General features: G+C 68.7%; 57 protein-coding genes (1 of these 57 only partly in view). 28 read left to right on the forward strand and 29 right to left on the reverse strand.

Annotation, left to right across the window (positions count from 1 at the left end):
- Positions 1-192 precede the first annotated feature (192 nt).
- Genes ACZ3HL_RS07665 through ACZ3HL_RS07675 form a run of 3 tightly spaced genes read left to right on the forward strand, consistent with a single transcriptional unit; the run spans position 193 to position 4,040 of the window.
- Positions 193-1,692, forward strand: coding sequence for an MFS transporter (locus tag ACZ3HL_RS07665; RefSeq protein ID WP_465529510.1), 1,500 nt, complete (start codon positions 193-195; stop codon positions 1,690-1,692).
- Between the two features lie 36 nt (positions 1,693-1,728).
- Complete coding sequence (locus ACZ3HL_RS07670) at positions 1,729-3,420, forward strand: SDR family oxidoreductase (protein ID WP_465529999.1); 1,692 nt, start codon at positions 1,729-1,731, stop codon at positions 3,418-3,420.
- Between the two features lie 17 nt (positions 3,421-3,437).
- Entirely contained in the window at positions 3,438-4,040 is a 603-nt protein-coding gene (locus ACZ3HL_RS07675) for a TetR/AcrR family transcriptional regulator (RefSeq protein WP_465530001.1), read from the forward strand.
- A gap of 43 nt (positions 4,041-4,083) precedes the next feature.
- On the opposite strand, the gene ACZ3HL_RS07680 is transcribed toward ACZ3HL_RS07675, so the two are convergent.
- A complete protein-coding gene (locus ACZ3HL_RS07680; protein WP_465529512.1) occupies positions 4,084-5,232 on the reverse strand; it encodes a citrate synthase 2 in 1,149 nt (382 codons plus the stop codon).
- A 292-nt stretch (positions 5,233-5,524) separates the two neighbouring features.
- Here ACZ3HL_RS07680 and ACZ3HL_RS07685 point away from each other — a divergent pair, with 292 nt between their 5' ends.
- Genes ACZ3HL_RS07685 through ACZ3HL_RS07710 form a run of 6 tightly spaced genes read left to right on the forward strand, consistent with a single transcriptional unit; the run spans position 5,525 to position 9,926 of the window.
- Complete coding sequence (locus ACZ3HL_RS07685; protein WP_465529514.1) at positions 5,525-5,827, forward strand: urease subunit gamma; 303 nt, start codon at positions 5,525-5,527, stop codon at positions 5,825-5,827.
- A gap of 12 nt (positions 5,828-5,839) precedes the next feature.
- A complete protein-coding gene (locus ACZ3HL_RS07690; RefSeq protein WP_465529516.1) occupies positions 5,840-6,133 on the forward strand; it encodes an urease subunit beta in 294 nt (97 codons plus the stop codon).
- Positions 6,133-7,854 carry an urease subunit alpha gene (locus ACZ3HL_RS07695; RefSeq protein WP_465529518.1) on the forward strand — a complete coding sequence of 574 codons (1,722 nt, stop codon included), beginning with the start codon at positions 6,133-6,135 and terminating at the stop codon, positions 7,852-7,854. The genes ACZ3HL_RS07690 and ACZ3HL_RS07695 overlap by 1 nt, the downstream gene beginning before the upstream one ends.
- Positions 7,854-8,528 carry an urease accessory protein UreF gene (locus tag ACZ3HL_RS07700; protein ID WP_465529520.1) on the forward strand — a complete coding sequence of 225 codons (675 nt, stop codon included), beginning with the start codon at positions 7,854-7,856 and terminating at the stop codon, positions 8,526-8,528. The genes ACZ3HL_RS07695 and ACZ3HL_RS07700 overlap by 1 nt, the downstream gene beginning before the upstream one ends.
- Positions 8,518-9,225, forward strand: coding sequence for an urease accessory protein UreG (gene ureG / locus ACZ3HL_RS07705; protein ID WP_400943575.1), 708 nt, complete (start codon positions 8,518-8,520; stop codon positions 9,223-9,225). The genes ACZ3HL_RS07700 and ureG overlap by 11 nt, the downstream gene beginning before the upstream one ends.
- Positions 9,222-9,926, forward strand: coding sequence for an urease accessory protein UreD (locus tag ACZ3HL_RS07710; RefSeq protein ID WP_465529522.1), 705 nt, complete (start codon positions 9,222-9,224; stop codon positions 9,924-9,926). Before ureG ends, ACZ3HL_RS07710 begins: the two co-directional genes overlap by 4 nt.
- 340 nt (positions 9,927-10,266) lie before the next feature.
- Here the strand turns inward: ACZ3HL_RS07710 and ACZ3HL_RS07715 are convergent, their stop codons facing one another.
- A complete protein-coding gene (locus ACZ3HL_RS07715; protein WP_465529524.1) occupies positions 10,267-11,361 on the reverse strand; it encodes a lipase family protein in 1,095 nt (364 codons plus the stop codon).
- A 91-nt stretch (positions 11,362-11,452) separates the two neighbouring features.
- On the opposite strand from ACZ3HL_RS07715, the gene ACZ3HL_RS07720 reads away from it, so the two are divergent.
- A complete protein-coding gene (locus tag ACZ3HL_RS07720) occupies positions 11,453-12,073 on the forward strand; it encodes a TetR/AcrR family transcriptional regulator (RefSeq protein WP_465410851.1) in 621 nt (206 codons plus the stop codon).
- 3 nt (positions 12,074-12,076) lie between these two features.
- Here the strand turns inward: ACZ3HL_RS07720 and ACZ3HL_RS07725 are convergent, their stop codons facing one another.
- The 8 genes from ACZ3HL_RS07725 to ACZ3HL_RS07760 all read right to left on the reverse strand — a co-directional run bounded on the left by ACZ3HL_RS07725 (position 12,077) and on the right by ACZ3HL_RS07760 (position 20,473).
- On the reverse strand, positions 12,077-13,621 hold the full coding sequence (locus ACZ3HL_RS07725; protein WP_465529526.1) for a hypothetical protein: 1,545 nt from the start codon (positions 13,619-13,621) through the stop codon (positions 12,077-12,079).
- A 109-nt stretch (positions 13,622-13,730) separates the two neighbouring features.
- Positions 13,731-14,324, reverse strand: coding sequence for a GTP-binding protein (locus ACZ3HL_RS07730; protein ID WP_465529528.1), 594 nt, complete (start codon positions 14,322-14,324; stop codon positions 13,731-13,733).
- Positions 14,302-14,682 carry a DUF742 domain-containing protein gene (locus tag ACZ3HL_RS07735; RefSeq protein ID WP_034308529.1) on the reverse strand — a complete coding sequence of 127 codons (381 nt, stop codon included), beginning with the start codon at positions 14,680-14,682 and terminating at the stop codon, positions 14,302-14,304. The genes ACZ3HL_RS07730 and ACZ3HL_RS07735 overlap by 23 nt, the downstream gene beginning before the upstream one ends.
- A 20-nt stretch (positions 14,683-14,702) precedes the next feature.
- A complete protein-coding gene (locus ACZ3HL_RS07740) occupies positions 14,703-15,128 on the reverse strand; it encodes a roadblock/LC7 domain-containing protein (protein WP_005156032.1) in 426 nt (141 codons plus the stop codon).
- Entirely contained in the window at positions 15,125-17,731 is a 2,607-nt protein-coding gene (locus ACZ3HL_RS07745; protein WP_465529530.1) for a sensor histidine kinase, read from the reverse strand. Before ACZ3HL_RS07745 ends, ACZ3HL_RS07740 begins: the two co-directional genes overlap by 4 nt.
- 2 nt (positions 17,732-17,733) lie before the next feature.
- Positions 17,734-18,522, reverse strand: a complete 789-nt coding sequence (locus tag ACZ3HL_RS07750; RefSeq protein ID WP_465410854.1) for an ABC transporter ATP-binding protein — start codon at positions 18,520-18,522, stop codon at positions 17,734-17,736.
- Positions 18,519-19,472 (reverse strand): ABC transporter permease, encoded by a 954-nt coding sequence (locus tag ACZ3HL_RS07755; protein ID WP_465410855.1) that lies wholly within the window; start codon positions 19,470-19,472, stop codon positions 18,519-18,521. The genes ACZ3HL_RS07750 and ACZ3HL_RS07755 overlap by 4 nt, the downstream gene beginning before the upstream one ends.
- Complete coding sequence (locus ACZ3HL_RS07760) at positions 19,469-20,473, reverse strand: ABC transporter substrate-binding protein (RefSeq protein WP_465529532.1); 1,005 nt, start codon at positions 20,471-20,473, stop codon at positions 19,469-19,471. The genes ACZ3HL_RS07755 and ACZ3HL_RS07760 overlap by 4 nt, the downstream gene beginning before the upstream one ends.
- Before the next feature lie 377 nt (positions 20,474-20,850).
- Between ACZ3HL_RS07760 and ACZ3HL_RS07765 the strand changes: the two genes are divergently transcribed.
- From ACZ3HL_RS07765 to ACZ3HL_RS07795, 7 genes are all read left to right on the forward strand, one after another.
- Positions 20,851-21,222: a hypothetical protein gene (locus tag ACZ3HL_RS07765; protein ID WP_465529534.1), complete on the forward strand. Its 372-nt coding sequence runs from the start codon at positions 20,851-20,853 to the stop codon at positions 21,220-21,222.
- 132 nt (positions 21,223-21,354) lie between these two features.
- Positions 21,355-21,543: a hypothetical protein gene (locus ACZ3HL_RS07770; protein ID WP_465529536.1), complete on the forward strand. Its 189-nt coding sequence runs from the start codon at positions 21,355-21,357 to the stop codon at positions 21,541-21,543.
- 180 nt (positions 21,544-21,723) lie between these two features.
- A complete protein-coding gene (gene pdxH / locus ACZ3HL_RS07775; RefSeq protein ID WP_465529538.1) occupies positions 21,724-22,410 on the forward strand; it encodes a pyridoxamine 5'-phosphate oxidase in 687 nt (228 codons plus the stop codon).
- Between the two features lie 118 nt (positions 22,411-22,528).
- The gene (locus tag ACZ3HL_RS07780) at positions 22,529-23,812 is read left to right on the forward strand and encodes an MFS transporter (protein WP_465410858.1); all 1,284 of its coding nucleotides are present in this window, start codon (positions 22,529-22,531) and stop codon (positions 23,810-23,812) included.
- Positions 23,813-23,836: 24 nt separating this feature from the next.
- Entirely contained in the window at positions 23,837-24,424 is a 588-nt protein-coding gene (locus tag ACZ3HL_RS07785) for a DUF3558 domain-containing protein (RefSeq protein WP_465410859.1), read from the forward strand.
- Between the two features lie 223 nt (positions 24,425-24,647).
- Complete coding sequence (locus ACZ3HL_RS07790) at positions 24,648-25,166, forward strand: hypothetical protein (RefSeq protein WP_465529540.1); 519 nt, start codon at positions 24,648-24,650, stop codon at positions 25,164-25,166.
- A 192-nt stretch (positions 25,167-25,358) separates the two neighbouring features.
- Complete coding sequence (locus ACZ3HL_RS07795; RefSeq protein ID WP_465410861.1) at positions 25,359-26,744, forward strand: APC family permease; 1,386 nt, start codon at positions 25,359-25,361, stop codon at positions 26,742-26,744.
- Between the two features lie 49 nt (positions 26,745-26,793).
- Here the strand turns inward: ACZ3HL_RS07795 and ACZ3HL_RS07800 are convergent, their stop codons facing one another.
- Genes ACZ3HL_RS07800 through ACZ3HL_RS07810 form a run of 3 tightly spaced genes read right to left on the reverse strand, consistent with a single transcriptional unit; the run spans position 26,794 to position 29,014 of the window.
- Complete coding sequence (locus ACZ3HL_RS07800; RefSeq protein ID WP_465529542.1) at positions 26,794-27,624, reverse strand: MBL fold metallo-hydrolase; 831 nt, start codon at positions 27,622-27,624, stop codon at positions 26,794-26,796.
- A complete protein-coding gene (locus tag ACZ3HL_RS07805) occupies positions 27,621-28,451 on the reverse strand; it encodes an MBL fold metallo-hydrolase (RefSeq protein WP_465529544.1) in 831 nt (276 codons plus the stop codon). The genes ACZ3HL_RS07800 and ACZ3HL_RS07805 overlap by 4 nt, the downstream gene beginning before the upstream one ends.
- Positions 28,451-29,014: a TetR/AcrR family transcriptional regulator gene (locus tag ACZ3HL_RS07810; protein WP_465529546.1), complete on the reverse strand. Its 564-nt coding sequence runs from the start codon at positions 29,012-29,014 to the stop codon at positions 28,451-28,453. The genes ACZ3HL_RS07805 and ACZ3HL_RS07810 overlap by 1 nt, the downstream gene beginning before the upstream one ends.
- 191 nt (positions 29,015-29,205) lie before the next feature.
- Here ACZ3HL_RS07810 and ACZ3HL_RS07815 point away from each other — a divergent pair, with 191 nt between their 5' ends.
- Positions 29,206-29,991: an aminoglycoside adenylyltransferase domain-containing protein gene (locus ACZ3HL_RS07815; RefSeq protein ID WP_465529548.1), complete on the forward strand. Its 786-nt coding sequence runs from the start codon at positions 29,206-29,208 to the stop codon at positions 29,989-29,991.
- Here ACZ3HL_RS07815 and ACZ3HL_RS07820 read toward each other — a convergent pair.
- Complete coding sequence (locus ACZ3HL_RS07820) at positions 29,968-31,476, reverse strand: fatty acyl-CoA synthetase (protein WP_465529550.1); 1,509 nt, start codon at positions 31,474-31,476, stop codon at positions 29,968-29,970. The genes ACZ3HL_RS07815 and ACZ3HL_RS07820 overlap by 24 nt on opposite strands.
- A 52-nt stretch (positions 31,477-31,528) precedes the next feature.
- Between ACZ3HL_RS07820 and ACZ3HL_RS07825 the strand changes: the two genes are divergently transcribed.
- The 4 genes from ACZ3HL_RS07825 (at position 31,529) to ACZ3HL_RS07840 (ending at position 34,827) form a co-directional block, all read left to right on the forward strand.
- Complete coding sequence (locus ACZ3HL_RS07825; RefSeq protein ID WP_465410867.1) at positions 31,529-32,434, forward strand: aldose 1-epimerase family protein; 906 nt, start codon at positions 31,529-31,531, stop codon at positions 32,432-32,434.
- A complete protein-coding gene (locus ACZ3HL_RS07830; protein WP_465529552.1) occupies positions 32,434-32,919 on the forward strand; it encodes a GNAT family N-acetyltransferase in 486 nt (161 codons plus the stop codon). Before ACZ3HL_RS07825 ends, ACZ3HL_RS07830 begins: the two co-directional genes overlap by 1 nt.
- Positions 32,920-32,930: 11 nt before the next feature.
- A complete protein-coding gene (locus ACZ3HL_RS07835) occupies positions 32,931-34,160 on the forward strand; it encodes an amidohydrolase (RefSeq protein WP_465410869.1) in 1,230 nt (409 codons plus the stop codon).
- A 67-nt stretch (positions 34,161-34,227) separates the two neighbouring features.
- A complete protein-coding gene (locus ACZ3HL_RS07840; RefSeq protein WP_465529553.1) occupies positions 34,228-34,827 on the forward strand; it encodes a hypothetical protein in 600 nt (199 codons plus the stop codon).
- 32 nt (positions 34,828-34,859) lie between these two features.
- Here ACZ3HL_RS07840 and ACZ3HL_RS07845 read toward each other — a convergent pair whose 3' ends face one another.
- A complete protein-coding gene (locus tag ACZ3HL_RS07845) occupies positions 34,860-35,477 on the reverse strand; it encodes a Uma2 family endonuclease (RefSeq protein ID WP_192743725.1) in 618 nt (205 codons plus the stop codon).
- A 73-nt stretch (positions 35,478-35,550) separates the two neighbouring features.
- The gene (locus ACZ3HL_RS07850; protein WP_465529556.1) at positions 35,551-36,696 is read right to left on the reverse strand and encodes an acyl-CoA dehydrogenase family protein; all 1,146 of its coding nucleotides are present in this window, start codon (positions 36,694-36,696) and stop codon (positions 35,551-35,553) included.
- 103 nt (positions 36,697-36,799) lie between these two features.
- Between ACZ3HL_RS07850 and ACZ3HL_RS07855 the strand changes: the two genes are divergently transcribed.
- From ACZ3HL_RS07855 to ACZ3HL_RS07870, 4 genes are all read left to right on the forward strand, one after another.
- Entirely contained in the window at positions 36,800-37,390 is a 591-nt protein-coding gene (locus tag ACZ3HL_RS07855; protein WP_072029818.1) for a TetR/AcrR family transcriptional regulator, read from the forward strand.
- A 43-nt stretch (positions 37,391-37,433) separates the two neighbouring features.
- Positions 37,434-38,375, forward strand: coding sequence for a carbohydrate kinase family protein (locus ACZ3HL_RS07860; protein WP_465529558.1), 942 nt, complete (start codon positions 37,434-37,436; stop codon positions 38,373-38,375).
- Between the two features lie 192 nt (positions 38,376-38,567).
- Positions 38,568-39,884, forward strand: coding sequence for a citrate synthase (locus ACZ3HL_RS07865; RefSeq protein WP_007033295.1), 1,317 nt, complete (start codon positions 38,568-38,570; stop codon positions 39,882-39,884).
- A 102-nt stretch (positions 39,885-39,986) separates the two neighbouring features.
- Entirely contained in the window at positions 39,987-41,336 is a 1,350-nt protein-coding gene (locus tag ACZ3HL_RS07870; RefSeq protein ID WP_465529560.1) for a cryptochrome/photolyase family protein, read from the forward strand.
- A gap of 54 nt (positions 41,337-41,390) precedes the next feature.
- Here ACZ3HL_RS07870 and ACZ3HL_RS07875 read toward each other — a convergent pair whose 3' ends face one another.
- The 8 genes from ACZ3HL_RS07875 to ACZ3HL_RS07910 form a co-directional block, all read right to left on the reverse strand.
- Positions 41,391-42,581, reverse strand: coding sequence for an ABC transporter permease (locus ACZ3HL_RS07875; protein ID WP_465410874.1), 1,191 nt, complete (start codon positions 42,579-42,581; stop codon positions 41,391-41,393).
- Positions 42,578-43,504: an ABC transporter ATP-binding protein gene (locus ACZ3HL_RS07880; RefSeq protein WP_465529562.1), complete on the reverse strand. Its 927-nt coding sequence runs from the start codon at positions 43,502-43,504 to the stop codon at positions 42,578-42,580. The genes ACZ3HL_RS07875 and ACZ3HL_RS07880 overlap by 4 nt, the downstream gene beginning before the upstream one ends.
- Positions 43,501-43,731: a hypothetical protein gene (locus ACZ3HL_RS07885; RefSeq protein ID WP_465410876.1), complete on the reverse strand. Its 231-nt coding sequence runs from the start codon at positions 43,729-43,731 to the stop codon at positions 43,501-43,503. Before ACZ3HL_RS07885 ends, ACZ3HL_RS07880 begins: the two co-directional genes overlap by 4 nt.
- Positions 43,728-44,183, reverse strand: coding sequence for a hypothetical protein (locus tag ACZ3HL_RS07890; protein ID WP_465529564.1), 456 nt, complete (start codon positions 44,181-44,183; stop codon positions 43,728-43,730). The genes ACZ3HL_RS07885 and ACZ3HL_RS07890 overlap by 4 nt, the downstream gene beginning before the upstream one ends.
- Positions 44,180-44,725 carry a hypothetical protein gene (locus tag ACZ3HL_RS07895; protein ID WP_465410878.1) on the reverse strand — a complete coding sequence of 182 codons (546 nt, stop codon included), beginning with the start codon at positions 44,723-44,725 and terminating at the stop codon, positions 44,180-44,182. Before ACZ3HL_RS07895 ends, ACZ3HL_RS07890 begins: the two co-directional genes overlap by 4 nt.
- Complete coding sequence (locus ACZ3HL_RS07900; protein ID WP_034308595.1) at positions 44,722-44,991, reverse strand: helix-turn-helix transcriptional regulator; 270 nt, start codon at positions 44,989-44,991, stop codon at positions 44,722-44,724. The genes ACZ3HL_RS07895 and ACZ3HL_RS07900 overlap by 4 nt, the downstream gene beginning before the upstream one ends.
- Before the next feature lie 82 nt (positions 44,992-45,073).
- Positions 45,074-46,612, reverse strand: a complete 1,539-nt coding sequence (locus ACZ3HL_RS07905; RefSeq protein ID WP_465529566.1) for a glycerol-3-phosphate dehydrogenase/oxidase — start codon at positions 46,610-46,612, stop codon at positions 45,074-45,076.
- The gene (locus ACZ3HL_RS07910; protein WP_465530003.1) at positions 46,609-47,172 is read right to left on the reverse strand and encodes a TetR/AcrR family transcriptional regulator; all 564 of its coding nucleotides are present in this window, start codon (positions 47,170-47,172) and stop codon (positions 46,609-46,611) included. The genes ACZ3HL_RS07905 and ACZ3HL_RS07910 overlap by 4 nt, the downstream gene beginning before the upstream one ends.
- A 97-nt stretch (positions 47,173-47,269) precedes the next feature.
- Here ACZ3HL_RS07910 and ACZ3HL_RS07915 point away from each other — a divergent pair, with 97 nt between their 5' ends.
- Positions 47,270-48,889, forward strand: a complete 1,620-nt coding sequence (locus ACZ3HL_RS07915; RefSeq protein ID WP_465529568.1) for an FAD-binding oxidoreductase — start codon at positions 47,270-47,272, stop codon at positions 48,887-48,889.
- A gap of 471 nt (positions 48,890-49,360) precedes the next feature.
- Here ACZ3HL_RS07915 and ACZ3HL_RS07920 read toward each other — a convergent pair whose 3' ends face one another.
- The 5 genes from ACZ3HL_RS07920 to ACZ3HL_RS07940 all read right to left on the reverse strand — a co-directional run bounded on the left by ACZ3HL_RS07920 (position 49,361) and on the right by ACZ3HL_RS07940 (position 54,759).
- Positions 49,361-49,999 (reverse strand): gamma-glutamylcyclotransferase family protein, encoded by a 639-nt coding sequence (locus ACZ3HL_RS07920; RefSeq protein WP_465530005.1) that lies wholly within the window; start codon positions 49,997-49,999, stop codon positions 49,361-49,363.
- The gene (locus ACZ3HL_RS07925; protein WP_465410882.1) at positions 49,993-51,087 is read right to left on the reverse strand and encodes an S-(hydroxymethyl)mycothiol dehydrogenase; all 1,095 of its coding nucleotides are present in this window, start codon (positions 51,085-51,087) and stop codon (positions 49,993-49,995) included. Before ACZ3HL_RS07925 ends, ACZ3HL_RS07920 begins: the two co-directional genes overlap by 7 nt.
- Positions 51,088-51,167: 80 nt before the next feature.
- Positions 51,168-52,433, reverse strand: coding sequence for a C39 family peptidase (locus tag ACZ3HL_RS07930; protein WP_465529570.1), 1,266 nt, complete (start codon positions 52,431-52,433; stop codon positions 51,168-51,170).
- A 75-nt stretch (positions 52,434-52,508) separates the two neighbouring features.
- Positions 52,509-52,910, reverse strand: a complete 402-nt coding sequence (locus tag ACZ3HL_RS07935) for a PaaI family thioesterase (RefSeq protein WP_465529572.1) — start codon at positions 52,908-52,910, stop codon at positions 52,509-52,511.
- 127 nt (positions 52,911-53,037) lie between these two features.
- Positions 53,038-54,759, reverse strand: coding sequence for a TIGR03767 family metallophosphoesterase (locus tag ACZ3HL_RS07940; RefSeq protein WP_465529574.1), 1,722 nt, complete (start codon positions 54,757-54,759; stop codon positions 53,038-53,040).
- A gap of 161 nt (positions 54,760-54,920) precedes the next feature.
- Between ACZ3HL_RS07940 and ACZ3HL_RS07945 the strand changes: the two genes are divergently transcribed.
- On the forward strand, positions 54,921-55,340 hold the 5' portion of the coding sequence (locus ACZ3HL_RS07945) for a hypothetical protein (RefSeq protein WP_465411209.1). 30 nt of this gene lie beyond the right edge of the window; only the first 420 of its 450 coding nucleotides appear in the window; its start codon is at positions 54,921-54,923; its stop codon lies beyond the right edge, outside the window.

Below are 55,340 nucleotides of genomic sequence, written 5' to 3' on the forward strand. Positions count from 1 at the left end.
CCCCGGGGGGGGCGGTGCCAAACCAAATTTCCCAAACCAACAACTTTGCCAAGGGGCATTCCCCAACACGCCGCCGGGGGTCGGCGGCAACTAGTCGACTGAATGCGGGGGCCGGCTCATCGATCCCTCCGTCCCGGCTTGCCCGGCAATCCCGTTTTAGAATACAGTCGTATCCGAACAGGGGGTACTGGGGTGGACGAGGTAGTACAGAAGCGACGGGCGGAGGAGAACCAGCTCGCCGCCGCGCTGACCAAGGGGCCGGCGGAGGTTCTCGATTTCCTCCTGCCGTTGTGGGTGGGGAGTCAGCTCGGCGCGTCGGCCGCCGAGGTCGGGGCGCTGACGGCGCTGGAGACGCTGGTGTCGTTCGTGGTCCGGCCGATCGCGGGTTCCCTCGCGGACCGGTTCGACCGTGGCCGGATCGCCGCGGTCGGGGCGGTCCTCTATGGACTGTCCTTTGTGGTCTACGCGGTGGCGCCGGGGATCGGGGTCGCCTATCTGGCCGCGGTTCTCGGCGGCACGGGCGGCGCGCTGTTCTGGGTCGCGTTGCGGGCCCGCGTGGGGGAGGGCCTCGCGAGCGACGACGGTGCGTTCAGCAAGTTGTTCGCGGCCGAAGGCGGCGGAACGTGGATCGCGTTCGTGGTCGCGCTGACGGCCATCGCCTGGATCGACTACCGGGGCGTGTTCTGGCTCGGCGCGGCGGCCTGCGCGGTGGCCGCGGTGGTCCTGCTGAACGCGAAGTCCGCGCCCGTGCGCGAAGAAGGCGCGCCGCGGATGCTGCAACTGGGCAGGAGAATGCGCCCGATGCTCGCGCTCGTCGCGTTGACCGCGATGGCCGAGGCCGGGGTCGCCCTGTTGCTCCTGATGCATCTGCAACGCGGGCATCAGCTGAAACTCGGCGAGATCGCCGCGGTGTTCATCCCCGGCTTCATCGTGTACAGCCTGCTGCCGGACTACCTGCACGGCTTCGTCCGCAAAGTCGGCCGGACGCGGGTGCTCGCGCTGGCGATGGTGGCGAGCGCGATCTTCGCCGCCGGGTTGTCCTTCGCGCCGAGCCCGCCGGTGCTCGCGGTCATGTGGGTGCTGTCCGCGGCGGCGTTCGCGGCCGCCATCCCGGTGGAGCAGGCGGTGGTCGCGGAGGCGGCCGGGCTCAGCCTCGGCCGCGCGATGGGAATCTACGAGAGCGCGACGCTACTCGGAGCGACGATCGGGGCCTTCGCGGCGGGGCAGCTCTACGGCTCGGACGCCGGGTGGCGTGTCGCCTGCTTCGGCGCGGCGGCGCTCCTGCTCTTCGGATCATTCGTGGTTCGTGGCGCCGTACGGCGTGTCGGAGTTGCGGAGTTTCCCGTGGAACCACGAAAAACGGTGTCACAAAAGGAAAGTCCGGCCACCCGCACGGTCGAGGAGAGTCCACAAGCGGCCGAATCGGTGACGAAGGAGCCGAACAAGCGCGCGAACCCGCTCCGCAATTGGACGGCCCATGTCGCGGTGTACGCCCTCGCGCAGGCGGCGCTGGCGTTCGCCGGCTACAGCTGGCCCTTCGAAGCCTTGTTCGGCGGCCCTCACCCTGCCGGCTGGTACTGGAACTCTAGTGGTCACTGGCTGTTGAACATCGGCCGGATCTGGACCTTCATCCTGGTGATCGACACGGTGTGGACCATCGGTCGCGCCGTGCTGAAAAAGCCGCCTTATTGACAAGTTGTCTAACATGACAGCATGTCTCACAAGTGGGTGACGGCCGGCGACGGTGTCCGTCTTTCGGTCCGGGTGACGGGTGTCGACGACGCGCCCACCGTGGTGCTCGTCCACGGCTATCCGGACAACGGCTCCATGTGGGACGGCATCGCCGCCCTGCTGGAACGCCGCTACCGGGTCGTCGTCTACGACGTCCGCGGCGCGGGCCGCTCGGACAAGCCATCAGGACGCGCGTCCTACAAACTGGACCAGCTGTCCGATGACCTGGCCGCGGTCGTCGACGAAGTTCAGCCCGAAGGCAAGGTGCACCTGCTCGCGCACGACTGGGGTTCCATCCAGACCTGGCATTCGGTCACCGGGGACAGGCTGCGCGGACGGCTCGCGTCGTTCACGTCGATCTCCGGGCCGAGCCTCGATCACGCGGGAGCGTGGTTCCGCGCGCAGGTGCGCCCGAGCCCGAAAAGGCTCAAGAACGCGCTCGTCCAGTGGGCGCATTCGACCTACATCCTCGGCTTCCAGATCCCCCTGATCCCGCAGCTGCTCTGGCGCACCGGCGCGATGGGCGCGCTCATCGGCCGGATGGATCCGGCGGCCGGAGCGCCGTCCACTTCGGACGGCTTGTACGGGCTCAATCTCTACCGCGCCAACATGTTCACGCGTCTCTCCCGGCCAAGGCCGCGGCCGGCCGAAATCCCGGTACAGGTGCTCGCGCCCACCGGCGACAAATTCGTCACCACGCCGTTGCAGACCGAGATCGAGCGCTGGGCGCCGGACCTCCGGATCCGCCGGATCGCCGGCACGCACTGGGTCGTCCGCGAGAAGCCCCAGGTGATCGCCGACGCCACCGCCGAGCTGATCGACCACGTCGAAGGTGGCGAGGAGAGCCGCGCACTCAAACAGGCGAGGAGCGAAGGTTTCGCGCACAAGCTCGTCGTGGTCACCGGCGCCGGCAGCGGCATCGGCCGCGCGACGGCGCTCGCGTTCGCGGACAAAGGCGCCGACCTGATCATCACCGACATCAACGGCTCGGCCGCCGCGGAAACCGCGAAACTCCTGCGGGACAAGGGCGTCACCGTCGGCGAGTACACGGTGGACTCTTCCGACGCCGAGGCGGTCGAGAAATTCGCCCAGCAGGTCAAGGAGGAGTTCGGGGTCCCGGACATCGTCGTCAACAACGCGGGGATCGGCCTGTCCGGCCCGTTCCTCGACACGACGGTCAAGGACTGGGAACGCCTCATCGACGTGAACCTGTGGGGCGTCATCCACGGCTGCCGCGTCTTCGCCAGGCAGATGCGTGAGCGCGCGGAAGGCGGCCAGATCGTCAACGTCGCTTCGGCCGCCGCCTATCTGCCTTCGAAAATCCTTTCCGCCTATGCCACCACGAAATCCGCCGTGTTGACGTTGAGCGTCTGCCTGCGGGCCGAGCTCGCCGCCGAGAACATCGGTGTCACCGCGATCTGCCCCGGCATCGTGAACACGAACATCACCAGCACCACCCGTTTCGTCGGCGTCGACGACATCGAGCAGAAGCGGCGCCAGAAGTCGAGCAGCAAGCTGTACGCGAAACGCGGTTTCGGCCCGGAGAAGGTCGCGCGCGACATCCTGCGCGCGGTCGAGAAGGACAAGGCGATCCAGCCGTCGACCCCGGAGGCCAAGGCCGCGCTCGTCCTCTCCCGGCTCACCCCCGGGCTGCTGCGGGCCGCGGCGAAACTGGACGTCACCCCGTGACCCGACGTCCACGCAGGATGTCGCCGGAGGCGCGCCGCGAGGACCTGATCCGCGCCGCGCTGGACCTGTTCGGCTCGCGCGCGCCCGAACTCGTCACGGTCGACGACATCATCGCCCGCGCCGACGTTTCGCGGCCGCTGTTCTACCGGTACTTCTCGAGCCTGCGTGAACTGCAGGTCGAGGCGCTGAGAACAGTCACCGAAGGCCTTATCGACGGCCTGGCCGGGCTGGAGGAAGGCCCACCCGAAACCCGGCTGCGGGCCGCCGTCCGCGGGCTGATCGACGTCGCCGATCACTACCGGGCGGGCTATGTCGCGCTGCTGCGCAGCGGTTCGGTGATCGCGACGTCGGAAACGGACGCCGCGATCGACGAGGTCCGCAATCGCGCCGTCGAGCTCATCCTCGACGCGCTGGCGGTGCCGGAACCCTCGCCGATGCTCCTGCTGACGTTGCGCTGCTGGACCGCGGTGGTGGAGGGCACGCTGCTGAGCTGGCTGCAGGAGCGCGCCGTGCCGCGCGAAGCCCTGGACGGCTGGCTGGTCGATCAGCTCACGGCCATGCTCACGACGACCGAACGACATGAGCAGGCAGTGGGCCTCGTGAGTGGCAAGGACGGTTAGAACCGTCCTTGCCACTCACGAGACCAAACGCATCGCGCGCGCGTCAGGACTGCTTGACGACCAGGTCCCAGCCTTCGACGTCCTCCGGCTTGCGCGGCTCCGGCCCGACGTACTTGGCCGACGGCCGCACCAGGCGCCCGGTTTTCTTCTGCTCCAGGATGTGCGCGGCCCAGCCCGCGGTGCGCGCCGAGCTGAACATCGCCGGCATCATGTGCGGCGGTACCTGGGCGAAGTCCAGGATCACGGCCGCCCAGAACTCGACGTTGGTCTCGATCGGGTGGTCCGGACGCCGCTCGCGCAGCTCCTTCAGCGCCACCTGCTCCAGCTCCGCGGCGGCCTCGTAGCGCGACGCGCCGAGCTCCTGGCACGTGCGGCGCAGCACGCGCGCCCGCGGGTCCTCCGCGCGGTACACGCGGTGCCCGAAGCCCATCATCCGTTCCTTGCGGTCCAGGATGCCCTTGACCAGGCCGACCGCGTCACCGGTCTTCTCGACCTCTTCGATCATCGGCAGCACCCGCGCCGGCGCGCCGCCGTGCAGCGGACCCGACATCGCGCCGATCGCGCCGGACAGCGCCGCGGCGACGTCGGCGCCGGTCGAGGCGATGACCCGGGCGGTGAAGGTGGAGGCGTTGAGGCCGTGTTCGGCGGCCGAGACCCAGTAGGCGTCGATGGCCTTGACGTGGGCCGGGTCGGGCTCGCCGCGCCAGCGGACCATGAACCGTTCGGTGATCGACTTCGCCTCGTCGACCCTGGTCTGCGGGACGGCGGGCTGTCCGATTCCGCGCGCGGACTGGGCGACGTACGAAAGCGCCATCACCGAGGCGCGGGCCAGCTGGTCGCGCGCTTCGTCGTCGGTGATGTCGAGCAGCGGCCGGTAGCCCCAGATGGGGGCGAGCATGGCCAGCGCGGCCTGGACGTCGACGCGGACGTCGCCGGTGTGCACCGGCAGCGGGAACGGCTCGGCGGGCGGTAGCCCGTGGCCGAAGCGGCTGTCGACGAGCAGACCCCAGACGTCACCGAAGGTCACCTTGCCGGCGAGATCCTCGATGTCGACACCTCGATAGCGCAGCGCGCCACCGTCACGGTCGGGCTCGGCGATTTCGGTCTTGAAGGCGACCACGCCCTCGAGACCCGGTCGGAAACCGTCGTCGACCTGGTCGGACGGCTTGGTGCTGATCGTGGAGGTACTCACTGTGGTGAAACCTTTCGATGCGCATTCCCCGGCTTTGTGTTTCATGCGTGGACGGGATGCACGCAGCGAAGGCGCGCCTCATCGCACGGATGGACAAACTTTGCTCCACGTCGCGGCCCGGGGCAATCGAAAGATGTGGTGCTTTCGGTCACGATTACGAGAACGATTCAGTGAAAGCGGGCTTCGTACGCGAAGAGTTACGGTGCCGTTCACTTTGCGTGTACCGGACGCCGACGTAAATCCTGTGTTTCGAGATCGGGCGGCCGGCGGTTTCCGGTGATAGACCTTTCCCATGCACCTGAGCCCCCAGGAGCGGGACAAACTGCTCATTCACGTCGCGGCGGACGTGGCTCGCAAACGCCTGGAACGCGGGGTCCGGCTGAATTACCCCGAGGCGGTCGCGCTGATCACCGACCACGTCCTCGAAGGTGCCCGTGACGGCCGGACGGTGAGTGAACTCGTCGCCGGCGGCCGCTCGGTGCTCTCCCGGGCGCAGGTGCTGGACGGGGTGCCGGAGATGGTCGATTCCGTGCAGGTCGAAGCCACTTTCCCGGACGGCACGAAGCTCGTCACCGTGCACGACCCGATCGTCTAGGGAGGGCCGCGAGTGCGACCAGGGGAGATCATCACCGGCGACACGCCGGTCGAGCTGAACCCGGGCAGGCCTCGGGTCCGGCTGCTCGTGCGGAACCTCGGCGACCGGCCGGTCCAGGTCGGATCGCACTACCATTTCGCGGCGGTGAATCCTGGGCTCGAATTCGATCGCGAAGCCGCGCGAGGACATCGGCTCGACGTGCCCGCGGGGACTTCGGTCCGGTTCGAACCGGGGGTCGAACGCGAAGTCGATCTCGTCCCGCTGGCCGGGAACCGCGTGGTGCCCGGATTGCGGATGGAGTCCTGATGCCGTCGATCGACCGCGAGCGATACGCCGAACTGTTCGGCCCGACCACCGGCGACCGGATCCGCCTCGCGGACACCGATCTGCTCGTCGAGGTCACCGAAGACCGCAGTATGGGGCCGTCCGGCAGCGGCGACGAAGTGTTGTTCGGCGGCGGCAAGGTCATCCGCGAATCCATGGGCCAGGGAATGGCGACCAGGGCCGAAGGCGCGCCGGATCTGATCATCACCGGCGCCGTGATCCTGGACCACTGGGGGATCGTCAAGGCCGACGTCGGCGTCCGCGACGGCCGGATCGCCGGCATCGGCAAAGCGGGCAACCCGGACACCATGGACGGAGTGGACCCGGCGCTGGTCGTCGGCCCGTCGACGGAGGTGCTGTCCGGCAACGGGAAGATCCTCACCGCGGGCGGGATCGACTGCCACGTCCACTTCATCTGCCCGCAGCTGACCGAGACCGCGCTGGCGTCCGGGCTCACCACCCTCGTCGGCGGCGGGACCGGGCCGGCCGAAGGCAGCAAGGCCACCACCGTCACGCCCGGCGCGTGGAACCTCGGCCGGATGCTGCAGGCGATGGACGGCCAGCCGGTCAACGTCCTGTTGCTGGGCAAGGGGAACACCGTCCGGCACGAGGCGCTGCGCGAACAGCTCGCCGCCGGCGCGGGCGGGTTCAAACTGCACGAAGACTGGGGCAGCACCCCGGCCGCGATCGACGCGTGTCTCACGGTGGCCGGCGAATCCGGCGTCCAGGTGGCGATCCACACCGACACGCTGAACGAAGCGGGGTTTCTGGAGTCCACTGTGGACGCCATCCGGGGACGCTCGATCAACGCGTACCACACCGAAGGCGCGGGCGGCGGGCACGCGCCGGACATCATCCAGGTCGCCGGGCTGCCCAACATCCTGCCGTCGTCGACGAACCCGACCCGCCCGCACACCGCGAACACCCTCGACGAGCACCTCGACATGCTCGTCGTCTGCCATCATCTGAACCCGTCGGTGCCCGAGGATCTGGCGTTCGCCGAAAGCCGGATCCGGCCGACGACCATCGCGGCCGAGGACGTCCTGCACGATCTCGGCGCGATCTCCATGATGAGCTCGGATTCGCAGGCTATGGGCCGGATCGGCGAGGTGATCATCCGGACCTGGCAGACCGCGCACGTGATGAAACGACGGCGCGGCGCCCTGCCCGGCGACGGCGCGGCCGACAATCTGCGGGTGCGTCGCTATGTCGCCAAATACACGATCAACCCGGCGATCGCACACGGCATGGAGCGCGAGATCGGCTCGGTGGAGGTCGGGAAACTCGCGGATCTCGTGCTGTGGGAGCCGAAGTTCTTCGGGGTCCGGCCGCATGTGGTGCTCAAGGGCGGTTTCCCGGCGTGGGCGGCGATGGGCGACGCGAACGCGTCCATCCCGACGCCGCAGCCGGTGCTCGCGCGGCCGATGTTCGGCGCGGCCCCGGTGGTCGCCGCCGCCAGCAGCTTTCATTTCGTGGCACCGGAAGCACTGGAAAGCGGGGTGGCGGAACGGTTCGGCATCGCGCGGAAGCTCGTGCCGATCTCGAACACGCGCTCGCGGGGCAAGGCCGACATGGTGCTCAACGACGCGACGCCGGATATCCGGGTGGAGCCGGACAGCTTCGCCGTACACGTCGACGGCGAGCTGATCGAGCCGCGGCCGGTGACGGAGTTGCCGATGGCGCAAAGGTATTTCCTCTTCTGATGGATCTCTCCGCGCTCATCCTCGCCGACTCCCGGTTCCCCGGGGGCGGGCACGTCCATTCCGGCGGGCTCGAAGAGGCCGTCACCCGGAAGCTGATCACGCATGAGCGCGACCTGCCGGGATTCCTCTCCGGGCGCCTGCGCACGGCCGGTTCGCTGGCCGCGGTGTTCGCGGCCGCGTCGGCGCACGCCGCCGCGCGGAACGTCCAGAGTGGACACTGGCGGCGGCTCGACCTCGAACTCGACGCCAGGACGCCGTCGCTCGCGCAGCGGGAGGCGTCTCGTGCGCAAGGTCGCGGGACGGCGAGGGCGGGCAAGGCGGCGTGGCCGTCGCCGGTGCTTTCGCGGCTGCTGAAGGAAACCCCGCGACCGCATCATCCGGTGATCGTCGGCGCGCTGGTCGGGGTGCCCTTCGACGCCGCGATGGCGGTGGCCTACCTCGCGATCAGCGGACCCGCGAGCGCGGCCGTACGGCTGCTCGGTCTCGACCCGTTCGCCGTCAACGCGGTCGTGGCCAGGCTCGCGAACGACGTCCGGGAAGTTTCCCTGCGTGCGGCCGAGGTCGCGGGCGACGATCCGGCCGATCTCCCGGCGCCGGGTTCACCGGCGCTCGATCTGTTCGCCGAGGCACACGCCCGGCATCACAAGGAAGAGGTGCGTCTCTTTGCCAGCTGAGCATGGTCACGGTCATGGACATGTGCACCCGGTCAACTTCGACCCGACCGCCGCGGAACCCGACCACTACGAGCAGGCGCCGACCGCGGGGCGCGCGTACCGGATCGGGATCGGCGGGCCGGTGGGCAGTGGGAAGACCGCGCTCACCGCGGCGCTGTGCCGGGCACTCGGAGACGAGGTGAACCTCGCCGTCGTCACGAACGACATCTACACCACCGAAGACGCCGACTTCCTGCGCAAGGCCGGGGTGCTCGACCCGGAGCGGATCGAGGCCGTGCAGACCGGCGCGTGCCCGCATACGGCGATCCGCGACGACATCACCGCGAACCTCGACGCCGTCGAACGGCTGGAGGAGCGTTTTCCCGGGCTGGATCTGGTGATCATCGAAAGCGGCGGGGACAACCTCACCGCCGTGTTCAGCAGGGGACTCGCCGACAGTCAGGTGTTCGTGGTCGACGTCGCGGGCGGCGACAAGGTGCCGCGCAAGGGCGGGCCAGGCGTCACGACGGCGGATCTGCTGGTGATCAACAAGATCGACATCGCGCATCTGGTCGGGGCGGACATGGACGTGATGACGTCCGACGCGCACCGCATGCGGGGCGAGCTGCCGGTGATCACCCAGTCCCTTGTGGACACTCCGGACGCTCCGGCGGTCGCGGACTGGGTCCGCTCGCTGCTCCCGGTCCGCGCGGGGTGAAGGCGCACGCGCGGCTGACCGCCTGCTTCGAGGGTGGCCGGACCGTACTGCGTGAGCTGCGCTCGATGGCGCCGCTCACGCTCCTTCCCAAGCGGGGCACCGGTGCGACGGCGGTGGTGCATCTGGTCAATTCGGCGACGTCGCCGTTGGGCGGTGACGAGCTGAAGCTGACCATCCGTGTCGGCGCCGGGGCTTCGCTGCGGCTTTCCGGGGTCGCGGCGACGCTCGCGCTCCCGGGGTCGCACGGCGAGGGAAGTTCGTCCCTGGTGGACATCGTCGTGGAGGGCGGTGGGGCTCTGGAGTACCTGCCGGAGCCGACCGTGGTGACCGCTCGTGCCCGGCATGCCGCCGAGTTCCGGGCCTCGTTGGCTTCTGACGCCTTCCTGCATACGCGGGAGGTGCTGGTCCTGGGGCGGGCCGGTGAGCGGCCGGGCTCTCTGGTGACCACGCAACATGTGACGCGAGGTGAGGTTCCGGTGCTGCGGCAGACGCTGGCGATCGGAGACTCCACTTTGGACTCCAGCCTCGCGCATCTGGCGGGGCGGCGGGTGCTGGCGACCGATCTGGTCGTCGGGGGTCCTTCGGTTCCCGCGGCGTCCGGTGAGTGGTGGTCGCGTACGCCTTTGGCCGCCGGTGGGACGCTCACGACTTCGCTGGCACCGGACGCGGTGACCGCGCTGCGGGTGTTCGAGACCGCCTAGCGCTGGGTCGGAACTGGACGACACGCGTGATCAGATGGACGACACGCGTGACTGGATGGACGACACGCGGCGAAACCCGGCCTCGGTCGTGTCGTCCGTCTGATCACGCGAGTCGTCCGTTCAATCACGCGTGTCGTCCGTCTGATCACGTGAGCCGGCCATCCGATCACGCGTGTCGGCCGTCGGTCGCCTAGCGTCGCTAGAAAACCTAGCGGTACTAAAGGTCCCTTGCTCCCTCTGCGTGGCTGGAGTGGCTCGTACGGCGGCGGGAAGACGTTGCGAAAGCCACTTTCGCAACCTTCAAGGTTGCGAAAGTGGCTTTCGCGTCATCCTCGGGGCGTCAGAACTTCGTGCCCAGCCAGGTCATCGCGACCGGACCGCCCGCCGACACGCCGCCGATGTGTTCGAGCAGCGGGAACTCCTGCCAGGTGACGTCGGCGCCGAGGGCGCGGTATCGGTCGAGCAGGCCCTTGCCGACCGAAAGCGGGATCAGTTCGTCCAGCGACGCGTGGTACAGGAAGACCGGCGCGCCCGGTTTGGTCCTACCCGCCAGGTTCTCGCCGAGCCGGGCCTGCCAGCGCGGGTCCGACGAAACATCGGGAACGGTCGTGAAGTCGTTGAGCCGCGCGAAAGGCGCCGCCGCGCCGAGTTCGACGGTGCACGCTTCCTTGACCTTCGCGACGGCCCTCTCGCCCTTCGCGTTGAGCACCTCGTCGAACGGCAGTTCCGGATAAGCGGTCGCGTAACCGACAGCCGCGCCGAGCACCAGACCGAACGCCGGCCCGCCGTCGTTGAACTTCAGGACCGCGTTCAGATCCGCGGGGACACCGCCTTCCGCGACGCCGACCAGATTGACGTCCGGTGCGTAGGACGGCTGGAGTTCCCCGGCGAAGGCCGCGGCCTGACCTCCTTGTGAGTAACCGAAAACGCCGACCGGCCCGGTCTTGGACAGGCCCGCTTCGGGGACCTTGGAGGCGGCACGGGCGGCGTCGAGGACGGCCCGGCCTTCGGACTGGCCGACGGCGTAGGTGTGCGTGCCCGGGGTGCCGAGGCCCTCGTAGTCGGTCACGACGACCGCCCAGCCGCGCGAAAGCGCTTGGCTCATCAGGAGGACTTCGTTCTCGGACCCGTTCGTCAGCCGGGTCGACGGCGCGCAGCGGTCGCCGAGGCCGTGGGTGCCGACGGCGTAGCTGACCAGCGGGCGGGCGCCCTTCGTCCACGGCGAGCGCGGGACCAGCAGGATGCCCGACACCGTGTTCGGCTGTCCGGTCGCCGAGGTGGAGCGGTAGTGGAGTTTCCAGGCCTTCGCCGGGGCGGTGGCGACGACCGATCTGTAGTCGACCAGGTCCCCGGGTGCGCTCGGCGCGGCTTGCGCGGCGGGGGCGCCGATCAGAGTGGCTGCGAGGACTGAAACCAGAACTGTCCGAAGCGTCATTGCCGTCTCCAGTTTGGTAATTGCGATTTTCGCAATGTAGGCGATGTTGCTAGCATCTGGCAATCCCAGTTACCGAATCGGGGGAGGTCGAGTGGCCCGCACCTACGGCGGGGTCGCGCCCGAGCAGCGGCGCGCCGAACGGCGTGAACGCCTGCTCGTGGCGGCCCTGGACCTGTTCACGTCCACGGGCTACCGGCAGGCGAAGATCACCGAGTTGTGCACCCGCGCGGGCGTTTCGACGCGGAACTTCTACGAAGAGTTCGAGAGCAAGGAGAAGGTGCTGCTCACCCTGCACGAGCGCATCAACGCGCTCGCGCTGGAACACGTCACCGGCACTCTGGAACGCCTGGAGGACGCCGACGCGGTCACCCGGATCGGAACGCTGCTGGACGTCTTCGTCGGCACGGTGACTTCGGATCCCCGGATGCCGCGGCTGAACTACGTCGAGGCCGTCGGCGTCAGCGCCGCTTTGGAGGCGCAGCACCAGGAGTGGGTCGACCGATGGGCCGCGTTCATCGAAACCGAGGCCCGGCACGCCGCCGCGCACGGGGTCGCGCCGGATCGCGACTACCGCCTGACGGCGATCGCGCTCGTCGGCGCGGCGACCGGCCTGCTGCGCGAGTGGCAGGCGCACACCCCGCCGCTGCCGGTCGCCGACGTCGCCGCCGAACTTCGTGCCCTGATGCTGGCCGCGATCACCCGGCCCGCCTGAACGTCAGTTCTGGGCGCCTTCCTTGTCCGGGTCGAGGTCGATCCGGTCCCGCCGTTCACCTTCGGGCTTCTTGCCAGGCTCTTCCTTGGCCCAGTCGCCGAGCGTGCCGATCGCCGTCTGGAGTCGTTCCTTCTGTTCGGCGTCGGTCTGCGCGTACTTCTCGGCGGCTTCCTTGATGCGGTCGCCCGCGGCCAGGTAACGCGCGGTCGTCTTCTGGAAGAAGGACTCGACGTCGTTCCGCAACTGCTTCAAGGCGGTGTCGGCCTCGGTGGGGACGACCCCGCGACCGACGAGCTGGCCGTCGGCGTAAGACGTTTTCGCGAGTTCCCCGAGCAGGCCCGAGTAGATCTCGGCCGCTCCGTAGCAGGCCTCGGCGAGCTGCAGCACGACCGTGACGTCCACGGCGTATTTCTGGGAGCCGTCGGATCCTGGTTTCGCTCCGCTTTTGGCCGGAGGTTGCGTCATGTCGTAGAGCTCGAGATCGATGCGGTCGACCCCGGCGATCTCGTTCTCGATGGCCTTGATGGCGTCGTGGTAGTCCTTCTCGGCCTTGTCCAGGTCGCTGTGCAGTTCGCGGACGCCGGTTTCCACATGCGCGAAGAACGCGTCCAGCTGAGGGAACCGCAGGTCCGAGTTGAACGGCCGTGCGGTGATGTTCATCGCGAACTCGAGCAGGATCAGCGCGTTGCCGACGCCGGTCGGAGCCGTGCGGCCCAAGGCGCCGATGACGGTTTTGGCGTACTCCCACTTGTCGCTGACGGCGCTCAGTACCAGCTTCTCCTTGGGGGGTTCCGCCGGAGCGGGGGCGGCTTCGTTGAGCGCGGTGGTGGCCTCGGCGATGAGGTTCAGGATGTTGTTCCTGGCGGCGTGGATGATCGTGGCCCGGCACGAGTAGCTGTTGCCGAGCCACTGGACGAGGAGGTCCTGATGCGTGAGGGTGGGGAGGACCGTCGCGAGGAAACCGTCCCGGAGGCTGTTCGCCGCGAGCCCCATCCAGCCGGTCATCCAAGCCCGGGTGCCCGAGTCGTCGTTGCTGCCCGCGAGCAGCGCGATCATGTTGTCCAAGTCGTGGTCGCCCATCGCGTTGCCGACCCGCATCTTCTTCTCGACGGACGAGAAGGCGCTGTAAGCCTCTTCGAGCGACGACAGTTCCGGCCCGCCCGCGAGATCCGGGATGCCGGTCGCCAGCTGTTCCCGTTTCCGCCACGCCCAATCCGCGACCTGGGAAAAGACGTCGAACGCCCGGCATTCGACGTACTTCGCGTCCCGTACGCTCCAGCCGTCGCAGGCCTCCGCCGCCGGCCGGGTCGCCGGGGTGCCGTCATTGACCGCCCACTCGACGATCGGGCAGGTCGTCAGATGGCCCCACGAGTCGGTCGGGGCCTGCCAGCGCGTGGGTTCCGGTGCCCCCGGGAACTGGCTCACCCCGCCCCTCAACAGCTGCCCGGCGTCGTGCAGCCAGCGCTTCTCCAGCGTCTGCCAGTAGCTGTTGAGCGCGGCCGTAAGCGTCGCCGAATACTCGCTCCCGCTCATGTACTTGCCGCCCATGGCACCCACCCCGTTTCGTATCCCGCGACCGGACGGGCGGGAATGCGGACGAGGTTAGCAGGATTGTGTGACGGATCGGGTCAGATTGTCACTTCTTTCCCCGGGAGGGCTATGAGGCGGCGGAGGCCCGCCGGAAGGTGTTGTGCAGCACGGCGAGCAGCGCGTCTCGTACCGAGAGGCGCTGCCGCGCGTCGAACGTGATCAGCGGGACGTCCTCGCTCACCGCGAGCGCCCAGCGCACGTCTTCGAGGTCGTGCTTGAGGGAGCCGTCGAAGACGTTCACCCCCACCACGAACGGCAGCCCGGCCTTCTCGAAGTAATCGACGGCCGGATAGCAGTCGTCGAGCCGCCGGGTGTCCACGATGACGAGCGCGCCGAGCGCGCCCAGCACCAGGTCGTGCCACATGAACCCGAACCGGTCCTGTCCCGGTGTGCCGAAGAGGTACAGCTTCACCTCTTCGTCGATGGTGATGCAGCCGAAGTCCAGCGCCACCGTGGTGGTGGTCTTCGACGGCACCTCCCCGCCGGCGCCGTCGACGGCCGCGCCCGCCGAGGTCATGGCGGCCTCGGTGGTCAGCGGTTTGATCTCGGAGATCGCGCCGACGGTGGTCGTCTTGCCGACCCCGAACCCGCCCGCGATGACGATCTTGACCGGTGTCGGCGGCTTGGCGGGCGCCGGTTCAGCGAATTGCTTCGAGTCCACGAATGACCCTTTCGATCATGCCGAGGTCCTGGGTGAAGGCACCGGCCGGGCGACGGAGCACGACGTAGCCGAGTGCGGCGAGGTCCGCCACGAGCACCCTGGCCACGCCGATGTGCAGGCCGAGCATCGCCGCTACCTCGGCGACGGATTTCGTTTCCCGGCAAAGGGAGACGATCTCCCGGCGTTCGAACGTCAGCCGCGCGTGCGACGCCGCGCCGAGCCTGCTCGTGAGCACTTGAGCCTCGATTTCGAGCGTGCCGTCCACCGGCTGCGCGCGGCCGGCGGTGAGCAGATACGGGCGTAGCGGCGAGATGCCCTGTTCGGCGCCCCGCGGCTGAGGTACCTGGTCGTCGCTCATTCCCTTGTCCCCTCGTCAGTTCAGCTGCCGACGCTCTTCTTGAGTTCCTCGATCAGCGCGGGGGTGAGCACCTCGGTCGCGCGGTTGGCGAACATCGCCATCTCGTAGGCGATCGTGCCGAGGCTGGCCTGTTTGGTGGCGAGCACGCCGAGCGAGCACCCGATGCTGATCGTGCAGACCAGCAGGTAACCCTGCTCCAGCTCGATGATGATCTTGTCGGGGGAACCGAGCGGGTGGCTCTCGGAGACGCCGTGCGCGAGGCCGAGCATCGCCGAGCAGATCGCGGCCAGCCGGTCGGCGTTGGCCCTCTCCAGTTCCGACGACATCGCGATCAGCAGGCCGTCGGCCGAGACGGCGATCGCGCCCATCGCGCTCGCCGTGTTCTGCGCGAAGCGCGTCACCAACCAGTTGAAGTTCCGGGCTTCGACGCTGACTCCGGTCGTCATCTCTTGCTCTTCTCTCTCTGTTGCATCTCCGGGTTGACGGCTTTCTCCAACCCGTCACTGAAGGCGTCGAACGCGGCACGCTCGGCCTCGGGGTCACGCATGCCCTTGGGCTTGGTGGTGTTCAGCGCCGCCCGCGCGGTCTGGTGCCGCGCGGCCGGACCTTGCGCGAGCCCCGGCGCCAGCTGCGCGCCGGGGACCCTTCTGGTGAGACCGCCGCGCGAAGCGGCGGGCACCGGTGTCGGGGTCGGCATCGGCAACGGCGCTGCGGCCGCCGGCGGCGCGGTGGCCTTCGCGAGCCCGGCCTCGAAGCCGTCGAAGGCCGCCTTGGCCGCTTCTGGATCATGCCTGGACTTCTGTCGCGAAGGCGCCTCGGGGGCGCCGGGAAGCTGCGCGCCCTTGACCCGGCGTCGCAGCCCGCCGCGGGTCTCGCCGGGATCGGCGGCGGTGAGCGTCGGCGCGGGTGCCTGGTACACGGGCGCCGGTTCGGGCGCCGGAGCCGGTTCCGCGATCTCCCCGTCGGTCTTGCGGAACCACCGGAAGTCTTTGGTACGCATGCCGTCGCGCGGGATCATCCCGGCGATCGCCAGCGTCGGCGGCTCGTGCGCGGCTTCCCGCGGCTCCGGCCTGGACGGCGGCTCGGGCTCGTCGCTCGGTTCCGCCGTCGGCCACACCGGCGGCGCGGGGACGGACTTCGGCGTGGGCGGCCGGTACGTCAGCAGGTTCGGCGGGACGGTGAGCCGCGCGGTGATCCCGGCTCCCGGCTCGGTCTCGGTCAGTTCGACCTTGAGTCCGTGCCGCCGCGCGAGCCGCCCGACCACGAACAGCCCGAGCACACTGGTCGGCGCCAGTTCGAGCCGCTCGCGTTCGACCAGCCGCCGGTTCTCCTCGGCGAGCCGCTCGGCCGTCATACCGATTCCCTGGTCCACGATGACGATCAGGCAGGAGCCGTCCGGCAGGATCTTCGTCCCGACGTCCACAAAGGACTCCGGCGGGGAGAACGACGTCGCGTTCTCCAGCAGCTCCGCGAAGATCAGCACCAGATCGGAGCCGAACGGCGACGACAGCAGGACGTCGCCCATCGAACCGAGCCGGACCCGCTGGTAGTCCTCGATCTCCGCGAGCGCCGAACGCAACGCGGTCGACAGCTCGATCGGGCCGGAAATCCTCGCCTCGTCGCGGTTCCCCGACACGACGAGGAGGTTGTCCGCGTTCCGGCGCAGACGGGTGGAGAGATGGTCGAGCCGGTAGAGGCTGGCCAGCAGGGCGACGTCCTGCTCGTTGCGCTCCAGTTCGTCGACCAGCGCGAGCTGCCTGCCCACCAGGTTCTGCGTGCGCTTCGCGACGTTGGCGAACATGAGGCCGACGTTGCGCCGCGTGACGGCCTGTCGTTCCACCAGTTCGGCCGCGGTGGCCTGCACCCGGTTGAACGCCTCGGCCAGCTTGCCGAGTTCGTCCTGTGAGGACACGTCGATGGTGGCGAGCCGCGGCGCGAGTTCTTCGGCCTGCTCGGTGTCGGTGACGCGGACCAGTTCGGTGCTCGCGAGGTCCGCGACCGAGGTCGCCGCCGTGGTCAGCTTCCGCAGCGGATCCGCGATCGACCGGCTGACCGCGATCGCGAGACCACCGACCAGCAGGAACAGCACGCCGGCGCCGATACCGATCGTCCACGCCAGGTTCTGCGCGGCGTCGGCTCGTGCGGTCGCGGCGTCGGTGATCCCGGTGGTGACCGCGTCCTGGGCGAGCCGTCGCTGGTTCGACTGGGCGTCGACGGCACCGAGGATGTCCGGCAGCAGGCTCTGCACGGCCTGCGGGCCACGAGCTTCCGCGAGCCTGGCTTCCAGCGCGTCGACCCGGCGGCCCGTGTCGCCCTGTTCGACCGCGACGACCTGCGTGGCCTGGGTGACGTCGGCCTGCTGCACGAACCGTTCGAGGAACAGCGACGACTGCTGTTTCGCGTCGGCCAGCACCGGCGCGCCCGATTCGGGGGTGACCAGCACGATGATCAACGCCATACCGCGCAACGAGTTCTCCTCGTTCGCGCGCAGCAGCGCGTCGAGCGCGGTCAGCTGCTGGGTGCCCTCCGCGTCACTGGTCTGCTGCGGGACGAGGCGGAGCGAGTTGATGACCGCGTCGATCACCGCGTGGTACGTCCGCGCCACGCTGTCGAGTGAGGCGCCGCGCCGGAGCGCGTTCTCCCGGATCTCGTTCAGCGATCCGATGCGCACCAGCGCCGCCGCGAGTTCTTCCGGCGCGTCGGCGCTCAGCTGCGAACGCACCTGGTTCACCGTGTCCGCGACGACGGTCTGCTGCTTCAGCATCGCCGAGCTGCTCGCCGACGAAGACGCGATGTAGTGCGCCGTCAGCAGCCGTTCCCGCTGCAGCTCCCAGGCCAGCGTTCCGAGCGCGCGGGCCTGCGACGCGACGTCGGCGGTGGTGCGCGCGGACCGGGCGTCGTCGATCTCCCCGGCGACGTAGGGCACCGACACCAGGACCACGGCGGTCAGCGGCAACATCAGGAGCAGGTTGAGTTTCCCCCGGATGCCGAGTCTGCCGAGCAGTCCGGACCGCGACCCGCGTTCCGGCCGGGACTTCCCGTGCCTCATGGTCACCTTTCTCCCCGGCTCCGCCCGAGGTGTCCGCGGTGCTGCTCCCGGACGAGGTCTTCGATGGACGCGCGCAGCGCGACGAACTCCGGCGCGCGTTTGACCGCGAGGTCGCGTTCCGCCGGAAGGCCGACCTCGATGTCGGCGGCCACCCGGCCCGGATCCGAGGCAAGCACCACGACGCGACGGCCGAGGAACACGGCCTCCTCGACGTCGTGGGTCACCATCAGCACGGTGGTGTGCGTGTCGGTCCAGATCCGGCGGATCAGGACCTGCATGTCCTCTTTGGTCTGGACGTCCAGCGCGCCGAAGGGCTCGTCCAGCAACAGCACGTCGGGCTCGCACACCAGCGCCCGCGCGATCGCGACCCGCTGCTTCTGCCCGCCGGAAAGCTGTTTGGGCAACGACTTCCGGAGGTGACCGAGGCCCGTCTCCTCGAGATACCAGTCGACCCGGCGGGCTCGTTCGGCCTTGTCGATGCTCAGCAGTTCGAGTCCGAACGCGACATTGCTCTCCACCGTGCGCCACGGGTACAGCGCGCCGTGCTGGAACACCAGCCCGCGATCCGGGCCAGGCCCGGTCACGGCGTCGCCGTCGAGGGTGATCAGGCCGTCGGTCGGCTCGGTCAGCCCCGCGATCAGCGACAGCAGGGTCGACTTGCCGGATCCGCTCGCGCCGACCACGCAGACGAAGTCACCGCGGGCGATGTCCAGATCGATCCCGTCGAGCGCCCGGGTGGTCTTGCCTCGGACCGTGTAGTCCTTGGCGACCGCCTTCAGCTGAAGCGTCATGCCGCCCACTTCCCGACCCTGGCCCGCAGGAGCCGCAGCGCGATGTCGATGACCAGTCCGAGCAGGCCGATCACGATCAGCAGCGCGAAGATCCGGTCGGTCTGGGTGAACCGCTGCGCCCGCATGATCCGCAGGCCGAGCCCGGCGGTGGCGTTGATCAGTTCGGCGACCACCACGAAGTTCCACGCGGCCGCCGCGTTGACACGGGTCGCGTCGATCATGCCGGGCAGCGCGTGCGGGACGATCACCTTGCGCAGCACCTCGCCGCGCCGTGCGCCGAGCGTGTACGACACGTCGAGCAGTGAACGCGGCACCCCGCGGACGGCGTCGGCGATCATCAGCGTGTTGAAGAAGACCGTGCCGAGGAACAGGACCGCGACCTTCGACGGTTCGCCGAGGCCGAGCCAGATCATCAGCAGCGGGATGAACGCGCTCGCCGGCAGATAGCGCAGCATCGCGATGACCGGCTCGAACAGCGCCAGCCCCGCGTCGAACGTCCCCATCACGATGCCGAGCGGCACCGAGACGAGGATCGCGAGCCCGAAGCCGAGCAGCACGCGCTGCGTGGTGGCCCAGAGGTCACTGAACAGTTCACCCGACTCGATCATCTTCAGCAGCGCGTCGAACACCGCGACCGGCGTCGGGAGGAACAACGGCTTGATCGTGCCCAGCGCGTTCAGCGTCACCCAGATCAGCAGCGGGATGACGAACGAGGCCACCGCCAGCGTCCACCGCCAGCGGGCGGGGATCGGCGTCCGGAGCGAGAGCAGCGGCGAGGCGTTCGGCTTGAGGCCTGCCCGGCGGGGCAGCGGCGACCAGTCCGGCCGCGTGCCGCGCCGCTCCTCCTGCGCCTCGGCGAGCCGCTGCTCGTCTTCGAGGCGGCGCGCTTCGGCCTCGTCGGCGGCGTCCGTCCGCTGAGCGGCCCGCCCCGACGCGTCCGTGGCGCTCACTTCACCGCCTTGACGTACTGGTCGTCGAACAGCCCGTCGAAGTTCGGCGGGGCCTGGGCGAGCCCGTTGGCGACGATGAATTCGGCGATCTTGCCCGCCTGGAAGTTCAGGTGGGCGGGGGTGACGCCGGGGGTGAACGCGTCGAGGTTCTGCTGCTTGGTGAAGATCGTGGTGCCCGCGTCGTAGGTCTTGTACTCCTCGACCGACACCGCGCCGCGTTTGGCCATGATCCGCACGGCCTCGTCCCGGTTCTGCTTGATCCACTCGATCGTCTCGAACCAGGTGTTCACCAGCGCCTGGACCTCCTTCTTGCGCTCCTTCGACATCTGCTCGGAGACGACCAGGTGGTCGGGGATGGCGCCGGGGAACTCGGCGGACGTCGCGATCGCGCGGCTGCCGGGGCGCTGGAGTGCTGTCGTAGTGAAGGGGGCGAACGCGGCGACGGCGTCGACCTGCCCGCCGACGAACGCGGCCGCGGCGGCGTCGGTCAGCAGCGGGACGAGTTCGATGTCCTTCTCGGTCAGCTTCGCCTCCTGCAGCGCGAGCAGCAGCAGGTAGTGGTCGACGGTGCCCTGTTCGACGGCGACCTTCTTGCCCTTGAGGTCGGCGACGCTGGTGATCCCCTGGCGGGCGATGACCTTGTCGTTGCCGGTCGAGTTGTCGTTGACCAGCACGACCGACAGCTTCGCGCCACCGCTGACCGACGCGAGCGTGTCGTTCAGGGTCTGGCTGTTCGCGTCGATCGCGCCGGAGGAGAGGGCGTTGATGCTCTCGGTGTAGCTGTCGAACCACTTCAGATCGACGTTCACGCCGTTCTTCTCGAAGAGGCCCTTCTCCTGGGCCACCGCCCACGGGAACCAGCCCGGCCAGGCGCTGTAACCGATCGTGACCTTGGTACCGGAGGCGGCCGTGCTGTCGGAACAAGCCGAAAGGGCGGTCACGCCCGCCAGCGAAAGGGCACACAACAACGCCGTCACGAGACGGCGGGAACGGGAAATCACAACGCACTCCTGGGGAAGGGGAGTAACTCGGGCGTGGAAAGTTCCGGCTGTTCGAGCGCAGGACTGATCGACCGGTGCCGAACTCCCTCGCGGAAGCCCGGCCGGTAATGGCGATGGCGCGGCCGCACACCCGGCCGTCCCATCAAAACCTCTGAACACTCTGGATAGAGGTGATCACCCCGTTGCTCTCGGCGGCGATCCTATCGAGTGGCGCAAGGTCTACCTAGTGTGATCGTCGGCTCTTGCACGATTCGCTGTCATATTCTGCTGAATCCGGCCGTTCGCCTCAAAGGGCGGACTCCCGCCGGGTGGGCAACCCGGCGCCGGGCGCCGTCCGTCCATCGGGTGGCGGGTGAAAATTCCGGAGGGAGCAGAGGATGAAATTTCGAGCGGCCGCGTCGTGCGCCGCGGGGGCGGCGATCTTGTCCACCTTGGCCGGCGCGGGACAGGCGAACGCGACCAGACCGTCGAGCCTCGTCCTGAGCCCGAACGTCATCGTCGCAGGTGGGACGGTCACCGCGGATATCTATTGCCTGCGCCCGTCGGGGGCGGGCGAGCTCGCGACGACCCTCGTCGCGGACGGTCTCGCCGCACCGATTCCCTTGCGGGTGGTCGGCGACGGCGGCACCGGCGGCATCGGTGTCGCGTTGCGCGGCGACGGTCCGGCCGGGACGGTCCCGGGGCGGTACACGGCGTCGTACGACTGCTGGGGCTGGATCGTCCGGGCGGAGTTCACCGTCACGAACTGACAGCGCGACGGCCGGTTTCGGAGGCGAATTGCCGCCCCGGAGCCTGCCTTCGCCGGCACATCTCACGGAGATGTTCCGGGCGGTAATTTCTGTCAATCGACAGAATTGGCGGGGACGGGTGCGGGTGCCGCCGTGAAACCGGAAGAATTGTTCGCGGAGTGCCGAAATATCGACGAAACAAAAGCGGAAATGACGGCCGTCAATTCCTCGCCGACCCGGTCTGTCCAGGCGCTTTCCATGTTTTGCGAAGCCGGGCGCGATTTCGAGGGCGGCCGGCAGGATTCGAAGCGAGGCGCCGGGCGGGCCGACGTTCGGCCTTGATCGATCAGGGCCAGCCGGGTGACGAGCAGGTGACGGCTTGCGGTCCAGTGGCTACACACAGATGATCGGGCAGGGGTGGCGGGTGTCACCGTTCAGTGGGTTTCGCCGCCGCCGTCTAGGCAATACCGTCGGCGGCAAAGCCGAAGTCATGGGCCCCGATCGGGTACGGAGGTTTGGCGGATGATGCCGGAGATCAAAGAGGGCGCTGCCGAGAACGGCGACGCCGTCGTTCGCCTGCCCGGGATGAGGGTGGCCTACGAAGGGGCTGCCTTCGACGAGTCCGCGCTGGCGGAGACGTGGACCGCCCAGCTGCAGGACTGGCTGAACCAGGCCGTCTCCGCCGGGATCCCCGAGCCGAACGCGATGGTGCTCGCCACCGCCGACCCGGAGGGCAGGCCGTCCTCCCGGACCGTGCTGTGCAAGGGCCTCGACGAGCGCGGTGTCGTCTTCTACACGAACTACACCTCGACCAAGAGCCACGACCTCACCGCGACGCGCTACGCGTCGATCACCTTCCCGTGGTACGCCCTGCAGCGTCAGGTCCACGTGCGCGGCGAAGTGGAGAAGGTCAACGTCGCCGAGACCGCCGAGTACTGGGCGTCCCGCCCGCGGGGTTCGCAGCTCGGGGCCTGGGCGTCGCCGCAGTCCCGCGTCGTCGACGGCCGCCGTGCCCTCGAGAACGCGCTCCACGGCATCGAGCGCCGGTTCGCCGACGTCGAGAACATCCCGTTCCCGCCGCACTGGGGCGGGTGGCGCATCCGGCCAGACCTCGTCGAGTTCTGGCAGGGCCGCGAGGACCGCATGCACGACCGGCTCCGCTACGTCCGCACGGACGACGGCTGGCAGATCGAGCGCGTCGCGCCCTGATCCCACGCGCGTGAAGGCCCCCTTCCCTCGGCTCAGCCGAGGGAAGGGGGCCTTCACGCGCGGCCGGTGACCTAAATCGCGCGCGATTGATTAGTTAGCGCGGCTAAGCTGTCTGGTTGTGAGTGACGACGTGGGGGTTGACCAGCGCAAAGGCGTCCGCAAGCTGTTCGGCTCGATCGTCGTCGACACCCGGCCCCTCAAGATCCCCGCGTTCCGCCGTCTCTGGCTGTCCACCGCGGTCACCGCGGTCGGCAGCCAGCTCACCGCCGTCGCGGTCCCCAAACAGGTCTTCGACCTCACCGGCTCTTCGGCGTACGTCGGCCTGACCGGCCTGGTCGCCCTGGTCCCACTGCTCGTCTTCGGTCTCTGGGGCGGCGCCATCGCGGACGCCGTCGACCGCCGCAAGCTCCTGCTCGTCACCAACGTCGGGGTCACCCTCACCTCGGCCGTCCTGTGGCTCCAGGCGTTCCTGAACATCGGCTCGGTCTGGCTCGTCCTGGGCCTGCTCGCGGTCAACCAGGCGTTCTTCGCGATCAACATGCCGACCCGCGGCGCGGTCGTCGCCCGGCTGGTCCCGGACAAGCTGATCGCCCCCGCGACCGCGCTGAGCAGCACGATGGCCACCTTCGGCGCGGTATTCGGCCCGCTGCTCGCGGGTTCGCTGATCCCGATCCTCGGCCTCTCGACGCTCTACCTGATCGACGTCATCGCGCTGACCTTGACGCTCGTCGCCGTCTACAAGCTCCCTCCGATCCCGCCGCTCGGCGAGATCGCGCGGCGCGCCGGCCTCCGCGACATCATCGACGGCTTCAAATACCTGGCGACACAGAAGATCCTGCTGGCGTCGTTCCTCGTCGACATCATCGCGATGGTCGCGGGTATGCCGCGCGCGCTGATCCCGGAAATGGCCGAGCGCACCTTCGGCGACCCGCCCGGCGGCGGTCCGGCGCTGGGCTGGCTGTACGCCGCGCTCCCCGCGGGCGCGATGCTGATCGGCCTCTTCTCCGGCTGGCTGACCAGGATCCGCAAACAGGGTGTCGGCGTGATCGTCTCGGTCTGTGTCTGGGGCGCCGCCGTCGCCGGTTTCGGGCTCGCGAACTCGCTGTGGCTCGCGGTGTTCTTCATGGCGCTCGCCGGGGCCGCCGACATGGTCAGCGCGATCTACCGCATGTCGATCCTGCAGCTCGCCACCACCGACGAGATGCGCGGACGGCTGCAGGGCGTGTTCACCGTCGTCGTCGCGGGCGGCCCGAGGATCGCCGACCTCACCCACGGCTGGGCCGCCGCCGGGGTCGGCACGGCCGCCGCGGCCTCCGGTGGTGGAGTGCTGGTCATCGTGCTGGTGATCGGCGCGGCCCTGCTCATCCCGTCGTTCTGGCGGTACCGGGCCCCGGCCGGCTGAGCCATTCGGTCTATCGTCGGGCCCATGCGTATTTCACGGGCGATCATCCTGTTCGCCGCTGTCATCGCGACCCTTTCCGCCTGTTCGTCCGGGGACGAAAAGACGGACAACGCGGCCAAGCCGTCGAGCCAGGCTCCCGCTCCTTCCGCCGCGCCGAGTTCCTCCGCCGCTCCCACCGGTGGCACCGGTTCGAAGGAACCGTGCGCGCTGCTGCCCGCCGAGGCCGTGGGCAAGGCGGTCTCGATCCAGGGCGTGACGTCGGCGCCGGGACCGGTGCAGGACAACGCCGCCAACGGAGGCAAAGCCAAGAGCTGTGTCTACTCGGCCGCCGGCAAGCAGATCGGCGCGCTCGCGGTGACCCGCTTCGAGGGCAAGAAGCTCAAGCCCGCCGACATGGTCGCCGCGCTGAAGAAGGCCAAGGCGAACGCGAAGGACGTCACCGGTGTCGGCGGAGGCGCCGTCTACTACATCACCGACGAGAACAAGACCGCGACGCTGGCGGCCGCCGAACTCGTGGCCGACGTGCCGGTACTGGTCAACTACACCGGGCCGGTCAAGATGACGCAGGAGATGATGCTCCCGCTGGTGAAGACCGCGGTCGACGCCAACTGAGGCAATCGGGGGCTCCGGACCGGCTCACGGGCGGACTCCGGCGCGAAGTGTCCACAAGGGACACTTCGCGCCGATCGCGGGCCCGATTCTCACGGCCGACCGCAGCGACGTTCCTCAGGCCCGGATGATCGGCGGTGTGACCGGTTCTCTTGACCGGGACATCCTCAGGTCAGGGTGATGTCCGTACCATGAGCCGACTCCGCGTAGACCGAAGGGCGTGACGATGAGACGGCAGCTGAGACGGCGGATGGTGAGCCTGGCGGCCGGCGAGATGGTCAGTGTCGTGGTGTTCTTCGTCGTCTTTTTCGTGCTGGCCGGGGTATCTCCGACGGCCGCGAATGTGTCCGGGTTCCTGCTCACCGCGGTGATGCTGTTACAGGGCAGCGGCTACTGGATGGGCCAACACCGCCGGCTCGGAGGTCACCGCGGTGCCCTCGCCATCGTCGTTCGAGTGCTGCGGGTGCTGGCGCCCGTGAACGTGGCGCTGATCGCGATCGGTGTCGTTCCGATCGTGGTGGAGGCGCAGTCGGGAGCTCTTGGCCGGTTCTGGCTGGGCGCGGCGTTGTGGGTTCTGGCCGTCGCCGAGTACATCAACTACTTCCATGTGCAGCTGGCTTACGGGCGTCGGGCGGATCGCGTCTGGATTCTTCGCAATCGGCGGCTCAGGAGGTCTCATCTGTCCCGTGACCTCTCGCGGCTCCGGTCGGCCGAACCGGTGGTCGACCGCGCGCCGCCACGCTGAGCTCGGCCGGGCCCACGCGCCACGACACTTTGGACACCGAGCCGAATGGGCTCCGGCAGCCGCGGTGGCTGGACGACGCGGAAACCATCTTCCGATCGTGAGACAAGCCGCGAGACCGCCTGTCAACCTGTGACGAGGAGCTGACCAAGTCGGATTGTCGGCCACCGACGTGATGCGGCACACTCTTGCCGCATGGCGGACACGACGACAACAGAACAGACCGGTCCGGCCGGTCAACCGAGCCTCAAGCGGGTGATGGGTTCCAAACTCCTGCTGTTCTTCGTGGTGGGGGACATCATCGGGACGGGCGTCTACGCGCTCACCGGACAGGTCGCCGGCCGGGTGGGCGGCGCGCTTTGGCTGCCGTTCCTGATCGCGTTCGTGGTCGCGTTCATGACCGCGTTCAGCTACCTGGAACTGGTCGGGAAGTACCCGCAGGCGGCGGGGGCCGCGCTCTACACGCACAAGGCGTTCAAGATCCGGTTCCTCACCTTCATGGTGGCGTTCGCGGTCATGTGCTCCGGGATCACGTCGGCCTCGTCGGCGGCGAAGGCCTTCGGGGCCACCTATCTCGCCGAGTTCATCACCGCGCCGATGCCACTGGTGGCGATCCTGTTCGTGATCGGCCTCGCGCTGATCAACTTCCGCGGGGTCGCCGAATCGGTGAAGACCAACGTGGTGCTGACCTGTATCGAGATCGCCGGCCTGCTGATCATCATCGGGGTCGGCGTGTGGGCGGTGCTCAACGGCAACGGGGACGCCTCGCGGCTGGTCGAGTTCGACACCGAGAACCAGACGATGCTGGTGGCGATCACGTCGGCGACTTCGCTGGCGTTCTTCGCGATGGTCGGTTTCGAGGACTCGGTGAACATGGCCGAGGAGTGCAAGGACCCGATCCGGATCTTCCCGAAGGCGATGCTGTGGGGCATGGTCATCGCCGCGACCATCTACATCCTGGTCTCCGTGACCTCTTCGCTGCTGGTGCCCGCGGACGACCTGGAAGCGGCCAAGAGCAGTGCGCTGCTGAAGGTCCTCGACGTCGGCGCACCCGGCTTCCCGCGCGAGGTCTTCTCCGCGATCGGTCTCTTCGCGGTCATCAACTCGGCGCTGATCAACATGCTGATGGCCAGCCGCCTGCTCTACGGCATGGCGAACCAGCGGATCATCCCGAAGCAGCTGGGCACCGTGCACCCGTTCCGCCGCAGCCCGTGGGTGGCGATCGTGTTCACCAGCCTGATCGCGATCGGTCTCGTGTCCTTTGTGGACATCGGGGTGCTCGGCGGTACGACGGCGTTGCTGCTGCTGGCGGTGTTCGCCATCGTCAACGTCGCGGTTTTGGTGCTGCGCAAGGAGAAGGCGGCGCACAAGCATTTCCGCGCGCCGACGATCATCCCGGTGCTGGCCGCGATCTTCTGCGTCTACCTGGTGACGCCGCTGTCCGGACGGCCCGCGCGCGACTACAAGGTCGCCGCGATCCTGCTCGGCGTCGGCATCGTGCTGTGGGGGATCAACTGGCTGGTCATGCGGGCCACGCACCGGGAAGAGGACCGGCAGCCCATCGAGCCGCCGGTCGGCTGACGTGGGCTGAAGGGCGCTTTCCCCGCATGCGATGCGGGGAAAGCGCCCTTCAGCGCCCGCGGCTGAGCGCCTGGTACTCCACCGGGCTGTGGGCCGAGAACACGGTGACCTCGTCGGCGTGTCCCCGGCTCAGTTCCCGCAGCCGCTCGACGTTCTCCAGCCGCGGCTTGCGCAGCGTCTGCACCATGTTCTGGAACGCGGTCATCCCCGGCGGGCAATGCGGTTTCACCGGGTCCATCTGACCGTGGAAGAAGTACGCGTCACCCGCGTGCAGCAGCCAGCCGTCGCCGGTGTCGACCGCGACCCCGGTGTGGCCCTTGGTGTGCCCCGCGAGCGGCACCAGCAGGATCTCCGGCGGCAGGCCCTTGAGGTCGCGGACGGCCTGGAAACCGAACCAGTCGTCCCCGGCCTCGTCGTACATGCTCCACAGTGGGCGGTGGGCGAACTGGCCGGCGCGGAACCGCAGCTTCTCGCTCTGGTTGGCCGGTGACGTCGCCGCGTCGTGCTCCGCGGTGCGCACGTGCACGACGGCGTTCGGGAAGTCCGCGAGCCCGCCCGCGTGATCGACGTCGAGGTGGGTGCAGATGATGTGCCGGACGTCTTCGAGCTTGTGGCCGAGCGCCTCGACGTGGTGGGCCGCGGTCTCCGTCTCGACCGGCTTGGCGCCGACCATCAGCGTGAACGGCGTGCCGAGCCAGGCACCGGGATTCTCGACGCCCTTGCGGCCGAAACCGGTGTCCACCAGCACGAGCCCGTCGCCGGTCTCGATGAGCAGGCAGTGCGCCACCAGCTCCGAGCGGCGCAGCAGGCCGGGCTGGCCGTCGAGCAGCTTGCCGCCCGGTGCGCGCATCGTGCCGCAGTTCAGGTGGTGCACCTTCATAGCCTGCTCCTCTGGCTGAGCCGTTCGAATGCGGTGGCGTCGTGCGCGGCGAAGACCGTCACCTCGTCACCGTTGTTACTGACAAGTTCGCGCAGCCGGCGCTGGTTGTCCAGTCGTGCGGTCTTCTCCGTCTGCATGTACGACTCGAAGAAGCCCAAAGCGGCGGGGATGTGCGGCTTTCGCTCCAGCTCGCCGCCGTGGAAGACGGCGTCGCCCGCGTTGAGGAGCCAGCCGTCGCCGGTGTCGACCGCGACGCCGGCGTGCCCGCGGGTGTGCCCGGCGAGGGGGATGATCAGGACGTCCGGGACCCCTTCGAGCTCGCGGACGGCGTCGAACCCGAACCACGGCTCACCGTCGGCGCGGTACGACCGCCAGAGCGGCCCGTGGTCGAACTGGACCTTGCGGTAGCGGCTCGCCTCCTTGCGATCGATCGGCTTCTCCAACGCCTGGAGTTCGCGATCGTGGACGTGGACCCGCGCCTGGGGGAAGTCGACGAGCCCGCCCGCGTGGTCGAGGTCGAGGTGGGTGAGCACGATGTCGCGCACGTCGGCCGGGTCGAAGCCGAGCTTGCGGATCTGGGTGGTGGCGCTGAGGTCGTCGTCGCTGTCGGGGTGCACCAGCCGGACGAAACCGGCGCCGAGCCATTCGACCGGCCGGGTGACGGTGGGTGTTCCGACGCCGGTCTCGACGAGCACGAGCCCGTCGTCGGTCTCCAGCAGGAGGCAGTGGCAGATCAGTTCGGCACGGCGGAACAGGCCGGGCTTGCCGTCGATGAGTTTGCCGCCGACCGGCCGCATGGTTCCGCAGTTCAGGTGATGGACGCGCATCAGGACAGCTCCCGTTCGAGGGTGGTACGGAGGTGAGGGGCGATCGCGCGCAGCGGCGCGGTGTCGTGCAACGTCTTGGCCAGCAGCAAACCGCCCTCGATGGCGGCGAGGACGACCGTCGCCAGGTGGTCCGCCTTTTCGGTGTCCAGCGCGTCGGAGATGACGGTGTGCCAGGAGGTGTAGCCGTCGGCACAGGCTTGGCGGATCGTCTCGCTGTCACCCGACGCGTCGAGCGCGACCGTCGCGAGCGGGCAGCCGCGCTGGAAATCCGACTCCTCCAGCGAGGTCGCCAGCGCGTCGACCACGTTCTCGATACCGGTGACGATGTCGGGCGCGTTCGCGGCGATCGTGCGCAGCTGGTCGCAGAGCCGGTCGGCGGACTGGCGGATGGCCTCGGCGGCCAGCTGCTCCTTGCCGCCGGGGAAGTGGAAGTAGAGCGATCCCTTGGGGGCGCCCACGGCGGTGACGAGCTGATTGAGCCCGGTGGCGTGGTAACCCTGCTGGTGGAAGAGCTCGGCGGCGGAATCGAGCATGCGCTGCCGGGTGTCGGTGCGACGGACCATGCGGCCGACTGTAGCCCAAACTATGACGACCGGTCTAGTAAGCACCGCGATGCCGCCCTCGCGTGATCAGACACGTAACTCGCGTGATCGGAGGCGTAACTCACGTGATCAAGCGCCGCACACGTGAGTTACGAGTCTGATCACGCGAGTTACGTCTTCAAGCACGCGAGTTCCGGGTAACGTCACGGCCCGTGTACACGCCCTACGCCGAACTCGACCAAGTCCTCACCGACCTGGTCGCTTCAGCCCGCGAGATCCTCGGCGACACCTACGTCGGCGCGTACGTCCAAGGTTCCTTCGCGCTCGGCGCCGGCGACCTCCACAGCGACTGCGACTTCATCATCGCGACGACCGAACCGCCGAGAGGCACGATCGAAGCGGACCTCCGCGTGCTCCACGACGAACTTCCCACCAGAGAAGGCTTCTGGTGCAAGGAGATCGAGGGCTCGTACGCGGACATCGCATCGCTGAAGACCAGCCAGGGCCTCGGCACGCCGTGGCTGTACTGCGACCACGGCCACCGCGTCCTGACCTGGGACACCCACTGCAACAGCCTGCACACGCGCTGGATCCTGCGCCACAAAGGCATCGTGCTCGACGGCCCGCCGATCACGAGCCTGGTCGACGATCCGCCACCGGACGCGATGCGCGCGGCGATGCGCGAGGAACTGCACGGCCTGGTCGACGGCGTCCGCGCGTGGGCGCCCTTCGACATCGCGTGGACCCAGCGCTACATCGTGTCGACCTGTTGCCGCGTGCTCTACACCTTGCGCACGGCCGAGATCGAGTCGAAGCGCGGCGCGCTCCTCTGGGCGCGCGAGAACCTCGATCCGCGCTGGCGGCCGTTGCTCACGCAGGTGCTTCAGGACCGCGAACTCGGCTGGGATCCGGAGGATCCACCGCGGCCGGGCAGCCTCGAAGCGGCCTGCGAGTTCGCCGCGTACGCCGAAACCCTAGACACCGATCGCGGACGCTGACCCGCCGAACTGTTGCCGCAGCTCGCGTTTGAGCAGTTTCCCGGACGCGTTCTTCGGCAGTTCGCCGACGAAATGCACCGACTTCGGCACCTTGTGCGCCGCCAGCGACTTCTTGGCGAACTCGATGAGTTCCGTTTCCTCGACGGGATCCTTCGCCACGACCACCGCGGCGATCGCTTCGATCCAGCGTTCGTGCGGCAGGCCGACGACGGCGACCTCGGCGACGGCGGGATGCGCGTACAGCGCGTCCTCCACCTCGCGCGACGCGACCAGGACGCCGCCGGTGTTGACGACGTCCTTGATCCGGTCGACGACGAACAGGTAACCCTCCTCGTCCTGCCGCACCAGGTCACCGGAGTGGAACCAGCCGCCCGCGAACGCCTCCACCGACTCCTCGGGCTTGCCCCAGTAACCGGTGCACAGCTGGGGAGAGCGGTACACGACCTCGCCGAGTTCACCCGGCGGGAGGTCGTTCATCTCGGCGTCCACCACCCGCGTCTCGACGAAGAGGACCGGCCTGCCGACGGAATCCGGCCGCGCGTCGTGCTCTTCGGGCCGCAGGACCGTCGCGAGTGGACCGATCTCCGACTGGCCGAAGCAGTTGTAGAAACCGACATCCGGCAGCCGTGAGCGCAGCGCGTTCAGGACCGGGACCGGCATGATCGACGCGCCGTAGTAGGCCTTGGTGAGGCAGCGCAGATCCGCGTCCGCGAGACCGGGATGGTTCGCGAGCCCGACCCAGACGGTCGGCGGGAAGAACAGGGAAGTGATGCCCTGACGGGGAATCCTCGCGAGGATGTCGTCGAGGTCCGGAGATTCGACCAGGTGGTTCGTCGCGCCGACGGCCAACCCAGGCATGAGGAAGACGTGCATCTGCGCCGAGTGGTACAGCGGCAGCGCGTGCAGGGGAACATCACGGTCGCTCAGATCGAGCGCGGTGATGCAGGACGTGTACTCGTGCACCAGCGCGCGGTGGGTGAGCATCGCGCCCTTCGGCCGCGAGGTCGTGCCGGACGTGTAGAGCAACTGGACGAGGTCGTCGTCGGCGACCCCGCGCTCCTCGTGCGGCTGGACGGTTTCGTCCAGTGCCCACTCCAGAACGTCCAGTGTGGACACATGCTCGACGCTGACATGCTCGGCCAGCGTGGGGTCGACGAAGGCGATGGCGGGCTCGGACTGCGTGAGCAGGTACTCGAGTTCCTCGCCGCGGGCGTTGAAGTTCACTGGCACGTGCACCAGCCCGGCCCGCGCGCAACCCAGGTACAGCAACAGGTACGCGTCGGAGTTCTTGCCGAAGGCCGCGACGCGGTCACCGTGGACGAGCCCGCGGCCGAGCAGTTTCGCCGCGACCCGGCCCGCCGCGCGGTCGAGCTCCGCGTACGTCCACACGCGATCGGCGAACGTGAGGGCGACCCGGCCCGGGACGCGGCGCGCGCTCCGTTCCAGGACGCGGCCGACTGTGCTGGGGTAGCCGGGAACGGTCATCGCGGCGGTCTCCTTCGTCCGAGCGTGGCGTTCTCACAGTAACCTCGTCCACATGGCCAATCCCACCGGAGAGCAGTTCGAGATCACCCGCGGCAACGCGCGCGCCGTCGTCACCGAGATCGGTGCCGGGCTGCGCGCGTTCGAGGTCGGCGGGGTGCCGTACGTCGAGGCGTTCGCCGAGGACGAGAAGCCGCCGAAGGGCGCCGGGCAGGTGTTGCTGCCCTGGCCGAACCGCACCAAGGGTGGCCAGTGGGACTACCAGGGCGAGAAGCAGCAGCTCCCGATCACCGAGGAGGCCCGCGGCAACGCGATCCACGGCCTGACCCGCCACGAGGAGTGGGAGCTTCTCGAGCACGCGGAATCGTCGATCACGCTGGCCATCGACGTCCCGGCGCAGGAAGGGTGGCCGGTACCGCTGCGCGCGACGATCACCTACGAGATCTCGCCGCGCGAACTGGTCGTCACGCACGAGATCCGCAACGAGGGCGAGAGCCCGATCGGCGTCGGGCTCGGCACGCACCCCTACTTCCGCATCGGCGACGTGCCCACCGACGAGCTGACCCTGACGCTGCCCGCGAGCCGGGTCCGCCCGTATCTCGGCGACGAGCAGATGCCGTACGCCGACGAGCAGGACGTGGAGGGGACCGAGTACGACTTCCGGTCCGGCAAGGTGCTCGAAGGCGTCGACCTCGACACGGCGTTCGGCGGACTGACCGTGGCCGAGGACGGGAACCACCACCACGTCCTCTCGCACGGGGAGCAGGAGCTGCTGGTCTGGGCCGGGCCGGACTTCCGCTGGGCACAGGTGTTCACGCCGGACGACCTGGTTGGCCGGGGCCGGGCGGTGGCGATCGAGCCGATGACCTGCCCGGCGGACGCGCTCAACACCGGCACCGACCTGATCGACCTGGAGCCCGCGTCGTCGTGGACCGGGAGCTGGGGAATCCGGGTGCGCTGATGGAGGCCCCTCTCCGGCTGGGCCCCGTCGACGCGGGGGAGGTGCTCACGCTGCAGCGCGCGGCGTACGTCCCGGAGGCAAGGGAGCACGAGAACCTCGACCTCCCGCCGCTGCTGGAGACCTTCGAGCAGGCCAAGGAGGCCTTGGGCGATCCCGCGTGTTTCGCCTGGGGCATCAGGGAATCCGGGCGGCTGGTGGCGAGCGTCCGGATCGTCGTGGACGGCGAGGCCGGTCTCGTCGGCAGGCTCATCGTGGCGCCGGACAGGCAGGGACACGGTCTCGGCAGCTCGTTGCTGCTCGCCGCCGAGGCGGCCGCGCCACCCACGGTGACCGTGTTCCGCCTGTTCACCGGGGAGCGGAGCACGGGCCCGCTGCGGATGTACCGGAAGCTCGGCTACGTCGAGACGCACCGCACGCCCGAGAAGCACTACGAACTGGTCCACTTCGAAAAGCCCCGCGTGCGGACCGGCGGCCCAGTTCGTTAGCGTGTCAAAGTATGTCTGACAAAGCACAGGTCAAGGCCATCGTCGGTGGTTACGTCGTCCCGGTCGACGGTGATCCCATCGACGGCGGCACGGTCCTCATCGAGAACGGGAAGATCGCCGCGGTCGGCACCGACGCCGACGTCGACGTCCCCGACGACGCCGAACTGATCGACGCCGCGGGCAGCTGGGTGCTGCCCGGGTTCATCGACGCGCACGCCCACCTCGGCGTCCACGAGGACGGCGAAGGCTGGTCCGGGAACGACACGAACGAGATGACCGACCCCAACGGCGCGCGGTTCCGGGCGATCGACGGGATCGACCCGTACGAGCCCGGCTTCGACGACGCGCTCGCGGGCGGCGTCACCAGCGTCGTCATCAAACCCGGCTCCGGGAACCCCATCGGCGGGCAGACGATCGGCGTCAAGACCTGGGGCCGGACCGTGCTCGACATGATCTTCGCCGAGGGCGTCAGCGTGAAGAGCGCGCTCGGCGAGAACCCGAAACGGGTCTATGGCGAGAAGAAGCAGACGCCGTCGACCAGGCTCGGCGTCGCGTCGACCATCCGCGACGCCTTCACCGCCGCGCGTAACTACGCCGCCCAGCGCGAGCACGCCGCCGGCGAGGGCAAGCCGTTCGACGTCGACCTGACCAAGGAGACGCTGGCCAAGGTCCTCGACGGCGAGCTGTACTGGGACCAGCACGTCCACCGCGCCGACGACATGGTGACCGCGATCCGGCTGGCCGACGAGTTCGGCTACAAACTGGTGATCAACCACGGCACCGAAGGGCACCTGATCGCGGACCTGCTCGCCGAGCGGGACGTGCCGGTGATCCTCGGCCCGCTGTTCACCACCAAGTCCAAAGTGGAGCTGCGCAACCGCACCCTGCGCGCGCCCGGCATCCTCGCCAGGGCGGGCGTGCGGATCGCGATCACCACGGACCATCCGGTCGTGCCGATCAACTTCCTGGTGTACCAGGCCGCGCTGTCGGTGAAGGACGGCCTCGACCCGGAGACCGCGCTGAAGGCGCTGACCGTCAACCCGGCCGCCATGCTGGACCTCGACGACCAGGTCGGCTCGCTGAAGCCCGGCCTCGACGCCGACGTGGTCATCTGGTCGGGTGATCCGCTGGACGTGATGAACCGGGCCATGCGCGTGTTCGTGCGCGGGCGCGAGGTCTACCACTTCGACGAGGAGACCGGCGTCGGCGTCACCGAGGAGCGGCGCTACCGCGAAGGGTGATCCCGGCCTTGTCAGGGTGACCGGCCTGTGCTCTCATGTGTTACACGCTGGGGAGGATGTGTAACACATGAAGCGCTGGGTCTTCGTTCTGGTCGTCGGTATCGGTTTCCTGGTCGTCACCTTGCTGTTCTCCCGCGAGGATCCGGATGTCGTCAAATGCGGTGGCCGGATCATGGGCCCCGGCGACGTCTGTGAAAGCACCAAGGGTGGCCGCACCGTCGACGAGGACACCTACGACCAGATGAAGGCCGCCGCCGAGTCCAGGGCCGAGACGTTCCGCGACCACGGGCTCTGGATGGCCGGGGTCGGCGTGGCGCTGACCGGTCTGGGGGCGACGATGCTGATCCGCGGGAAACGGCGCAAGGTCCGCGCCTTCGCCGAGGCCCGGCAGGGCGCGCAGTGGTCGGCACAGCCGGGATTTCCGCAGCAGCAGGGATTTCAGCAACCGCCGGGATCCCCTCAGCAGGGTTTTCCGCAACCTCCGGGGTCTCCCCAGCAGGGTTTTCCGCAGGCGCATGGCGCCCGATTCCAGGCCCCGCCTCAGCCCCAGTGGCAGCCCGCGCCGGGACAGCGGCCTCATCCGCCGCAGGCCGGATGGCCGCAGCAGCCGCCGCCGGCCGGTCCGCCGCCACAGCAGTTCGGTCCGCCGGGGCACGGCGGCTCGTGAGTGGTGAGGACGGTTCTAACCGTCCTTACCACTCACGAGAGCAGGCGGCCGAGATCCAGTTTCACCGGAAACGGCTCGTCGGCACGGAATTCGCCGGTCATGGCCGGAGCGTCCTGATAGCCGAGTTCGCCCGCCTGGTGGCAGGCGACAAGGGAGACCGGTTCACTGAGGTCGACGATCCAGTAATGCGGGATCCCCGCGTCGGCGTACTCGCCGTGTTTGGTCACGTAGTCGGTGCGCTTCGAACCAGGCGACACGATCTCGACCACCACGACGACGTCGTCCGCGCGGTACATCGTGTCCTCTTCGTCGATCCGTTCGCCCGCCTCGCGAAGGGCGATGATCAGATCCGGTCGCCTGGCGAAACCCGGCTCACCGGGCGGCACCAGCCCCAGATCGACGTCGATGTCCTGGACGAATTCGAGGTGATCGGGCAGCTGTGACTCCAGCTGCCTGGCCAAGGCGTACAGCGCCTTGTTGTGTCTCCTCTTGGGGCTCGGTGACATGACAAGGCGGCCTTCCACGAGCTCGGTGAATCCGGAATCGGGCTCACCGAGCGCCGCGTACTCCGCGACCGACAGCAGGTGATCCGGGACGGCCCACCCTGATTCACCGTGCGACCCGGTCGTGGAATGGGGAAGGGCTGTCACAGCGTCTCCTCACGTCATCCACAGTGTCTCACGGTCACAGCGTGACCACCTGTGATCGTATCAGCGCGGAGCGTCAGCCTTTCCGCAGTTCCCGCGCGATCACCATGCGCTGGATCTGGTTCGTGCCCTCGAAGATCTGCGGCACCTTCGCCTCCCGCATGTACCGCTCCACGGGGAAGTCCTTCGTGTACCCGGCGCCGCCGAGCACCTGCACGGCGTCGGTGGTCACCTTCATCGCGCCGTCGGTCGCGACGAGCTTCGCGATGGACGCCTGCCGCTGGAACGGCAGCCCGCGGTCGCGGCGGCGGGCGGCGTCGAGGTACATCGCGCGCGACGTCTCGACGGTCGCGGCCATGTCGGCCAGCAGGAACTCCAGTCCCTGGAACTCGATGATCGGCCGCCCGAACTGCGTGCGGCCCTTCGCGTACTCGAGTGCCTCGTCCAGCGCGGCCTGCGCGAGCCCGACGGCGCAAGCGGCGATGCCCAGCCGTCCGGAGCTGAGCGACGACAGCGCGATCTTCAGCCCTTGGCCCTCTTCGCCGATCCGACGGCCGGCGTCGACGGCGGCGTCCTCGAACATCAGCTGTGCCGTGGTCGACCCGGTGAGGCCCATCTTCCGCTCGGGCGGCGCGGCCGAGAGGCCCGGCGTCGCCGCGTCCACGAGCAGGCAGGAGATGCCCTGCCCGCCGTCGTCGCTCGTGCGCACCATGGTCGTGTAGAAGTCGGCCTCACCCGCGTGGGTGATCCACGCCTTCGTGCCGTTCACGACGTACTGGTCGCCGTCGAGCCGCGCGCGGGTCGAAAGGGCGGCCGCGTCGGAGCCGGCGTGGGTCTCCGAGAGCGCGTACGCGCCCAGCAGGCCGCCTTCCAGCATCGACGGCAGCCAACGATCGCGCTGCTCGTCGGTGCCGTGGTGCGCCAACGCGAAGCAGGACATCGTGTGCACGGAGAGCCCGACACCGACCGACATCCACGCGGCCGCGATCTCCTCCAGAACCTGCAGGTAGACCTCGTACGGCAGCTCGCCGCCGCCCCAGCGTTCCGAGTACGGCAGGCCGAGCAGCCCGGCCTGCCCGAGCAGCCGGAACTGCTCACGCGGGAAATGCGCGGTCTCCTCGTACTTGCTGGCGATCGGGGCGAGCTCCTCGCGCGCGATCTCCTTGGCCAGGTCGATCAGATCCTGGGCCTCGGTGCTGGGCAGCAGACGGTCCGCCGGCATGGCTCCTCCGAGCTGAGCTGTACTAAAAACAGTACTGTGGGCTGATTCAGCGTACAGTAGACGGCGCTGGGGGTACACCGTTCGCGTAGGGGATAGTGATCCGATGACCTCGCGCCGCCAGCCCACCGCGCGTCAGAGAGCGCTGCTCTCGGAGCTTGAAGCGCTCTTCCTCGCCGAAGGGTTCTCCCAGTTCACGCTGGACGATCTGGCCGCCAGGCTCCGCTGCTCGAAGTCGACCCTCTACGCGCTCGCGCCCAGTAAGGAGCAGCTCGCGGTCAAGGTCGTCACCCACTTTTTCAAGGGTGCCGCCGAGCTGCTGGAGGAGCGGATCGCCGGGATCGACGACGCCCGCAAGATCCTCGGGGAGTACCTCGCCGGGATCTCCGAGTACCTGAACCGGGCTTCGGCCGCTTTCATGACCGACATCGCCGAATTCGCGCCGGCGCGGGACGCGTATCAGCTCAACAGCCGCGCCGCGGCCGCGCGGATCCGGTCGTTCATCGATCGCGGCGTCACCGACGGTGTTTTCCGTGAGGTGCACGCGCGGCTGATCGCGGAAATGGCGGGACTGATCATCGAGGGAATCCAGACCGGAGTCATCGGTCAGCGCGCCGGGGTGACCGACGCCGAAGCGTTCACCGCTTTGTCCGAGCTTTTGCTCGGCGGGATAGCGACAAAAAATGTCCTGAACTGACAATTCTGGTGATCCGGCCGCCGCCTCGGCTAGCATCGCGCCCGTGATCGTCGTAGGTGGAGAGGCGCTGGTCGACCTCGTTCCCGGTGAACCATTGGATTCCAGTGTGGACGGTGGGTTGCGCGCGCTGCTGCCCCGGATGGGTGGTGGTCCCTACAACGTCGCGCTCGCCGCCGGGCGGCTCGGCGTCCCCACGGGCTTCCTCTCGCGTGTCTCCGACGACCGCTTCGGTGTCGCCCTGGTGGACCGGCTGCACGCCTCCGGCGTCGACACGGCCTTGCTGCAGCGGGGAAACGAGCCGACGACGCTCGCCGTGGTCGCGCTCGACGAGAAGGGTTCCGCGCGGTACACCTTCTACACCGAGGGCACCGCGGACCGGCTGGTCGCCGACCCCGGCCCGCTCCCCGAAGATGTGACGGCGCTCTCCCTCGGCACCCTCGGCATGGTCCTGGAGCCGGGTGCGAGCACGTACGAAACCGTGTTGCGCCGCGAATCCGCCCGTGGCGTCCTGACCGTGCTCGATCCGAACATCCGGGCGGCGCTGATCACCGATCCGGCGGCGTACCGCGCGCGGTTCGAGTCCTGGCTGCCGCATGTCCGCCTGCTCAAGATCTCCGACGACGACACGGAATGGCTCGCCGAAGGCGCCGACCCGGTCGACGCGGCAAAGGTCTGGACCTCTTGCGGAGTCGATGCCGTCGTGCTCACCCGGGGCGCGCGGGGGTTGTCCGTCATCACACGAGCGGGCGAAATCGCGCAGGTCCCGTCACGCCGGGTCGACGTCGTCGACACGATCGGCGCCGGTGACACCGTGCAGGGCGCCCTGCTGGCATGGCTGTACTCGAACGGCGTGCGTGACTTGTCCACTCTCGACGCCGGCGGCTGGCGGACGGCGCTCGAATTCGCGGCGAAAGCGGCGTCGATCACCGTCTCGCGGAGCGGGGCGGAACCGCCGACGGCGGGCGATATGGCATCCGCCGTGTGAACCTGGTCCCAAAGGGGCTGTTGTGAGCAACTCACCCGCTGCGCGTTGACCCCATTCTCGACTAGCGTAGAGGGGAATTCATACCCCAGCGGGGCGGTGTGCAGCGAGGCCGTGGGTCACGCGCGTGAAAGAGGGCGTACCTGTGGAACCTACAGGCGCCGCCGGCCCGTGCTGAACGTGAGAGGGACTTACATGTCCGACGCGACGACGGCTGCGGGGCAGTCCGGCGAGACCGCGACGCTGCGCCTGCCCAACGGCGAGCACGAGTTCAAGGTGATCCACCCGGTCGAGGGCGCGCCTGGGATCGAGCTGGGGAAGCTGCTGGCGACGACCGGGTACATCACCCACGACCCGGGGTTCGTGAACACCGGTGCCGCGTCGTCGGCCATCACCTACATCGACGGTGACGCCGGCATCCTGCGCTACCGCGGGTACCCGATCGAGCAGCTGGCCGAGAAGTCGACCTTCATCGAGGTCTCGTACCTGCTCATCTACGGCGAGCTGCCCACGCAGACGCAGCTGTCCGAGTTCACCGAGAAGATCCAGCGGCACACCCTGCTGCACGAGGACCTCAAAGCCTTCTTCAGCGGCTTCCCGCGTGACGCGCACCCGATGCCGGTGCTCTCCAGCGCCGTATCCGCGCTGTCGACCTTCTACCAGGACTCGCTCAACCCGTTCGACGAACCGAACGTGGAGCTGTCCACCATCCGCCTGCTGGCCAAGGTCCCGACCCTGGCCGCGTACGCGTACAAGAAGTCCGTCGGCCAGCCGCTGCTGTACCCGGACAACTCGCTCGGCCTGGTCGAGAACTTCCTGCGGATGACCTTCGGCTTCCCGGCCGAGCCCTACGAGGTCGACCCGGACGTCGCCAAGGCGCTCGACCTCCTGTTCATCCTGCACGCCGACCACGAGCAGAACTGCTCGACCTCGACCGTGCGCCTCGTCGGCTCCTCCGAGGCGAACCTGTTCGCCTCGATCTCGGCCGGCATCAACGCGCTGTTCGGTCCGCTGCACGGTGGCGCCAACAGCGCGGTCCTGGACATGCTCGAGGGCATCCAGGCCGAGGGCGGCGACGTCGCGAACTTCGTCACCCGCGTGAAGAACAAGGAAAAGGGTGTCCGCCTGATGGGCTTCGGGCACCGGGTCTACAAGAACTACGACCCGCGCGCGAAGATCATCAAGAACACCGCGGACGAGATCCTCTCCAAGCTCAAGGGCGGCGACCAGCTGCTCGACATCGCGAAGAAGCTGGAAGAGACCGCGCTCTCGGACGACTACTTCATCGAGCGGAAGCTGTACCCGAACGTCGACTTCTACACCGGTCTGATCTACCGGGCGCTCGGCTTCCCGACGAAGTACTTCACCGTGCTGTTCGCGCTCGGCCGCCTGCCGGGCTGGATCGCGCACTGGCGCGAGATGATCCAGGACCCGGCCACCAAGATCGGCCGCCCGCGGCAGATCTACACCGGCTACGCGTCGCGGGACTACGCGCCCATATCGGAGCGCTGAGCCCCTTCCCGCAAGCGCCATCAAAGGTCCTTTCCTCGCATAATCTGCGAGGAAAGGACCTTTGGCGTGCGGGGCCGGGGAAGCGCGCTTAGGGTTTCGGGAGTGACCAGAGAAGCCCCCGTAGTGCTGTGGTTCCGCCGCGACCTCCGCCTCGGCGACCACGCCGCCCTGCTGGAAGCTTCGAAGCACAGCAAGCACGTCCTCGCGCTGTACGTCCTCGACGACGCGCTCCTCAAACCCTCCGGTGCCCCGCGCGTCGCGTTCCTGCACGGCTGCCTCAAGGCGCTGGACGATCAGCTCGGCGGACGGCTGATGCTCGTCAAGGGCGACCCGGCCACGGAGGTCGTCAAAGCGGCCCGTGCGGTCGGCGCCGCGACGGTGCACGTCAGCGCGGACACCGGCCCGTACGGCCGCCGCCGCGACGACGAGGTCAAGAAGGCGTTGGCGGAGCACGACATCGCCTGGGTCGAGACGGGATCTCCGTACGCGATCACCCCCGGTCGGATCAGCAAACCGGACGGCGACCCCTATCGTGTCTTCACCCCGTTCTACCGCGCGTGGGTGCGCCACGGCTGGCCGCGTCCGGCGGACACCGGAGAGTCCATTGTGGACTGGGTGGAGCCGCCGCGATCCGTCAAGCTCCCGAAGTCCCCGTCGCTCAAGGGAATGGAGCTGCCGGAGCCCGGTGAGAAGGCGGCGCTCGAACGCTGGCACGAGTTCCTGGACGACGGTGTCGAGACCTACGACGAGGATCGCGACCGTCCCGACCGCCCCGGTACGACGAGGCTTTCGCCCTATCTGCGCTGGGGATGCGTCCATCCGCGTACCTTGCTGGCCGACCTCGCCGGGAACGAGGGATCCGGCGCCAAGGCGTTGCGCGGCGAGTTCGCCTGGCGCGAGTTCCACGCCGACGTCCTGTGGCACCGGCCCGAAACCGCGCGGAAGAACTACGATTCCCGGTTCGACGCCATGGAATACGAGAGCGACGACGACGCTTTCCGGCGATGGTGCGAAGGGCGCACCGGGTTCCCCGTCGTCGACGCCGGGATGCGGCAGCTGCTCGCCGAAGGCTGGATGCACAACCGCGTCCGGATGATCGTGGCGAGTTTCCTGGTCAAGGATCTGCATCTGCCGTGGTGGCTCGGCGCGCGGCATTTCATGAAGCATCTGGTCGACGGCGATCTCGCGTCGAACCAGCTGAACTGGCAGTGGGTCGCGGGCAGCGGCACCGACGCCGCGCCGTACTTCCGGATCTTCAACCCGACGACGCAGGGTGAGAAGTTCGACCCCGCCGGCGACTACGTCCGCCGTTACGTTCCCGAACTCCGGTCTGTGCAAGGCAAAGCCGCGCACAAACCGCAGAACGTCAAGGGCTACCCAGCGCCCATGGTCGACCACGCCCACGAACGCCAGGTCGCCTTGGAGCGCTACGCCGCCATCAAAGGTCCGTGAAGGCCTCCCTCCCTACCCTGAGAGTAGGGAAGGAGGCCTTCACGGACCGTGGGGTCAGCCGCGCAGGGCTTCCGAGAGCTTGATCCGGCTGCCGACCCGCAGCACGCTGTTCTGGTAGATCCGCGCGCCCAGCCAGGTGAACAGGGCGATCGCGCCCACGCTCAGGCCCAGCGACAGCACGATCTCCCACGTCTCGACGGTCCCGGCGGCGATCCGCGCCGGCATCAGCACCGGGGAAAGCAGCGGCACCAGGGAGAGCACCTTCGTGCCCGTGCCCTCCGGCGCCTGGGCCAGCAGGTTGAACCCGACGACGAAGCCGAGGATCAGCACGATGTTGACCGGGCCGATCACGGACTGGGTGTCCTCCTGCCGGGAGACCAGCGAACCCATTGCGCCGTAGACGGTGGCGTACAACAGGAACCCGAGCAGATACCACACGACACCCCACAGCAGGGCGCCCGTCGCGACCCCGGACAGCGTCAGCACGTTGGTCGCCGAAGCGACTATCAACCCGGCGCCCCCGATGATCACCAGCTGCGTCAGCCCGACCAGGCCGAGCCCGATCACCTTTCCCAGCAACAGATGCCATGGCCGGACCGTGGACAGCAGGATCTCCACCACCCGGCTGGACTTCTCTTCGACCACGCCCTGCGCGACCAGCGTCCCGTAGGTCACGATGCTCATGTACAGCAGCACCGCCACGATCAGCCCGATCACCGTCCGCTGGGCCTTCTCGGGATCCGGCGGCTTGATCGAGTCGACCTCGACCTGGGTCTGGTGGACCGTGCGCATCACCTCGTCGGGCGACTTCTGGGCCTCGGAAAGGATGCCGTTCAGCACTTCCTGCTGGGAAACGCCGTTCAGCAGGGAACGCAGCTTCGTGTCCAATTCGGACTTGACGAGCACCTTCAGCTCGGTGGCGTTGCCGGACAGCAGCGCGTCCAGGTCGCCGTTCTCGACCTGCGCCCGGCCCTGCGCCGGATCGGCGACCGTGACGGTCTCGATCTTTTCGCCGATGGCTTCGCCCGCGGTCTTGAGCTGCTGCGCGATCCCGGCGGTCTGGCCGGTGAGCCCGACCTTGCTCTTGTCCTCGTTGCTGATCAGCGTGGACTGCAGCAGGACGTACCCCATCAGCATGACCAGCAGCACGGCGGTGCCGATCACGAAGGACCTGGTGCGCAACCGGGTGTTCAGCTCGCGTTTGGCGATCAGCCAGACCGCGCGCCATGAGGATACGGTGTTCATGCGGAAACTCCCTGTGCCGCCGGCTTCTCGGCGACCGCGTCGCGGAAGAGCTCGGTCAGCGAACGCCTGCGTTTGGTGAACTCGGTGACCGGGCCGGTGGCCAGCGCCGCGGCGAGCACGGCCTGGTCGTCGGCGCCCGTCTCGAGTTCGAGGATGGTCGTCGGGCCGTTCTGCTCGGCCGCCCGGACACCGGGAACGGACGATGCCCAGCCGGGCGGAGCGGCGGGCGCGGTGACGACGAGACCGTTGCCCGCGCCGGCGGTCAGCTCCGCGACGGTACCGGAGGCGACCATCCGTCCACTTCGGATGATGCCGACGCGGTCGCACAGCCGCTCGACCAGATCCAGCTGGTGACTGGAGAACACCACCGGCACACCGGTCGCGGCCTTCTCGCGCAGCACGCCGCTCATCACGTCCACGGCCAGCGGGTCGAGGCCGGAGAACGGCTCGTCCAGCACCAGCACCCTCGGATCGTGCACCAGCGCCGCGGCGAGTTGCACGCGTTGCTGGTTGCCGAGGCTCAGCTTCTGGACCTCGTCCTTGCGCCGTTCGGTCAGCCCGAGGCGGGCGATCCAGTTCTCGGCGCTGCGGTGGGCGTCGTTGGCCGACATCCCGTGCAGTTCGGCGAGATAGACCAGCTGCTCCAGCACCTTCATCTTCGGGTACAGCCCGCGTTCCTCCGGCATGTACCCGATGTGCGTGCGGGTCTCGTGGGTGATCGGGGCGCCGCCGAAGCGCACCTGGCCGGAGTCGGCCGCCAGCACCCCGAGCACGATCCGCATCGTGGTGGTCTTGCCCGCGCCGTTGCTGCCGACGAACCCGTACAGCTCACCGGGCTGGACCTCGAAGCTCACCTCGTCCAGCGCGACCTTCGCGCCGTAGCGCTTGGAGACCTTGTCGATCTCCAGCTTCCCCTCGCTCATTTCCATTTCCCCTCTTCGAAATACCGCACCAGCGCCATGAATCCGCGATGGACGCCGGAAACCGTGCGGTTCCGCTGGATCAGCCCGTCCAGCTCGACGTTGCTCACCACCGAGGTGGCCCGGTACACCAGGGCCGCCCGGCCCGCGCCGGCGAGGACCCCACCCGCCACCAGCACGACGGCGACCACGCCGATGGACACCTTGTACCGCTTCTTGTCCCCGGTCATCCCGGAGTCACCCCCTCGAAGTCTTCAGGGTCGTCGTCCGGCAGCCGCCAGGCGAGCCAAAGCGCCGGAAGCGACGTCCCGAAGACGAACAACGCCGCTGTCATCGCGGACAGCAGCGAACCGGGATCCGGTTGCCCTGCCGCGTAGAGCCCGTATGCGAGATCCACCAGCATCAGCACGCAGATCCCCTGGAACGCAGCGTAGTGCGCGCGGTTTCGCAGCAGCAGTTCGCGTTCGTCGAGGTCCTTCGCCGCGGAGCCGGGTCTGCCGACGGCCTTGCGCAGCACCGCCGCCGCGCCGACGCAGAGGCACAGGCCCGGTCCCATCAAGCCGACGGCGAACCACAACGTGGGCTCCCGGAGCAGCGCGGCCCCGGCGATCACGACCAGGTGACCGATCACGGCCGCGACGGCGAGGCGACGCCGGTCCGACCTTGTCCTGGTGACGGTCACGTGGGGCTCACCTCTTCGAAGTCTTCAGGGTCGTCGTCCGGCAGCGACCAGCCGAGGATGACGCCGGCGAGCGTGGTCCCGGTGACCAGCAGCGCGCAGGCCATCATCGCGCCGCGAACGCCGCCGTCCTCGGTGTCGGAGATGACCAGGCTGTAGAGCACCGCGATCATCATCAGCCCGACCAGGACCTGATAGCTGACGTAGGTGACGCGGTGGCGCCATTCCCGCTCGCGTTCGTCGAGCCGGAGCGAGAACCCGCCGCTCATCTTGCCGGTGAGGATCCGCAGCAGGTAGTGGGCACCGCCGGCGATCACCGCACCTCCGAACCAGCACACGACGAAGACCGGCTCCGGTTGCCGATGGAACACGGCGGCGCCGGCGATCAGGATCAGATCGCCGAGGATCACGAGCACGCTCAACGTCCGCCGCCGTTTCCGCGTGCGCCAGGTCGGCAGCCTCAGCGCCCGCTTGCGTTCCAGTTCGTCCAGCCGTTCCTGCTGGCGCTCCCAGTACGCCGCGAGGCGGCCTCGCTCCTCACTCATGTTCCCCCCTCCCGGTAGACCTGAGTGGACAGTGGCGTGAACGGTTCGCGGCTGAACACGGCCTCGACCGGGAGGTCGAACACCGCGCAGATGCGGAACGCCAGGTCCAGGCTCGGGTAGTGGTCCCCCCGTTCGAGCGCGCCGATGGTCTGCGGGTTGACCTCGACGGCCGCCGCGAGGGCGGCCCTGCTCAGTCCGCGCTCTGCCCGGAGCACGGGAAGCCGGTTGTAGATCGGCAGCTCTTTGCCGCGTCTTACCGGACTCATGGAACATACTGTTGCAAAAACCCAACGACACGTCAAGCTGAGGACACGTCTCACCGCATTTAAGAGGACTAAATGCGGGAGGTCAGCCGAGGCCGGCGAGCGATTTGCCGACAAGTTCCTGGACGCGGCCGCGGGCGGCCTCGGCGTCCGGGGCGACCAGGGCGAGCCGGGTGCGGCGCTCCAAGACGTCCTCGACGTCGAGAGCGCCCTCGTGCCGCACGGCCCAGACGACCTCCGCCGCGGTGATCTCGGTGGCGCCGGACAAGGGCAGCCCCAGGTCCGGGTCGACTTCGCCGAGTGCCGCGACCCGTGGCGCCTCGGTGCCGTACTTCGCGACCAGTCGAGGCGGTGCGTCCACAGTGGACAGGCGGTGGCGCGGTGCCGCGCCGAGCAGCGGGAGCCGGGACGTGGTCGACGGCCCGGCGAGGAGCCCGGACCGTTTCAGTGCCGCGTCGACGGCGTCCTCGGCCATCTTCCGGTACGTCGTCAGCTTGCCGCCCACGATGGTGAGCACGCCGTCGGCGCCGGTCACCACCGCGTGTTTGCGCGAAAGATCGGCGCTGCGCCCGCCGCCTTCGACCAGCGGCCGCAGCCCGGCGAACGAGCCCGCCACGTCGTCCCGCGTCAGCGGGCGGTTGAACGCCGTCGACGCGACTTCGAGCAGGAAGTCCACATCGGACTCCGGGACGGACGGCACGCGCGGGACCGGGCCGTCGGTCGGCTCGTCGGTGACCCCGACGAACACCCGCCCGTCCGGTTGCGGCAGCAGGAAGACGAAGCGGTTGTTCTCGCCGGGGACGGGCACGTTGACCGACGTCGCGCCGATCGGTGCCGCTCCCGAAGCCAGGATGAGATGCGAACCACGGGAAGGCCGCAGCCGCACCGATTCCGCCAGTTCGCCCGCCCAGACGCCGGTCGCGTTGATCACCTGACGGGCGCGGATCCCGATTTCCTGTCCGGTGAGCCTGTCCCTGGCCAGCACCGATTCCGCGTCGAGCCGGAGTGCCTCGACCTTCGTCAGGATCTTCGCGCCGCGTGCCGCCGCCGTCCGTGCCAGGTTCACGACCAGGCGCGCGTCGTCGGTCAGCGCGCCGTCGTAGGCCAGCAGGGCCCCGCGCAGGCCTTGCGGGGACAGGCCGGGGGCGAGCGCCAGCGCCTCCGCGGCCGGGATCGACCTCGGCCGCGGCAGCACCGACGCCGGGGTCCGTGCCGCGCGGCGGAGGCCGTCACCGGCGAGGAGGCCCGTCATGATGAACGCCTGCTGGCCGCGGGAAGTCTCGCGGTACAGGGGGAACAGCTGCGGGATCGCCCTGGTGAGATGCGGGGCGGTGCGGGTCATCAGTATCCCGCGTTCGACGGCGCTTTCGTGCGCCAGCGCCAGATCGCCCTTGGCCAGATACCGGAGGCCGCCGTGTACGAGCTTGCTGGACCAGCGTGACGTCCCGTACGCCAGGTCGTACGCCTCGATCAGGGCCACCGAGAGCCCCCGCGCGGCCGCGTCCAGCGCGATCCCCGCGCCGGTGACACCGCCGCCGACCACCACCAGATCGACCCGCTCACCGCCGGCCAGCGCCGTGAGTTCCCGGTCGCGCCGCAGAGCGTTGAGCGAGCCCGGCGTCACGGCCGCAACGCCGCGTCGAGCATGTGGGCGAATTCCGCCATCAGCTCCTTCTCGTTCACGTCCGCGATGGCGGGCCGGTAGGAGAACGCGAAGGACTGGATGAGCAGCAGCAGGGTGCGCGCCTGCGAAGGCAGGTCACCCTTGCGGATCGAGCCGTCTTCGTGGCCCGACTTCAGCAGGTGCAGGATCACGCCTTCGGCGAACCGCTGGGTCTTCCCGAACCGCTCGACGATGTAGGGCAGGACCAGCTCGGAGTCGAGGTCGAGCAGGGTGCGGAACAGCGGGTCGCCCGACAGCGCGGCGACGGCGGCGGACGAACTCCGGACGAGCTTCTCGCGGAAGTTGGCAGGCTCGGCCTCCGGCTCGGCGGCGCCCTGCAGCAGGCCGCCGAACTCGCGGGTCATGAGGGTCGCGAGCACGCTGCGCACGTCCGGGAACCGGCGGTAGACGGTCATCCGGCTGACCTTCGCGGTCCGGGCGATCTCGGCGAGGGTGGTCCGCCTCACGCCGACGGCGAGCACGCACTTCTTCGCGGCGTCGAGCAGAACGTCGTCGGACACACGCGTCGAGGCCTGACGGGATCGGGTGTCCGCCAGTGCCGAAACGCCTGTTTCCGCAGGTGAGTGACGTTTTACGTCCATATGTAACACTGTAGTCGTGACGGAGCTTATTGACCACCGGTTAAGACGATCCTGGACGCCCGAAGGCGGTGACGCGGCCCACCTTCCGGCGAAGGCCTTGCGGTGGCTCGTCCAGCGTATCGGTCCGCTGGGCTCCGCGGCGCCCTTCGCACCCGATTCGGCGCTTTCCGTTCCCGATTCGGCGCTGGGCGAACAGCCGAAACGAGACCTCGAAGAACTCGTCGGCGCCGAGAACGTCCTGGTGACGCCGGGAGAACGGCTCGCGCGGGCGAGCGGTCTGTCCTATCTGGACTTGATACGGCGACGGGGGTTCGGTGATTTTCCGGTGCCGGACGCCGTCGTCCTGCCGGAGAATCCCGCCGAAGTCCAGTCGGTACTGGAAAGCTGTGCACGGCACGACGTCGGCGTCGTCCCGTTCGGCGGCGGGACGTCGGTGGTCGGCGGGGTCGCGGCGCTGCGCGGGGACAAGAGCGCGGTGATCGCGCTCGACCTCACCCGGCTCGGCGAACTGGTCTCCGTCGACCCCATTTCCCGGATCGCGGTCCTGCAAGCGGGCGTCACCGGACCGGAGGCGGACCGGCTGCTCGCCGCGCACGGCTTCACCCTCGGGCACGTGCCCCAGTCCTACGAACGGGCCACCATCGGCGGTTTCGCCGCGACCCGGTCCGCCGGTCAGGCGTCGTCCGGCTACGGCCGGTTCGAGGACATGGTCAAGGGTGTCCGGCTCGCGACCCCGCGCGGGGAATGGAAACTCGGCGTCGCGCCGGCGTCCGCCGCGGGGCCCGACCTGCGGCAGCTGGCCGTCGGCAGTGAAGGCGCGCTCGGTGTGATCACCGAGGTCGCCCTCCGGGTCCGCCCGGTGCCGGAGGTGCGCCGTTACGAGGGTTACGTCCTGGATGGCTGGGAGAACGGCACCGCCGCGGTCCGCGAACTCGCCCAGCGGCATGTGCTGGCGGACGTCACTCGGCTGTCCGATGTGGACGAGAGCGAGGTTTCGCTCGCGCTCAACGACAGTCTGAAGACCAAGGCGCTGCGACGATATCTCAAGGCGCGCGGCGTCCACGCGCCGTGCCTGCTGATCGTCGGCTGGGAAGGCGCGTCGAAGCGCGAGGTCGCCCGGCGTCGCCAGGCGACTACAGGCGTACTGAAGGAGTTCGGCGCCGTCCGCATCGGGGCCGCGCTCGGCGAATCCTGGCGCCGCGGCCGGTTCTCCGGCCCTCGGCAGCGGGATGCCTTGATGGACAACGGTGTCTGCGTCGAAACCCTCGAAACCGCCGCGTACTGGAACGAACTGAGCGACCTGCGCGACGCGGTCCGTGCCGCGCTGACCGCGACGCTCGGCAACGCCATCATCATGTGTCACGTCTCGCACGCCTACGAAACGGGCGCGTCGCTGTACTTCACCGTGCTCACCGCGCGCGACGAGGCGGACCCGGTCGGCCAATGGCAGCGGGTGAAGGCGGCGGCGTCGGAGGCGATCACCGGGATCGGCACGATCTCGCATCACCACGCCGTCGGCGCCGACCACGCGCGCTATCTGGCGGCGGAGATCGGTTCGCTCGGGGTCGACGTGTTGCGAGCGGCGAAGAAGGCCGTCGATCCGACCGGGATCCTCAATCCCGGGAAGCTTCTGTAAGCGCGCGCTTCGCCCGGCTTGGGGCCCTGCTTTCTGGTGGGAAGGCAGCCGAACGGGGAGCAAGGGACCTTTATTGAGGGGTAGGTCAAACGTGGCGTGATCCTGTCGTGCAGGCCGTCTTTGCCGGCTTCGCGATGAGATGGCCGCCCTGGGCAGCAGGTTCCGGACGGCTTGCGGGCTACCCGGTGGCGGGTGTCCACAAGGGACAGTTCCCGCCGATTCCGTGCCCGATTGGTGTCATTATGCCCGATTCTCGCGGGGGTCGTGAGTGGTAAAGAGGGTTAGAACGATCATTGCCACTCACGACCCCCACGCAAAGCGCTCAAATCGGGCACATGAGGGAGTCCTGATGTCCTTTGTGGACGGTGCGATCACGACCAGTCCGACTGGCCGGTCCCCGGCAGACAAGACGCCACATTCGGCTTTCCCCTCAATGGCAACGCTAGCTTTCCTAGCGATGCTAGACCCGCGTCAAGCTTCTCTGACCAGCGTCCCGGCCTCGACCAGCGTGCAGTCCAGACCGTGCGTTTCGGCGGGGATCCCTTCCAGCGCCGCGGCCCGGCGCTGTTCGAGGTCGGCGACGCGGATATGCCTGCCGTCCACGAGGATCGGCAGGCGGATGTCCGCGGCGCCGACGTACGCCACGACGTCGTCGAGCACGGTGCCGTCGTCGAGGGTGATGGCCGGGGCGGTCAGGCGCACCAGGTTGTAACGATGTCCTTTGCCCTCGCAGCGATCGAGGACGGCGAGCTGCTGCGGCGTCGCGAACCAGACGGAGTGCTCCTCGACGACGCCGGGCGCGGCGGCGAGCGTCGCGGGCCGTTGCCCGTCCCGGAACCGCAGGCCGGACGCCCAGACCGCGGCGAGGTCGGCACAGCGCGCGTGGCAGACGACGACCGGGCCCTCCAGGCCCATGTGCTCCCGCAGCCAGGTGATCTTGGACGGGCACGCGTTCGAGCCGTAGGCGAGCACGGCCTGGCGTTCACGCCAGCCCTCCGGCGCGGTGTCGAGGCTGTGCCCGGCACCGTCGAAGTGGACGAACGAATGCCCCGGCCGCGCTCCCGGATACGGATCGGCCGGGAAATCGGCGTCGGTGAAGAGCTTCACCAGGTCACCACGCTGCGGAGCACGTCGCCGTGGTGCATACGCTCGAAGGCCTGTTCGACGCCGTCGAGGGCGATCCGCTCGGTGACGAACTTGTCGAGCGGGAGCCTGCCCTGGAGATAGAGGTCGATCAGCATCGGGAAATCGCGTGAGGGCAGGCAATCGCCGTACCACGACGACTTGAGCGAGCCGCCGCGCGAGAAGAAGTCGATCAACGCCACGTCGAGCCGCATGTCCGGGGTCGGGACGCCGACGAGCACGACCGTGCCGGCCAGGTCGCGGCCGTAGAACGCCTGCCGCCACGTTTCCGGCCTGCCGACCGCGTCGATCACGACGTCCGCGCCGAACGAATCGGTGCACTCCCGGATCGCCTCGACGACCTGGTCTTCGCTCAAGCCCTTGCTGTTCAGTGTGTGCGTGGCGCCGAAGTCCTTGGCCCAGGCGAGTTTCCGGTCGTCGGTGTCGACGGCGACGATGGTCTTCGCGCCGGCCAGGTTCGCCCCGGCGATCGCGGCGTCACCGACGCCGCCGCAGCCGATGACCGCGACGGAATCGCCGCGGCTCACGGCGCCGGTGTTCAGTGCCGCGCCGAGACCGGCCATCACCCCGCAGCCGAGGAGCCCGGCGACGGCCGGTTCGGCGGCGGGGTCGACCTTCGTGCATTGTCCACTGTGGACGAGCGTCTTCCCGAGGAACGCCCCGATGCCGAGCGCCGGTGACAGGGCGGTGCCGTCGGCCAGCGTCATCGGCCGCGCGGCGTTGAACGTCGAGAAGCAGTACCAGGGCTTTCCCCGGCGGCAGGCCCGGCAGGTGCCGCAGACCGCGCGCCAGTTCAGGATCACGTAGTCGCCCGGTTCGAGGCCGGTGACTCCGTCGCCGACGGCCTCCACGAACCCCGCGGCCTCGTGGCCGAGCAGGAACGGGAATTCGTCGTTGATCCCGCCCTCGCGGTAGTGCAGGTCGGTATGGCAGACGCCGCACGCCTTGACCGAGACGACGGCCTCGCCGGGCCCGGGGTCGGGCACCGTCACGGGCTCCAGCGAGACCGGTTCACCCTTGGCGCGGGAAACGACGCCCTGGACCTCGTACGGCATGCGCACCTCCGAGTCGACGAACTCCGAGCTTGCCACGGGGGCGGCCCGGATCGCGACATCCGCTCGGGTGCGGTACCGATTCAGTGCCCCGGCGTGATGATGTACGCGATGCCGCCGGGACCACTGGAAACGCCGCCATTCGTGTTGTACCGCTTGGTGCGCTGCCAGATCGTTTCGAACTGGTGTCGTTTGTAGACATTTCGGACCCGGTCGTTGCTGTTGGCGGCCGGGTCGTTCGCGATCACGTCACCGTCCTTCGTGAAGCCGACGACGACCATGATGTGCCCGGCGGTGCCGTAGCCCGCGCCGTCGAGTTCCTCGGCCTTGAACGACTGCGACGTGATCACCGGGATACCGCGCGCGATGTACTTCTCGAGTTCGTTCAAGGAGTGCAAACGGGTGATGTGCCCACGCAGTCCGAGTGAAGCGGCGTACGCGGTGTTGAACGGCCAGTTGCCTGTTCCGTCGTAGGCGTAGTCGAACGTGTGGCGGGCGGCGTACGCGACGGTCGGATCGACGTAACCCTCCGGGATCCACTTCATGTCCTCGGGCCTGGGCCGTTTGCCCCAGTACTCGACGACCATTTCGGTGGACGTTGGGCTGCACCAGTTCTCGCCGCCCCCGCCGTACTCCGGGAACTGTCCTTTGTGGAGGTTCTGTGCGTAGGCGGGCACCTTGAGCTCGATACCGGTGGCGCGGCCCGGCTTCGTCGCCTTGACCTCGAAGCGGTCCGGGACCAGCGACGTCATCGCGCCTGCCGACGTCACCGACGGGGTGGCGCGGGAGCCGGCCTCGCGGTACAGGCTGACCCGCAGCTGGTACGAGCGGAGCGCGACGCCGGCCTTCATGACCAGCGTGTCGACGTCGACCGCGGCGTTGGCGTCGCTCTGGCCGTCGATGCTGGTGCGCTTGATGTCGGTGTCTCCGCCGGCCCATCGGCCCATGACGTACCAGGAGGTTTCGGTGCCCGCCGCGGTGCGGCCCTTCGCTTCGACCTTGATCCACGTCTTCGCCGGCGTCTTCGCGTTCCACGAGGCGACCAGCTGGGAGGCGTCGAAACCCGGGGTGTGGCTCCCCGACGTCCACTGGCCGTATTCGTAGGTCTTCGTGGTGCCGAGCGTGGGTTCGGTGTGCTCGATCGTGCCGATCGGGCGGTCGATGCGCAGCGCGCCGTGATCGAGGCCGAGCCCTTCGAGCCTGCCGTCGCGGAAACCGTGGTGACCGGACCATTCGTGGTAGTCGATCGACTCGTCGTCCGGGCGGCCGGGACCGGCCTCCGCCGTCTGTGCCGTGACCGCGGTCATCGTCGCGATCGTCAGCAGCGTGACCAGCCCTCGTATCCGCATCCGGAGCTCCATCCCTCGTGTCCACCCAGTAGGGAAGGGATTTTCGCCGGTCGCGCGAGGTATGTAAACAGTTGCCTACAAGACGGCCTGGGTCTGTGTCACTTTCGCGACCAGCTTGCCCTCGTCGTCGCGGATCTCGGTTTCCACCACGATGAGCTTGCGGCCCGCGTGCAGCGGCTTCGCGGTGGCCGTGGCGTGGCCGGACCGGACCGCGCGCAGGAAGTTCGTCTTCGACTCGACGGTGGTCGTGCCCTGGCCGCCCTCGGGCAGGTTGAGGAACGCGCAGACCGCGCCCGCGGAGTCGGCGAGCACCATCAGCGTGCCGCCGTGCAGCACCCCGCCGAGCGTGCAGAGCGTTTCGTCCCAGGCGATCCGGGCGCGCACGGCGGTGGGGGCGTGCTCCAGTACCTCGATGCCGAGCCGCTCGGTGAACGGCATGGTCCGGTGGAAGAGCGCGGTGCCTTCTGCGTCGGTCATGGCGCCGAGCGTGCCCGGCACCGCGCCCCGTGTCGATTACCCCTGAGGTAACCCACCGCATTTCGTCCTCTGAATGCGGTACTTGCGCGTGCAACTACCGCATTCAGAGGACGAAATGCGGCGGGGGTCAGGCCAGGGGGTTCGGCAGGAGGAGTTCCGTGTTCTGGTCCTGAGCGGTGCCGACGGCGGAAAGAGAGGCGTGGATGTCGTTGTACGAGAACTCCCGGTACAGCGACGCAAGCGCTTGCGTCGAGGTGTCCGAGTACGCCGCCTCGTACGGGGCTTCCGCCTCGATCAGGGTCGTGAACAGCGACAACGTGCCGTCGGCGTTGTCGGCGACCTCGATGATCCGCGCGTGCTGCGGGAAGTCGATGTGCGAAGCGGTGTTGATCTCCCAGAAGCCCTGCTTCGCGGTCTTGCCGGCGTGCGGGGTGATCTTGTTGTGGTGCGTGTGCCCGTTCACCCACGCCAGCACGTTCGGGAACCGGTGCAGCAGCGAGACGAACGTGTCGCCGTTGAGCCGGATCTCCAGCGGATGCCGCGCGTCCGGCAGCACGTTGCCCATGGTGTCGCTGGTGTGGTGGCTGAACAGGATGAACAGCTCGTCCGTCACGTTCTGCGTGACCTTGCGCCCGAAGAAGTCGTAGTACGTCGAGCTGTTGCGCTTCAGCGTTTTCTCCACCCAGGTGAACTGCCCGAGCCCGATCGATCCGTCGGCCAGCCCGGCCATCGTCGTGGTGTCGAGGCTGATCCCGGTGATCCCCGGCGCGATGCGGAAGGTGTAGTACACGTTCCGCCCGTCGGCGTTGTTCTCGCTGAACCCGTGGCCGACCGGGCCGGGGCCGGTGTTGGCGGAGTCGAGGTGGTGCCGCACGAACTCCGCGGTGCTGAACGGCCGCCGTCGCTCGTCCGGGGTGATCTCGCGGATCGTGCCCGAACCGCCGAACAGCTCCGTGACCGGGACGCCGGAGCCGGATCCGATCGCCTTGGCGAGTTTCCGCGACGTCGTCTCGTCCTTGCCGATCACCTTGAAGCGGCCGGTGTACCAGGCGTCCATTCCCGGAAAGTCCGGCACGGTGCCGACGATGCTGTCGTCGTGGTTGCCGAAGGTGCAGAACCACGGGACGTCGAGGCCGGGCGAGGTGAAGGTGTTCGAGGCCGCGCCGAGCAGGCCGGGCAGCTGCGGGAAGCCCTTCTTCGTGTACGCGTCGTCCAGCGTCTTGCCAGGGTTCCAGTAGTGCGAGGACCCGGACGTCTGGACGCCTTCGTGCACGTCCGGGTCGCCCGAGGTCGGGTTCACCGTGCCGCCGTTGAGCACCTTGAGGAACCATTCGAGCTCGATCAGCTCGTGGTTGTCGGTGTTGTCGCCGGTGGTGACCATGAAGTCGATCGGCCGTCCGGTGAACGGGCCGGCCTTCAGGCTGTTCACCCGCTCCACCAGCGCCGTCGTCGCGACCGGGCCGAGGGTCTCCTGCGGGCGGTGCGCCGAGCCGACGAACGGGTGCAGGTACTCGAACCGCGCCGGGCTTTCGGCGTCGGTGAAGTGCAGGTCGGTGAACTGGGCGAAGGAGGCCATCGCGCGGCGCCGGTCGTCGCGGCCGGACTTCGGCGCGGCCAGATCCCCGCGGACCACGAGCGGCCAGCCGGGGCCCGCGGTCAGCCGCGTGTAGCCGGGGCCGCTGGTCCGCGGGGCCGCCGCGGCTTCGAGCGTGGTGCCCGCGGTGCGCACCGCACGGGTCGTGGTGCGCGCCAGGGCCCGGTCGAGCGCGTTGGCGGTCGGCGTGCACAGCAGCAGGCCGACGCCGGCGGCGCCGGCCGCGGTGAAGGTGCGCCTCGAGATGACGGACATGGCGGTGCCCCCAGTCGTCGCGGATGGATGTCGCGGAAGGACGATGCCGGAAGACGTTAGCCGTGAGGTGAACGCCAGAAAAGGGTAATGCGAAAATTTGTCACGTTTGGCGGAATACGAAAGAAGCCAAGCGTGCTGGTTACGCTGGCCGCTTGGCGAGCGTGGGAGGTGGCCAGGTGGGTGCTTCGGCTTGGTCGGTCCGCGGCCGGTTCGACGGCGATCCGGAAGCGGCGCTGGACGCGATGAAGGCGCGTGTCTTCGAGGAGGGTGACTACCTGTGGGAGGAGGACGAACTCGGCCGCCCGGACTCGATCGACGAGCTGTACGAGGTGGAGAGCGTCCAGGAGTCCGGGACGCATTCCGTGCTGGACGTCCACGAGTTCATCAGCGCCGCGGGTGAGGACGACTTCGGCACGATCCGGCCCTTGACCGATGCCGAGCTCGTGGCCGCCTTCGGTACCGAGGAGCCGTCCGTCGCCGACTTCGACGAACTCGACAAGGCGGGGCGGCTGCCGTACGAGCGGCGCCCGCGCTGGAGCGCGAACTGCGCGCTGCTGTACGAGAACGACGTCGCCGTCGAG

Source organism: Amycolatopsis sp. NPDC000009, from assembly GCF_055563465.1.

Coding starts and splice junctions, on each gene's coding strand:
- ACZ3HL_RS07675 (WP_465530001.1), top strand. CDS start 3,438: ATGTCGCCGGAGGCGCGCCGCGAGGACCTGATCCGCGCCGCGCTGGAC.
- ACZ3HL_RS07685 (WP_465529514.1), top strand. CDS start 5,525: ATGCACCTGAGCCCCCAGGAGCGGGACAAACTGCTCATTCACGTCGCG.
- ACZ3HL_RS07695 (WP_465529518.1), top strand. CDS start 6,133: ATGCCGTCGATCGACCGCGAGCGATACGCCGAACTGTTCGGCCCGACC.
- ACZ3HL_RS07700 (WP_465529520.1), top strand. CDS start 7,854: ATGGATCTCTCCGCGCTCATCCTCGCCGACTCCCGGTTCCCCGGGGGC.
- ACZ3HL_RS07715 (WP_465529524.1), bottom strand. CDS start 11,361: ATGACGCTTCGGACAGTTCTGGTTTCAGTCCTCGCAGCCACTCTGATC.
- ACZ3HL_RS07725 (WP_465529526.1), bottom strand. CDS start 13,621: ATGGGCGGCAAGTACATGAGCGGGAGCGAGTATTCGGCGACGCTTACG.
- ACZ3HL_RS07735 (WP_034308529.1), bottom strand. CDS start 14,682: ATGAGCGACGACCAGGTACCTCAGCCGCGGGGCGCCGAACAGGGCATC.
- ACZ3HL_RS07740 (WP_005156032.1), bottom strand. CDS start 15,128: ATGACGACCGGAGTCAGCGTCGAAGCCCGGAACTTCAACTGGTTGGTG.
- ACZ3HL_RS07745 (WP_465529530.1), bottom strand. CDS start 17,731: ATGAGGCACGGGAAGTCCCGGCCGGAACGCGGGTCGCGGTCCGGACTG.
- ACZ3HL_RS07750 (WP_465410854.1), bottom strand. CDS start 18,522: ATGACGCTTCAGCTGAAGGCGGTCGCCAAGGACTACACGGTCCGAGGC.
- ACZ3HL_RS07765 (WP_465529534.1), top strand. CDS start 20,851: ATGAAATTTCGAGCGGCCGCGTCGTGCGCCGCGGGGGCGGCGATCTTG.
- pdxH (WP_465529538.1), top strand. CDS start 21,724: ATGATGCCGGAGATCAAAGAGGGCGCTGCCGAGAACGGCGACGCCGTC.
- ACZ3HL_RS07785 (WP_465410859.1), top strand. CDS start 23,837: ATGCGTATTTCACGGGCGATCATCCTGTTCGCCGCTGTCATCGCGACC.
- ACZ3HL_RS07790 (WP_465529540.1), top strand. CDS start 24,648: ATGAGACGGCAGCTGAGACGGCGGATGGTGAGCCTGGCGGCCGGCGAG.
- ACZ3HL_RS07795 (WP_465410861.1), top strand. CDS start 25,359: ATGGCGGACACGACGACAACAGAACAGACCGGTCCGGCCGGTCAACCG.
- ACZ3HL_RS07800 (WP_465529542.1), bottom strand. CDS start 27,624: ATGAAGGTGCACCACCTGAACTGCGGCACGATGCGCGCACCGGGCGGC.
- ACZ3HL_RS07805 (WP_465529544.1), bottom strand. CDS start 28,451: ATGCGCGTCCATCACCTGAACTGCGGAACCATGCGGCCGGTCGGCGGC.
- ACZ3HL_RS07810 (WP_465529546.1), bottom strand. CDS start 29,014: ATGGTCCGTCGCACCGACACCCGGCAGCGCATGCTCGATTCCGCCGCC.
- ACZ3HL_RS07820 (WP_465529550.1), bottom strand. CDS start 31,476: ATGACCGTTCCCGGCTACCCCAGCACAGTCGGCCGCGTCCTGGAACGG.
- ACZ3HL_RS07825 (WP_465410867.1), top strand. CDS start 31,529: ATGGCCAATCCCACCGGAGAGCAGTTCGAGATCACCCGCGGCAACGCG.
- ACZ3HL_RS07830 (WP_465529552.1), top strand. CDS start 32,434: ATGGAGGCCCCTCTCCGGCTGGGCCCCGTCGACGCGGGGGAGGTGCTC.
- ACZ3HL_RS07835 (WP_465410869.1), top strand. CDS start 32,931: ATGTCTGACAAAGCACAGGTCAAGGCCATCGTCGGTGGTTACGTCGTC.
- ACZ3HL_RS07840 (WP_465529553.1), top strand. CDS start 34,228: ATGAAGCGCTGGGTCTTCGTTCTGGTCGTCGGTATCGGTTTCCTGGTC.
- ACZ3HL_RS07850 (WP_465529556.1), bottom strand. CDS start 36,696: ATGCCGGCGGACCGTCTGCTGCCCAGCACCGAGGCCCAGGATCTGATC.
- ACZ3HL_RS07855 (WP_072029818.1), top strand. CDS start 36,800: ATGACCTCGCGCCGCCAGCCCACCGCGCGTCAGAGAGCGCTGCTCTCG.
- ACZ3HL_RS07865 (WP_007033295.1), top strand. CDS start 38,568: ATGTCCGACGCGACGACGGCTGCGGGGCAGTCCGGCGAGACCGCGACG.
- ACZ3HL_RS07875 (WP_465410874.1), bottom strand. CDS start 42,581: ATGAACACCGTATCCTCATGGCGCGCGGTCTGGCTGATCGCCAAACGC.
- ACZ3HL_RS07880 (WP_465529562.1), bottom strand. CDS start 43,504: ATGAGCGAGGGGAAGCTGGAGATCGACAAGGTCTCCAAGCGCTACGGC.
- ACZ3HL_RS07885 (WP_465410876.1), bottom strand. CDS start 43,731: ATGACCGGGGACAAGAAGCGGTACAAGGTGTCCATCGGCGTGGTCGCC.
- ACZ3HL_RS07895 (WP_465410878.1), bottom strand. CDS start 44,725: ATGAGTGAGGAGCGAGGCCGCCTCGCGGCGTACTGGGAGCGCCAGCAG.
- ACZ3HL_RS07900 (WP_034308595.1), bottom strand. CDS start 44,991: ATGAGTCCGGTAAGACGCGGCAAAGAGCTGCCGATCTACAACCGGCTT.
- ACZ3HL_RS07925 (WP_465410882.1), bottom strand. CDS start 51,087: ATGCCGTACGAGGTCCAGGGCGTCGTTTCCCGCGCCAAGGGTGAACCG.
- ACZ3HL_RS07930 (WP_465529570.1), bottom strand. CDS start 52,433: ATGCGGATACGAGGGCTGGTCACGCTGCTGACGATCGCGACGATGACC.
- ACZ3HL_RS07935 (WP_465529572.1), bottom strand. CDS start 52,910: ATGACCGACGCAGAAGGCACCGCGCTCTTCCACCGGACCATGCCGTTC.
- ACZ3HL_RS07940 (WP_465529574.1), bottom strand. CDS start 54,759: ATGTCCGTCATCTCGAGGCGCACCTTCACCGCGGCCGGCGCCGCCGGC.